A 53491-nucleotide genomic window follows, 5' to 3' on the forward strand; every position below is an offset into this window, starting at 1 on the left:
TCGTTGCGGTTGCCTTGCTGATCCAGTCAAGTTCATTCTTTTTAGGAATCATTGAGGGTGTCGTGACTGAAAAAACGGAAGCAAGTTTTACTGTGGAAATGGTGGCAACTGGCTTTTGGGGCGATTCATCTGTCCAGGAAGTGCATTTGGCGGATGCCACGGTTTTCAAGGGAAAAGTGGAGGCGTATGAAGAATTGAAGGAGGGAGATTTGGTGCGTGTGATGCCGTTCGATCTGCCCGCTGACTTTTCCTATTCTCTTGCTGCGGAAGTGACGGTGGAGTGACAAGGGAAGCGCAAACCGGATGGCAAGCTGAAGCATTTGGTAGTCGAATTCTCCGCTTAGTTAGCGATGCTGTCCGGAACCGGCAAAATTCATGACTTTTGCTTATTTACAGCCTTTTCATTATTACCTTGGTATTAAAGGACTGGAACAAAACTGAATAATAGAGAAATGCCTTCCGATTATTAGTGGAAAGGCATTTATGTATTTTCTTGACGAGCATTGAAACGGCTTAGCAGAAAAAACTGACTGCGTAATCATTATTATATTAAGAATTGCTTTCCAAGCTTCGAAAGATCTCATTTATAATAAATGAGGTTTACATATCATAAGTTATCGGAAGTTGTTTTGATGAAATCATTATCAATTAAACAAAAGGAGCTAGACAGATATTTATATCCATCTAACTCTGTGCGTTACCTGTATGTTGGGATCTTTACCTAAGTAAAAGATGTTTTTTCTATTAATATTCTAAGGTCTTTAATATTATCCATTGACAACTTATGCTTTCCACTTTCTATTTTTTCAATCATATGAACGATTTTAGTTATGAGTGGCATTTGAATTTTATGTTTCTCTCCTAATTGAAGTACGTATCCTAGCTGTTTTGGAACTTCTGTCTTTCGTTTCCGTATTGCTAAATCCCTCCAAATCCCAGTACGAGTCTTCGTATAGCCCCTTAGTCGCTTAGCAATTTTAAAATAACTATTTTCTAATTTTTCTCCTTGTTTTAGAGGATAAAGCAACTGTGGCATCCAATTATCAAACGACTCAGCTATTATACCCTCTGCTTCTGCAACTTTTAATACCTCAGTACCTACAGCATTCAAGATTGGATGAAGAGTTACATCCTCAAAAAAGTCTGCTATTTCATTATTAGTAGTTGCGGTCATAGTAAGCATAGCTCCGTATGCTAACTTACTCCATAAGTATCCAAATATATTTTCAGTTATTTTTGCTTCTCCCCAGCATTGTAGGCGATTGCTTAAATCAGTTACTCGATCACTAATTTGTCCATTAATTTCGCCAATAAATAAGCTGCCGACTCCCCCGTACTCTATTTTTCCGGGTTCTAAATAATCGGCAAAAAGATTTATAAAACAACCCACTGTTCTTTCTTCTCCTACTACTTCTGCAATTTCTAATTCACATAAACCATTTTGGAAAGAAACTACAAAAGAATTTTTAACCATCAGAGGTTCGAAAGGTTCAATTGCCTCTTTAGTATGCTGTGCTTTCACTGCCAGGAAAACAATTTCTACTTTATTATTTATTTTTAAAAAATCTTGAACTGTATAAGCTTTTGCTTTTACTTTAAATGACTCGTCTTTTAGCTGAATAAGTAAACCATCAGCATTAATTGCTTTCACATGTTCTTCATCACGATCTATAAAAATTACTTCCTCACCATTTTCTATTAGATATGCTCCAATCACACCGCCAATAGCTCCGGCACCTATTATCGTAATAGTCATTTTTATCATCCTTAATAACCTAAGTCATAAACTCCAGGCATTTTGATATCAACCCCTAGTGTCTGTGCGGCAGTTTTCGCCCAATGAGGATCTTTGAGCATTCCTTTTCCGATAGCAATTATATCGGCTTCGTTTTCTTTTAGTACATGTTCAGCTAAATCTGGATTCTCTAAAGCCCCTACAGAAATGACAGGTACATTTAGTTTTGTTTTTATTTCTTTAGCAAATTTTGTTTGGTACGCTGGATATACATCGGGCTTATTTGGAGAATTTCCACCAGTACTGACATCAAACATATCAACACCTGCTGATTTAAAAATTTCACAATAGGCTATCATTTCATCTAGTGTGTAAGGGTTTTCTGTATATTCGATAGCTGAAATACGCATTATTAAAGGCATGCCAGTAGGCATCTCACTTTTCATTGCTGCAATAACTTCTTCAGCAAACTTCGTAGGATTTCCATAGCAATCAGTTCGTTGATTGCTAGCTTTTGAGATGAATTGATGAAGCAAATATCCATGAGCTCCATGCAATTCAATTGTATCAAAACCAGCATTAACTGATCTTTTAGTTCCTTCAGCAAATTTTTGAATAATATTATATATTTCTGATTTACTCAACTCTTTTGGAACTTCATAATCTGAACTAAAAGGAATTGCCGATGGAGCAATAATTTTGCAATCTTTTAATTTAGATTTTCTACCTGCATGGGCTATTTGGATTGCTGATTTTGCACCGTATTTGTGAATTTCTGTGTTGATTTTTGTAAATGCTTCTTGTTGTTCTTCAGAATAAATACCTAAGCAATTTTCGGTAATTCGCCCTCTAGGTTCTACATTTGTCATTTCAGTCATAATTAATCCTGTCCCACCAATTGCTCTCGCGACTAGATGAACAAAATGCCATTCTTCAGGAATTCCTCGCTGATTTTCAGCTTTATATTGACACATTGGAGATAGTGCAATCCGATTTTTAAGTTTCAAATCTTTTAATTGATATGGCTCGAATAGTTTTCTCATTTAATCCTTCCTTTAAATTAATTTAGAAGTATTTTCAGAAATTCGAAGTAATTCTTTTAATGAAAAATTGATTTTATTTATTTTTCTTTGTAATGTAGTATGAATAATATTTGAGTCTACTTCGTTTAAATTTTTTCTACTTAATATGTTTGCAATTGAAGGGACAGGTCCTTGAGAAATAGCGCTATCGTGTGTGAAAATGTCTTTATCGACATAATTAATTTGTACGAGACTACGTGACATTTGTTTCGTCCATTCATTAATAATATCTCTAGAAGAAGATGAGACGTCTTGAGACTTAGATTCGATGAATATGGTTAATTTCTCTAATTTCTCTAAGCGTAAAAAGGTGGTATTTAGCAAATCTTTAAAATCGTACTGCTGTTTATATCTTTCAAGAATGCTGATAATTTCTTTCAAAGCAGCAGTTTGTTGAATCGGAATGATATCTGAAGAACAAAAGTCATAAACTATTGATAAGTAAATTTTACAATCTCGCTTCAGTAGTTCTGGATCAATTTTATCTAAAGTATCTTCAGTCGTATGCCACCACCAGCCAAACCCGCCACCCTTACCACCACCAAATAATTTAGAGAAAGCTCGCATGGCTGGAGTATCTACTGGTTCTTGTTCTGAGAGCCCCATAAGAGCAGAAGGTATGCCGGCTCCCCAAAAAGATTGGTCCCCAGCTCGGCCGAAACGCGAACCTTCAAATTCTTGGTTTGCTACCAATTTCACAGAGTTACCAATGAGTTGCTTAGTTTCTGCCATTGTATTACCAGCAGTAAGCACAGTAGAGTTTATTCCTCCTACAGAATCGATATTCAAATGAAGAAGACAGTGATCGTATAATTCTTCAAAATTTTCATCAGCATACAAAGCGGAACCCGCGTAGCGTCCATGGGAATGTCCAGACCAAAAAGCTAATCGAATGTTACGTTTGAATTTAGGACTTCCTTGTTGAAGAACTCTAGCGCATTCCAAGATGGTTGCATCCGCTGTTCCGTTATCCATCGCTCCGTAATGCCAAGAATCAATATGACCCGAAAAGAGAAGAAAGTCTTTAGTTTCAGGATTAAATGTATAATCTGCAATTAAGGTCGGGATATCTTTCCATTCTGTAGAGACACTTGTTTTTAGACAAAGTATGGCGTTAGATTCTGAATTTGAAAGCATTTCAATTATTTTTTGTCCATCGTTATAGGTAACAGATGCAACCGATATTTTTGGATACATATCAATGTCTTCTAAAGAAGGGTTGCCCCAGACAGTCGAAACAATCATTTCATGAGTGTATTCGGCGTTTATAAATATCGCAGCGACTGCCCCGTTTCTTTGGGCTGTCTGAACAGCTCCAGGAGTGGCAAGTCCGTTTATTAGTACGGCTTTACCTTTTATTGAAGAGCAACTCTCATATTCTTCGTCTCCAATATAGACAAGGTCTGCTTCTAGTCCTTCCTTATCTGTAGAGACGGACATGGAGTGAGTAATGGAGTCAAAAAAGTGTCCTCCTATTGTCAAATCGGAACTCTCAGGTAAACTAATTAATGCTTTACGATAGTATAAAGACGTTTGGTATCCAAGTTTCGTTAAGATACTTTGAGCATATTCGAAACTACTCTTTTCTTCTAGTGATCCAGATAGACGAACTTCTTTCGAAATTTCTCTAGTATATTCCATCAATTGTTGAGAAGAAATGAGTTTTATCAATTCTCTTTTATCAGTCATTTTCATTCTCCTTTCTTGATTCCTGCGTATTCAATTAGTAATCCAGCGAGCAGAGCACACCGTTCATTCATGTGGTTAACAAGAAGGTGTTCGTGATTTGCGTGAGCTCCATCGCCAACGGCTCCTAAGCCATCAAGTGTAGGAGCAAACGGGGCTGTTAAATTCCCATCACTTCCTCCACCAGTTTCCTTTTCAACTAAATCGAATCCAATTTGTTTTTTTGCAATCATCTGTGCTGTTCCAAACATTGATATAACTGAATCAGTTCTTTCTAGCGGCATGCGATTAATTTCTCCTGTTACTTTTAGCAAAATATTATCTTTGATCGGTTTTAAATTCATAATCATCTCATGAATTTTTTTAAGTTCGCTAGCAGTTTTAGCCCTAACATCTATATCAGCTGTAGCTTTTTCTGCCATCACATTGGTAGCAGATCCTCCAGAGATTTTACCTACATTAATGGTAGTACCTGTAGAGAAATTTGTTACTTCGTGTAGTTTAACAATCTGTTTAGCTAATTCATCAATAGCACTAACCCCTTTTTCAGGATCAATGCCGGAGTGGGCTGGAATGCCAGTAATCTCCAGTTTATAAACGCCCACACCTTTACGAGAAGTTTTTATTCCACCCTCTAGAGTCATTCCTGGCTCTAAAACAAAAACGTAATCGCTTTTCTTCGCTTCTTCTTCGATAAAAGATTTTGAAGTTGGATTTCCAATTTCCTCATCTGAGTCGAAGAAAAAAACTATTTTTTTGTTTAGTTGTATTCCAGTTTCGCGAAGTGCTTTTAAAGCAAATAAACCTTGGACTAATCCACCTTTCATATCAAAGACACCTGGTCCTTTTGCTACACCATCTTCGATTCTAAATGGGTTGTTCTTTAAAGTTCCAATTGGCCAAACCGTATCAAAATGAGACAATATAAGTATCTGATTAGGGCCTTCTCCCCATTCACACCTTACGTGATTCCCATATTTTTCGATTTTGATTATGCTTGTTGTGCCTCCAACAAGCTCTTTGAATGCCTCCGAGAGCCATTCAGCTAAAACGTCTAGTTTTTCTTTATCAGTTGAATATGATTCGTGTTCAACAATTTGTTTTAAATAATCAAGCATGGATTCATGATTTTTTTCGATTTGTTCAATTACTTTCTTCATCGAATTCTCCTCTCTTTATTAAAAATTTTTGAATACTCTTCCTGCTGAATATCCTCCATCTACTAAGATGTTTTGTCCCGTAATGTACGAAGAGTCAGGACTTGAAATAAATTCTACTACAGAAGAGATTTCTTGCATTTTTGCAGTTCTATTAAGTGGCGAATAAGAAACTTTTTCTCTATGCTCCGCAATTGCTTTTTCTGTATTTAAAGTCTTCATTAATGTCTCTGTTTCGACAAGGCCAGGTCCAACAGCATTTACACGTATATTCTTTGAAGCTAGCTCGAGAGCTAAACCTTGAGTTAGCATTTTTACAGCTGCTTTTGATGAGCAATAATGTACGACTCCGGGACGAGCTACTTCACTCGCAGCAGATGTTATATTCACAACGTTTGCATCTCTGGCTCCTGTTTCAATCATTAATTTAACAATAGATTGAGTCAGAAAGAAGAGAGCAGAGACGTTTAAAGAAAATACTTTATTCCATTCATCTCGAGTAATTTCTAAAGCTGGAGTGCTCGGAAAAACACCAGCGCAATTAATGAGTATATTTATTGTTTCAAAAGATTTTCTACAAGTCGAGGTCACCTCTTCTATAAAGGCTGGAGACGTAAGATCTCCAGCTAGTGATAAAATCGATACTTCAGGATAGTTAGTTGATAGTTCAATTTTTGTTTCAAGTAATACTTTGTCATTGATATCTATTAGGAATATATCGTTACCTTTAGAGGCAAATTTTTCTGCTATGCCTTTTCCAATACCAGAAGCAGAACCGGTTATTATTACAACTTTTTTATTCATAAGCTTTCCTCCAAGTAAATAAAATATGTTTACTTTAAAGAAGGGTCTCTTACTACTTTAGATTTTCTGGCTGTTTACCAAAAAACGGCTCTAGACTTTCTTTGGGGACAGGTTTTGTAAATAAGCTTACTACAATTAATAAAATGGTAGAGACAAGAACGCCAGGAATTACTTCATTGATATCATATGGTTTATCAAGTACGAACAGCCAAATTAGTACTGTAATCACACCACCTATCATGGCAGATAGTGCACCAGCGGTACTCGCACGCTTCCAGTTTAGTCCGAAAAGAACTATAGCAAAGAAGAAACTAGCAACCATTGAAGCTTGAGCCATTACAATAAACTGCACCATATCAAAAGGTCTTAATGAGAAGAATAGTGGAATAAAAGCTAGTATTACTACTGCTATTCGATTCAGTTTCATTTTTTGGGCATCAGTCGCATTTGGTTTTAAAACACCAAAGATATCGTGAGAGATACCAGATGAAGATACAATTAGCACACCTGATACTGTACTCATAATTGAAGCAAGTATGGCGACCATCAATAGTGCACCAACAATAGGTGGCAGGACATTAATAGCCATGATTGATGAAGCGCTATCGCCAGTCTGGAGGACAGGAAAAAGTGAACGCATACCCAATCCACCTAAAGTTACGGCCAATGCTACAATAACTTGGAAAACAAATGAAAATCCAATTGCTAAACGAACTGTTTTTGTATTTTTTAGTGTGTATAATCTGGCTAATTCATATGGAGCAATGGCCATGGAAAACCCAAATGCTGCCCCGAATCCTATTAAATCTTTAAATCCATAATGCCAACCTGTAAGTGAACTGTCGAGATCTGTTAAAAAATTACCTACGAAGTTGAATCCGCCGGCTTGACTGAATAAGAGAGGTATAGCTGCTAAGAAGCACCCAGCCATAATTAAAGCTTGAACAAAATCACTATACGCTGTCGCTTTCATACCACCTTTTAAGGTGTAGACCATTGTAACTGCAATAGTGATGAAAGCACCCCAAAACATTGGAATACCAAAAATTGTTTGCATAACAATGCCACCTGCTACGTATTGAGCGATTAAATAAACAGAATAAGCTACGATAATAAGAACTGCTGCAATCACTTTTGCAGTTTTTGAGTTATATCGGACTTCAATATATTCAGGAACAGTCACACCTTTAAACTTTTGGAACTTCGGGGCGACCCAAACTGCTGAAACAATCCATCCAGCCCATAATCCAGGCCAAAACCAGATATAGCTAGCACCTGTCAAATAATGCACACCCATTGTACCGACAAATGTACCAGCACTCATTTGAGTGGCTGCTAAAGCTGCTCCACCAACTAACGCACCAATAGATCGGCCTGCAGTCAAATGACTCTCACTGGTTTTGTTATTCTTACCAGCCCATAGACCAATTGCTGCTACCATAATGAAATAACCTATAATTACATAGTAAAATTCTGGACTAATCTCAAACAATACTATCCCCTCCTATTCTTCCTTTGAGTTCATATAAAGCGCCCATGCAAAGTAGCCTATCAAAAACACGACTGCATATATTGCTAACCCCCAAAAAGGAACTCCCATTATTTATTCACCCCTTCTAAATTATTACTTTTAACTTCGGAACGGATCCAAATAGCTACAATACTTAAAAGAATAATAATTGAAGACCAAGATACTATATTAAATAAATTGAAAATATTTCTTTCTGAACCATAGACGTAATTGACATGAGAGGGGATATTCATCAAATAACTTGTTACTGAGTTGTCCTCAGCTTTCTTTAAAACTGGAAAAGAATTACGCTGGACAATGTTTCCAGCAGTAGTTTCGAAATTTATGGTTACAGCATTTTCTTGCCCTGCTGCTGGATGAGTGGGAACAAAAAGTGGAGTAATGAATATATTTTCATCTACCGAAATTGCGTATTCAACTTCGTACTCGAACGCATCTGAAACTCCTTCGGGGATCTGTACGTAATATCGAACTAATGTTGAAGATTCTTCGGTAGTGAAGTCTAGCTCATTTTCTTGATACAAAAATTGAAGATTTGTAGGTTCGATATTTTTTAGTTTCGAAAAAGTATGCTCAATTTGATTTCCACTGAAATTTCCTGAGCCTGTTAAAAAAATCTGTTGATTTATCTTATAATTCCCTGATCCATCTGACACAATATTAACAATCGATTTGTCTAAAGACTTTGGTACATTATCTACGGCCAATACATTCGTGTTCCAAATTCCAAAACTTAAAAAAAGAAAAGCCATAATAATTAGATTTTTCATCTTACGTCCTCCATTTCTTCGTGAGTTATTCAAGGAAATAGCCTCTTTCTTTGTAGAGAATCTTCAAATTGTTAACACGTTCTAATATTTCTGTTTCATATTTTTTTTCAATACCAGTAGCAATGATATTTAACAAACTCATTATTGAACTAACTGAAATTAAGTTTTCAGATTCTACATTAATTTCAGTGATGAGACTGATGTCTGCCATACGAGAAACAGGAGATAGTAACCTATCTGATATTGCAATGATTGTAGCTCCCCTCTTACTGGCAGATTCAGCAATTTCCAGTGTTTCAGCGGCATAACTTGGAAAGGAAATAACGATAAAAACAACTTTCTTTTGAGGATTAAGTAACAATTCATCTGGATTTCGCATCATATTCTGAGAAAATAATTTAACTTCTTTTCGAAGCATTCCTAGCTTTAGGTATAACCAATGGGCTGGTGCATAAGATGCCCTATATCCAACAATTTTCACTTCATCAGCAGCCATAATCTCATCTACCACACTCCAGTATTCATTTGAATTAAAGCTTTTTTGAAGGTTCTGTAAAATTTCGATGTCTCTTTTTATGAGACGTGAGATAAAGTCATCTTCCACTATTTCTTCTGTCTGGTCATTCTCCTTCTGTTGAACTTTATTCTTCAAGACGTATTCTTGTTGAATCCTTTTCTGCATTTGAGTAAATGTATCAAAACCTAAAGCATAAGATAAGCGAATTACTGTTGTTTCACTTACATCGATTTTCCTGGCGATTTGATTAGCTGTCGACATTCCAAAACTCATTGGGTTTTCTAACATTGAATCTGCTACTTTTTTTTGTCCCTTTGATAAAGTTAAATACTTACTTTTTAAAAGTTCTTCAAAATTTTTCATAATCCCTCCAAAAAAAAGAATTTTATAATTCTTTTTGTTTTAAAAAAGAATTTAATCATTTTTATGAATATAAACTAATTCATCGTAAAAGTAAACTTAATATTTTAAATAAACTGATTTTTTTAATTAATAGAGATTCTCAAAGTATTATCTATTTCTATTTTTAATAATTTTTAACTGTAATTAAATATTATTTCTTTCAACTAAACTTTTACTTACTTTTTTTAACATGTAATAGTGATGAATCGAAGAAGGTACTGTTTTTATTGAAATCAGATGAGATAAGTGTTTGAAAAGTCTGTGTACACTAGCAGTGATTTACGAAATATTGTTTAAATAGTTACTTGCTGAAATCGAAATAGGTAATGATGGATACGATAAGGTGTTACATAAGTTATGTTTTTGACTTTCGTAGTCGTTGAATCGTTAAGAAAGTTACAGGAACTTACGATCAGTTTGTGCTGCCACTTTTCATATTTTGAAAGTCACCATACATTACGGATCGTTGTTATCGAACCTTTTAGATACAAGCACTTAGTAGACCTTTAGGCAATACGAATTCGTTTTCTTATCTTGTAACTGTACTTTATTTTAGAAATTGGGTGTATGGAGTATTAGAGACGTGATTTAAAGAAGATTACTGGAGGACTGTGTATGAAGTGATTACAAATCGTCTTAAAATCGCTTGTACAGACACGATTTTAAAGAAATAAGTCGAAAAAAAAGACAAGAGAATAATACTCTCATCATCGCTTTTCTTAAATGAAATTGTGGTATTATATTTTACTCTCCTTAGTCCCAACACCATTTCAATTACCTCACTAATTACGAGTTGCGAAGTTCCCCTTTAGTATTGAATAAGTATCTAAATTCAAATTCGAAAGAGGTGTCTATTTTAGAATTCACACTGCTAATGTTTTGAGAAGTTAGAGTTGTAAAGGGAAAAGAAAGAATTGTATGGATTAAATTAACTAAGTGACTATCGGCAAAGTGAAAATTACTAAATCATTGGAATTTAGGTAAGGTACCTCACTTTTAGCTATTAGTAATATCTTGTATTGCTATAGGAAATTTTATTTCGCGCGTGTCTGGTCTTTTTCATATAGTGAGACCGCACCATCTTATGCAAAGGATCGTTCGGCTTGGAGCGAATGACTTCTGAAACGTATGAAGATTCGATTGGCAGCAGCCCTTCTTGTTGACGTTCCGCATTTAATTGCGCAACCACTTGTACCATGCTGCCGGTAATGGCATAACGCTTGATGATTTGCTGTTGAAGCGTGGTTTCTTCGTAGCTCTCCGTAAGCACAATAAATTCTTGCAAAAAAATTAGCTCTTCTTTCGCCTTGGCCAGTTTCGGTAAGTGTCTCATTGGTAATCTCCATTCCAAAAGATGTATTTTTCTCCATTATATCCAAACACCTAAAAATAGTAAATTGATTTTTCAGACTTTTTCAGACTGGATTTCTCCGTATGAAACAAAGCTTTTAGTGGAATAATTAGATACAAAAACTAGAAGGGAAACAATCTACTGAACCAAAATAAAGGGCGCGAAGAGGAGACTAAACGTCTCTACTTCGTGCCCTTTTTTTGGCTATCGTTCCAATTCATTTTCCTTTTCCTGTGGTTGTCGATTTTTTTCGAATGAAGCAACGGCTTCTTTTAGTTCGGTGGTGTGGCTGTGATTCGGATTCAACTGATTGAGGTGTTGGTGTAAATCCTCTTTTGATTGAAGTTGTGGATTCTTAACCAATTGCCACCCAATCGCAATCCCGTCTTTGGCTGCTAGTTCCAATTTGGGATGCTTCAATACGCGTCCTAAACGTTCATTTAAGTGTTGTGCGTTGATTTGTTGCAGGCGCGTGGCATCCTTGTGTACCGACTGACTTAAGAATCGGTCAGTATTGAGCGATTGTGCCAATCCGGCTTTCTCAATAAAGCGCTGACCCTCAGCTTTCTTATGGAATGTCCGTTGCGTACTGTCACCGCCTTCTAGTGTAACGGCGTATTTCCCCTCACCTAGTTTCGTCACTTCCATTACGTCTTCGACTTTCTGGTATTCCTGGACAAGCTGGCCTTTGTTTTCCAATACGTTTAGCACGGCGTAGCGATCGTTCAGTTCATTTAATGGGACCATCCGGTTGGTGTTGGTACGAAGCGCAAAATGCGCATCTCGTTCGTTTTGCTCGACGGTGGCAAAGACCACCAATCCATTTTTGGCATCCAGTAGCTGCAAGGTCGGCTGATCAGCAAGCGATAGGTTCAACTTAGTTTCTATCGATTCTTTCGCTTGTTCAGGATGGATGGATTGATAAAACTCTTGTATCTTTTCATTTTGCAGCGAATTCACGTGTTCGATCGTAGCGCGTGAGACGTCTTGGACTTCTTTAATGGCTTGTTTGGCCAACGGTAAATCTTGCGCCCACATGGCAATGTAACCCGTAGAAGACAGATCGGTATCAAATCCATAGTACTGCGACACGATATACGCTGCACATTCAGCTTGAGCTTCCTTGTGGCCTCGTGGCAAGTCTTTAATGTCACTTTCTTTGTGGTGCAATTGGCTATGTGCGTATTCATGAATCAGTACGCGGAATTTTTGCTCCGAACTCTTTGATACGGCCGTATTGATGACAATTTCATCATTTTCCCGGTTATAATAGCCTCCGTACGTTTGATTTTCATGGGCTTCTTCTCGAATGTGAACCGGCTGCGAACTGGCATTTACTTGTTGGATGAATCGGTCGTAAAGGTCAGTCAGTGATTCCGTGGACGTTAATTCTTGCTGAATGAAATCACGAACGTTGGGAATCTCTTTGCCATCGGTTTGCGAGACATCAAACACTTTGCCTAGCCTAAATCCGGTCACACTTTGACGAATTTCAGATTGCGGGTCGCCGTTTTTATCGCGCAATACTTCACCGGTTTGTTCGTTAATTTTTTGGACTTCCACTTTTTTAAAGGAAGGAACCAAGATATTTAAGCTTTTTTCACCTTTATTGACGTGACGACCGAGCGCTTGCCATTGCTTGAAACCACGGACCATCGTGGCATCGGGTTTTTGAGAGGCGATCATCAGAACGTTATTGAACGAGTACTGGTGACCACTGGCCATCACATTGAGCATATCTTGGAACCGGTTGTTTTGGAACATTTCTTCGAGGTTTCGTTCCAAGCGGTCGTTGATTTCTGTGAGATCTACCTTAGTCGACATCGTTCATCAACTCCTTTCTGATATACCAAGCTTCGTAGAGAGGTTCGACGCGCTCTGGAATCCGAACCGGACTGTAACAGGTAATCGTGTAATCGCGCACATCTTCTTCTAAATCAAGTAAGCCTTCATATGTAAGTGCCTCAAAAGGCACGGGATCGTAAAAGCTCAAGATCCGTTTATCACTCGCGAGGATCTCGCTGATGGTGACAAGCATAGACGTTCCTCCTTTGGTTGATGTCCTTGTGGCTTTATAACAGGTCTCTAATGTTCGTCGTTTCTTTTTTCTTTAGTCGTTCTTCAATCGAAAGCTCCTTGTTCGCCTTTTCTTGGTAGTCTACCCAGTCTTCTTCAAGTCCGTCATCCGTTAAATCAAACACGTCGGACTGATCAATTTCTTCTTCAATGACACGGGTAGACGTCTTCCGAGATGCCGGCTGATCGGTTTTCATTGGTTCCTCCGGTGCGGCTGCAAACGAAACTTCCGATTTCACGGTCGTTTCGGGCGACGTGGCAGTGTGTTGCTGAACATACGAACCGAATACCTCTGATTGCCAAGCTTTTTGTAGCTTCATCGGATGCAAGCCACTGACGAATACATAACAGTCGTTCTTCGCAATGCTTGCCAAGTCCCCTTCTGGAATTAGCGAACGCTTCACGTATTGTTCCGACTGACTTTGGCTGGCATTCGATTTCCCACTCATGAACCCTCCACTTTGACTAGAAGAACCGGTTTGAATCTTCGCTGTCGTTTCGCCCGCCAATTGCGAAAAGTACTTGATGGTTTCGATGTCCTTGCTGCGAAGGAACAACAGCGTATCGTGGTTGGATAAAATCGATCGCGCCATTTCTTTTCCATAAAGCGATTCGATTTGCCCATTGTCTTGAACGATGGTGTTCATCGATAAGCCGAGTCCCCGGCAGGTGGCTAAAACGCGTGCGTATTTCTCGATTTTTCCGATATTCGCAAACTCATCCAATAAAAAGATGGTCGGGATTTTCAAGTGTCCACGATTTTCGTCGGCCAATTTATAAAACTGCGAAATCAATTGATCAAAAAAGACCGAAGTTAAGGCGGTGAACGGATTTTCATCCATTGGTAGTTTCACATAGAGAATACTCTTTTGTTCCTGAAATGCGCGGAAATTGAAATCGCTTGTTTGCGTCATTTCTCGGATTTTCTTGAGCGTGAAAATACTCACTTGAGAAGCAAACGAGGACGTTACACTCGTTCGCGTGTTTCCACCGAGCGTCGTCAATCCTTTCAGCAACTGATAGGCCGGATGATGCGGACCGAGGTCTTCATCGACCCATTGCCGGAACGCTTCTTCATCGGGTGCTACGCGTTCATTAAACGTATCTAACACGTCTTGCATACTAGCATTCGGGATTTCCATTTTGCAGTAGACAATCAGTCCGGCAAGCATCTTTTGCGCGCGTTCCATAAAGAAGTCTTCTTTGCCGTCTTTGGTCGAGTTCTTGGCGATGGTTACGGACACGCTTTGGGCATCTTGGTCATCAAAGACGTAATCGAGCAAGTTGTAACGGTCTTGATTAAAGTTGATGAAATCAATTTGATAAACCTGATAGCCCTGTTTGCGCTTGATTGCAGCCGTCTGTTCAAATAACTCGCCTTTGGGATCGGTCGCGATAATCGTTTCTTCTTTATTGTTGACGAGATTCGGAATGACATAAGACTGCCCTTTACCACTCCCACTCGATCCAACAATGTAGACATTTCGGTTATCAATTTCGGTTGAACGAGGAATGACAAGAACTTGCTTTTTTCCAGGTACACGACCGACAATCAGTCCGTTGGCTAAGCTCGTTAAGGTTTTCTCCGGGCTTTTGGGCTGATAGCGATTGTGCTTGGAGAAATACTTGTCATTTAGAACCTCCAAAGGTTCGGTAAATCGAGCCGATCCATGCACCCCAAAGTCATGGGCATCTTCATACGTATGTTCCATCAAGCGCATTTTAGATAAGAACCAACCAAAAAATACCACCGTAAGAATGGCCACTAAGAGTTGCGATTGGCGATCGGTTTCCGTGAGGAAGGAAAGCGTTCCACGGATGTCCAATAGGAGTGCGTTGAGCCCTCCTCCTTGTTGTAGAAAGCGTAACAGACCTGTCACGGCATAACCGATGAGCAATGACAGAACGAACGTCACGGTGATTTTTTTGCCAGCGCCTTTTTGTATTCTTTTTTTCATGATGAAGTTCACGCCTTTCAACAGATTCCCTTTTATAGTTCAAACTCAAGTCCGAGTTCTCGGCGAAGTTGTTTGTTTTTGCCTTTTCGGTGCATCTTCGTTGGTGTCTCATGTTGTGGACGATGATGTACTTGTTCAGCTTGTTCAATCAGACGTTCTAACAATTCAGTACTCGCTTTCCCTGTCGGGAAATGAGTGAGCATTTTCTGTCTTCCATCCAAGCGTTCAGCGAACCGAGCATCGGATTTTGTTTGATACTCATGGTAAGACATCGTCCGTTTGCTTTGTTCTTTCTTCGCGACTTGTAAGCAGGCTTTTAAGCTCACGGTTTTCGCCGACTTCGCGTTCTCGATGAAATGTTTCAATAGATCTGTTTTCATCTCCATTGGAAGCGCGTCGATTTTCTTCAGCAAGTTGTCTTTGGCACGAGGGAACGTCTCCCGCAGCAAGGCATTCAGTTGCTGGTCGAGGTGTTTGGCCTTGGCCTCGTATTGTTCAATTAATTGTTGCGCCGTATTGAGTTGGATGGACGTTTGGTAGATGGCTGTAAGGTCGGTTCCATCCTTCACCAGCTGTTCTTTTTTTATGCCGAAATTGTTGCGACTCAAGGCTTGAATTCGGAGTTGCTCGCTGACTTTCATCGCTTGTTCGGTCGCCTTTTTCAGTTCCTGCAGCTGCAAGTGATGATTCACTTCACCAGTCGGTGGAATAGCTTCAACTGCATTCGTTTCAAGCGCCGTCAATACATTCATTTTGTACGCCACGGTCCGATCATTGTGGTCGAATCGCTCCTCAATTTCAGGGAACAAGTCGTTAAAGGAGTTGTGCACGATTAAGCTTTGTACCCGGTAAGTGCGTTCAGCGTGCGCGATGACTTGGTCAACGGTTTGTTGGTCTTTCTCGACCGATTCCGTCAATTTTTCAAACGCATTCAGTCGCGTAGTAAAGAGTGAACGGAAGTCTTGTTGATCAAAACCTTGCTGGTGCAATCCCGACGCATTGTGTTCTTGAGACGCTTTGTGAGAAGCGTTTAAAATCGCGTGTGTTACTTGTGCTTCTACTTGTTTGGGTTCTACTTTGCGCTCTTCCCACCGATACAATCCTTGTAGTTGATCTTGTACTGTATCGAATGAAAATTTCTCTTTCAGGCGCCCCTTCATGAAGTGCCAACTCTTGGCGTAGTCTTCATTTAATTGCGCTGTGACTTCGCTCGTGTGGCGATGCAAAACGTGCTGAACATCGACCTGTTTTTGTTTGGAAGAGAGAAACACAATTTTATCGTGTAGCTGAGCAATTTCGGCATTCTTTTGTCGAATGTCTTGATTCAATTGGTGATAAAACGTCTGTGCTTCCAGTCCCTTTTCTTCCATGCGTTTTACGTATTGGTATTCATTTCGTTCCAAGCGAACCTCAGCGATTTGATCCAGTCCCTGTGCCTCAAAAGAAAGTGCTGAGACTTCTTTGTGGATGCCTCGTTCCTTAAAAGTTTCATTGATGGATTCGGCATAGTTCATGCGCCATTTTACCAGTGTCTCGCGTTCATTCCAAGGAGTAGAAGGAACGGTTTGGAACACTTTTTCTCCTTTTGCATTGCGAAGAATCTCGCCATTTTGATCAAATTCATACTGACGTGTTTTTTTCTGTCCCCATGTTCCATCTTCATTAAATGGTCGAACTGTCAGCAGGATGTGTGCATGTGGATTGTGTTCTTTGTCCCGGTGAATTGCCACGTCTGCGACCATGCCTTCGTCGACAAATTCGTTTTGGACAAACGACTGGACGAGTTCTTGTTGCGCATCATCAGGTAACTCCTTCGGCAAAGCAATGAGCACTTCTCGTGCTAATTGAGCGTTCCAGGCTTTCTCGATTTTCTCCACTTCGTTCCACAGTTTTTCACGTTCAAGTGTCCACTCAGGCGCATGATCAGGCTTGAGGATGAAAGAGATCGGAGCTACTTCTCGCTGCGGATAGCTTTTGATTTCGTCATCGCGTTCAGAATACAACTCTTCCCCACTGCGGTAGCTGGCACTCGCAACGGCGGATTGGGTTTTCTTGCTGATGATGTTGGCTTGCAGTCGGAAGTAACTCACGTTCTCTCACCTCTTTTCTCTTGTTAGATATCCGTAGGCGACAACCCAAAACCGGAAGGGCTTTGGACCAGGTCACCACCCCGAATTTCGGGTGGTGTATAACTGGGCACTCGCTTGAAAGCTCGGATTCATTATACCATATTTTATCCATTTATCGTGAATTATTTTAACGTATATGTTAATATTTTAATATATAAATTAAAAAGGAGTGAAGATCAATGGCAAACAACATTGAAAAGATCACAAGCATTGAGGAACAGATTGAGAAATTAAAGGAAAAGCGAAAGAATTTAGAGAAACAAATGCAGCAAAACATCGGGGCTGAGTTATTAAAAGAGTGGCATGTGGAATCAGAAGAAGAAGCAATTAAGTGGATTCAAAAGCTGGCTGTTCAAGTAAACGAAAAAGAAGAACAACCCGAAGCGTGGGATGTCCATGAAGCTGAAAACAGATAACCTGGCCAAGTCGCAGGAGTTAAAAAAACAAATTGCGGATTTGCAAAAGAAGAAAAGCCAGTTACAGAATGAAACGCAACGAAGAGCAAGCTGGGAACAACGCAAAGTACGAACCAAACGCTTAATTGAAACAGGAGCCCTAGCTGAGAAATACTTTGGGTTAGAGACGCTCACAACAGAAGAACGAGAAAAGATATTTCAAACATTTTCGGGATTTATAAAGAGTAAAATTCAACAAAAATAAGACAAGCGCTATTAAATTAAAAGGCGCTTGTCTCTCTATTAACGTTAACACTAGTCCATTGCTCAGTAGTAAAAGAAAGCAGTTCCTATTTTTTTATTTCAGCTTCTTCCAATGTTTCGTAAAATAACTCTTTGTTGTCTTGCGTTAAAATAACGCCATGTGATGAACGAATAATATAAACCAAAAAAACACCCTTTCAGTCTAAAGTTATATATTTGAATCAATTTCATAAAGTGTTCTTTTTTAAAATCACCTTGGATGAGCCAGATGGATACCAAAGGTGATTTTAATTTTTCTATGGATGATATCTCTAGTGGTTAAAAAATATGGCTATTCTTCAAATATTCGGTCCATATATGCTGAATAATATTAATGTAACGTGTAGTAAGGTTTGTATTAAAACAACATATACTTCAGCTTTTAAAAAGGCTGGCAAAAGGTTTGCTTTTTTCTTTTGAATTAAATAATACAGCGCAATCAACATATTCGGAATTGATGCTAATGCTAGATTCACTGGAATTACCCAATATAGATTGTTGAGAATTTCTTGAGTGGTATGTGCTTGGCTCATACTCATAGCCATCGCAAATACCACTGCCGAATGAAAAGGAAGTAAAAACGTATTTATTAAAATAAATGTCTTAGTTATCTAAGTTCCTCTCCTCTCACTTATTGATCAATAAAACGAGCATAGAACTCTGAAAGAGAATGGGAATCTACATGGGGACTCATCATAATATTCCGTCCTCAGTTTAGTAAAGTCGACTAAGTAGAATCCTTGTGTAACGTTAATACACTACACCCCTCACCATTGGGTCAGGAGTTGCTAAATCAAAATTGATAGCATCAACAGGTTTTCTTTGTTAAAAGTTATATTTTATAATGTAAGGTCATCATGACATATAACTTCTAAAGGTTCAGGCGAATCTTCTAAGAAAATCCCTGCCTTTTCATGCAGTAATTCTTCTATAGATTTATTTGATCATGTTTATTTTTTAATTGGATAGTTTCCAAGACGTTGAGGTGAAAGATGTATAAAGTGACTTTGCTTAGGTTGTTCTTTTCTAACGGTCTCCCCTTCTGTTGAACTTTTGAAATATTTTCTCTGTATAAAATTTTTTAAAAGATAAATAATTCATAATGTGATACACGCTTTTAGTCGTAGTTAGTAAATAATTCTATCTAAAAACTATCTAACAAAGGTAAAAATATCTACCTAGCAAAGGAAGAAGTTTGCAAGTAATACTTTCTATCATTTGCATGCTAGCATATCCGTATGCGTGCATACTTTCTGTCTGAAAATACTGTGTAGTTAAAAATTATTTGTAGAAAGTTTTCTCCAATGGTATACTTGCATACATTAGAGTGAAACATTAAATGGTAATAATTTATACATATAATAGTAAGGGGGACAAATAGATGAGAAAAGATAAAAAGGGTATAGTAGTAACATTTGGGAATTTTAAAGGTGGCACTGGAAAGACTACCAACAGCACAATGATTGCTTACGCTTTATCGAATATGGGTTATAAAGTCTTACTAAGTGATCAAGATCCACAAGCGAACGCTACTAGTCTTTATTTGAAAACTAAGTCGGAAATATCTGGCGAAATCGTAAGCTTTAATAAAACGCTAATGACAGCTATCCAGGAAGAGAACTTAGAAGAAATTATTACCGAAATTAAAGAAAATTTATTTCTTTTACCGAGTTTTAGTGACTTTGCATTGTATCCAAGATTTTTGGAGAAAAAATTTCCGAATGAAGTGGACCGAGTTCAATACTTCTCCAAATTAATTGAACCAATCAAAGAAGAATTTGATTTTATTTTTATTGATGTCCCTCCTACTATTTCAATCACAACGGATTCGGCTTTATATGCTTCTAACTTTGTAGTAGTAGTCCTGCAAACACAAGAACGTAGTTTGCAAGGTGCAGAAGTATTTACAAAATATCTCCAATCACTTATTGATGAATATGGGGCGGAGCTGGACATTATTGGTATATTGCCGGTTCTTTTAAAAAATGGTGCTGCAGTAGATTTAGCGACTTTAGAAAATGCTAAAGAAATCTTTGGTGAAGAAAATCTATTTAAGATTGTTGTGAAAAACATGGAACGTTTAAAGCGTTTTGATATTACAGGAATTACAGATGCGGATATGCATGATCGTCGGGTGCATGAGAGTTATAAAGAGATTGCAGAAGAGTTTATTTCACGCTTAAATACAGAACTTGAAGGGGCTGAAAAATAAATGAGTAATCTATTAAACAAAAATTCAAAAAAGAAGTTATTGGATAGAGGTCCACAAATTCAGCCAACTACCCCTTTTAAACTGGACGATGTGGAACCAGTGGTTCAAGCAGAACCTGAGAAAATAGTAAAGAAGAAGACAATCTCCTCTGAAAAAAAAGAATCAAGTGTGCGCGTCAAAAAATCAACCCGGAATAAGTTAAATGCCCTAGTTAGTTTAAATAAAGCAGATACAATAGATGACTTGATTGAAATCATGTTTGATGAATACTTTTCTGTACATGTAACTAAAGACGAGAAAAAGCAATTTGATATGGTTATGGATTTGTATAAATCTAAAAACTAAAGAAAATTCCTTGGTTGCTTGAGTTCAACTGAGGAATTTTTATTTTGATAAAAACGGTATGCAAGTATGCAGATATACCAGTATGCACGCATGCAAGCATACACATATACCAATATGCAGGCATGCAGGCATGCACATATACCAGCATGCCTACATGCCTGCATGCAGGCATGCTGGTATGCGAAATATAAAAATATAATCCTAATTAACAATTCGAAAAGCTTGATTTAATAAGCTTTTAAGATAATAAAACTTCGATTTAAGTTTTATAAAAATCGCATGCACATATGCTGGTATACCCGCATGCAAGCATGCATATATGCAAGTATGCATGCATGCGAGCATGCATATATGCAAGTATACCCGTATGCAAGCATGCACATATGCTTGCATACGGGTTTATAAAGTACCTCTAAATGCTATTGTAGCGCTGTTTTTTCTCTTCTATACTTTAATTCTAGTTAAGAATTATAAGTTTAATAAGGAGGAAGAGACGGTGGCAGATCTTTCAAAAGTAATAGAATTGATTCTACATAATGGAATTGAGAAATATAAAAAAATAGGTTCTGCTGCCTCTCTTCCTCAATTGAATAGAGCAAGGAATGAAAAAAAGCACCAGAAGATAGGAGCGATTTCTGTAGTTCGCTCAAAAGAAGATCTTTCTACACCATCAGGTGTGAAGGGTTATGTCATCACGTCCCGAGAAACTCTCTTGCAGGACGCTCTTTTGGTTTCCCATTGGAACCCCAATGTCTTTAACTACTTAAGGTATTCTGATGAAAAAAGACGGTTCCTCAAGGGACACGAAGAGAAGAACCTCCAACAAATCAATACCTTCGTCGTGGACATCGATACGAAAAAACAACCGTACACTGAAATTTTAACAGCAGCGTTGGATCACAGCATCGGCGTGCCGACCATGGTCTTGGAAACGCCGAAAGGGTTTCAAGTCTATTTTGTGTTGACAAAACCGTTATTCATCAGCAATCAAAACGATTTTCGTGGGCTTAAGGTAGCGAAGCGCATTTCTGAAAACATCAAACAGAGTCTGGCCAAAGTTTTACAAGGAGTCGATATTTCTTGTAATGACTTTGGTTTTTTCCGTATGCCGAATAACGATAATATCCGTTGGTTCTCTGAAGAAATGGTGTACGACTTTGGTTCGCTCATTGCGTGGTCGAAACGGCAAGACGACGATCAGGGGAGGGGACTCTTTGTGGTCGTCAACGAACCGACGGTTCAAGATCCCACGCAAACGGCTTGGTTCCAAGAACTGTTGAAAACGCGTCACGTGAAGGGCGAGTCTGGGCAATTGGGGCGCGACAACTTAATGTTTACGTTAGCGCTCGCTTGCTACAGTGCAGGCAAAGGAAACGATGAGACGCTTGATTTACTCGATGAGTACAATTCAAGTCTGGCTTTGCCCTTACGACATAGCGAAGTCCAAAAGATCGTGAGAAGTGCTTACAAGGGTCGATTTAAAGGCGCACATCAAACGTACATTCAAGAATTACTAACGGAATGGGTCAGTCACAAAGAAGTCACCATCGAGAATCCGATGGGTGGCTGGTACAAGTTTAAGAAAGAACGAAAAGATCGCAAGCGCAGCCATTACGATGAATGGGAAGCCGATCTCTTGAGCTATATCCAAACGGTCAGCTCACTGGAACAACCGATTCACTGGTCTACGCAAAAAGAAATTTGTGAAGCTGTAGGAATGCCCCGCAGCACGTTCAACGAAGTAATTAAACACTCCAAGAAAATCCTCATCAAGAAAAGTGGCAAAGGCCGTGCAGCCAAGACCGGATTGACGTCGGTTGCTGTGCTTCTTCAGTGTGCCCTCAGTTACCAACAGACCCACCGGGTCTTGTACCAAGAAGCACTTGACATCATGCTTACAGCGCGTGAAAACAAGGAAGCGATTCGTGAAGTCATGACAGAGGTAGCGTGGTTCCGTGAACAGCAATCCTCACCGTCTTCAGCTGGAAAAAAATTCAATTCTTCTTAATGGTCCAGTCTGCCAATACATATCTGTATACACGTGTTTTTATCCAGGCTTGTTTATTGGTTATCTATCCATCGCTCTTTCAGGGCATTAAAAAAACACTCAGCAGGAATGCTGAATGTTTACGTATCGGATTTATTGTTGGGGTTGTAGGTATTGAATCGTTCGTATATTTTTTCGAGTTGTTTTTCTTTGAAATCGTCTTTAAAGGCGCGTAGGAATATTTCAGTCGGATCGATCTCGAGAACATTGGCGTAATGAATCAACCAACCGATGGATACATTTTGCTTGCCCCGTTCAATGTTGGAGATGGTGGGGCCATTCATTTCACTAATAGCTTCAATGTCTTTTAATTTCAGCTTTTTCTCGAGGCGAATAGACTTGAGTGCACTGCCGATTTTTTCATAAACATTGTGTTCATGTTGAGAGGTCATATGAAAAATCCTTTCAGGTGGCGATGCCGTTTTTTCTTTTTCCGTGTTATACTGGTTCTCATAATTTAATATATATATTAAAAAAATCTCTACAGACTCTTTTATTGGTAGTTTGGCGACCGTCAATAAAAGAGTAACCACGTAGAGAAGTTTCAAGAGAACGATTCATGCTTTGATTATAGCACAATTGCAGTGCTGGCGAGTAGGGGCATTTCTTTTGTTTCGCTGTAGAAGGCTTGAATTCCCTTGGAATTTCTCGGATAAAACCAAAGAGAATGAGAGGGGTAGTTTATATGAATGGAAAGTACAACATACGCGAAGAGGCAGCACAACGATTTTACCGGTTACCGAAAGTCTTTTTTACAAATGAACGCTACAAAAAGATCAGTAACGATGCGAAAATCGCCTTTGCGATCTTGCAAGACCGACTGGATTTATCGATTAAAAACGAGTGGTTTGATGACGAAGGGAATATTTACTTTTTGTACGGAAATCAACAACTCGCGGAGATTTTGAATTGCAGCAAACCCACTGTGATAAAAATCAAAAAAGAACTGCATCAAGTAGTGTTGTTAGAGGAAAAGCGAATGGGTTTATCGCAGTCGAATCGATTGTATTTGTTAAAACCGGTTGCGGAAGTTTCAGACGTGAAGCCAATCGATCAATCGACAAATGAGCCTGGATCCCTTGGGGGACAGCAGAAGTTAAAATCTTTTACTTCAAGAAATCAAACTTCTTTACTTCAAGAAGTTAAAATTTTTAACACTAATGATACTGATCTTAACAATACTGATCTTAGTAAGACTGAAATAAAGATCCATCAACTGAAGGAGAAAACAACTCTTCCTGAATCGATTGTACAGGTCTTAATCAAACACCAACAGCGATTGATGGATGATCACATTGAGGTAGAAGAGATTGCGAACCATTACTTCGCCCATCAAGAAGTGCTGACAGTTCATCAGTATGCAGATGCCTTGCAGTATTCCCTTGAACGGACACCGGGTCGGATTAAGAGCATCACGGCACGGTTAACGAAAGCCGTAGAAGATAAAAAGAAATGGTTGGGCATCCAAACGCAACCTCCTCAACAACCAATTAGAACCGAGAAGGTTCCAGAATGGTTGAACCAATCGAAGGTTCAACAGACGGCTTCTAATACGTTGTCTCCAGAAGAAATAGCAACTGAAAAAGAGAGAGTACTCAGCAAACTAGCCAAACGGAAGTCCAAGTGACTTCCGTTTTTTAATGTATATGTAAAAAAATATATGATTAATTATAGGACTTTTAAATTAAAGACTAAGTAAAAAGTATTATAAGCACACAAAACCTTTAAATACAGTGAATAAAAAAAGGGAGTTAAGTAATGTCATTTTTTTACCATTTCAGGTTGCCTGTTTTACGGCACTTTGTTAATGTGAAGGCAACAGAAGAAAGGTGGTGGCAAATGTGTTTGATCGAATTAGTGTGTTCTTAAATACGTTGTTCAGTGACATGCAAACAACGTTCATTACAATTTTTATGATTGGGTTGTTGATTTCAGCCATTGGCGTTTGGGCAGGCGATGAACAATCGTCACCGAAATTTAAAAACGGCTTGAAACTCTGCGTCTTGGGCGTGGTGTTGTTCCTATTAGCCAAACCGGTAATCGACTACATCCAAATGAACCTGTAAGAAAACGTGAGAAAGTATGTGATACCAATGCGGACAGATTCCTATATGGAACGTCAGGAACGGCTGCGTGAGCGAGGGAAAGTGGAGTTGCCCTTAAACATTGATACCAAGAAATACTTGTATGGGAATATATCATTCCAGGATGTGTTCATCGTTTCCCCGTTTCTACTCTTGGGAGCATTCATTTCGTATGTGCTGTATCAAGCCGGGACGTTGAATCAGCAACTTTTACTTGTGGCGTTTGTGCCAGCGATGATTGTGACGGTGTTTCAGTTAAACAAGCACCCGGTTCGCAAAAACTTGTCGCTTTTGCAATATAAAGTGATATGGAAATTGCGCGCAAAATACCGGAAGAAAGATTTTCATTACGCGAAAGGAGCCTTACCCATGAGCCGAAACGAACGCGACACGCGAACGGAATTAGGATTAGCGAATATTGCCAACGGCTGTTTGGAGTCCTCGGACCGGCGTTTGATTAAGGTGTTGGAAGTCTCTTCGGTTAACTTATCGCTCATGAACGAACTAGCGAAAGAAAATGTATTGTCGGCCTATCAAGCATTTATCAACGATACGGGCGAGAAACAAATTCAACTGATGCAAGTGGCACAACCGATCAACTTAACGAATTACCTGATGTGGTTCAACGAGCAAGTGGATCAAAATTCGTCGTATGCGAAGCGCATGCTGAAACAAGGCTACGCCGATCAAATTGAACGCATTCAAAAGTCGAAGAACATGGTCACACGGAAACGGTATTTGGTGATTTCCAAGCCGATGACGAACTCTCCAAAAGATTACTTGAAACTTGAAACCACGGCGAATATTCTTCAATCGAAGCTCGAACAGATGTTATCGGGATACGAGAAATTGGACGTCAAGATTTTGGAGAACGACGACCTGTTGAAGTTCTATTATGCGTGCATCGACTTTGAGAATGCTCAAGCGCAAGGACAGAACATCGTTCACAAAACGAACGCCAAACTGGACGTGGTGGTTGGGAAGAATACCGCGAAAGCATTAGTTGAGCAATACAAGAGCTTGCTCAACGATCGATTTGAATAGGAGGTGGACAACGGATGTGGAAACCGAAGTGGCTGCAGCCCAAGCAAGCAGACGAAACAACCTTTGAAGATACGGTCAGTGGCATGAACGAAACGCTTCTTACGGCTATTGCCCCGGACAACTTGACGGAGTTTGATTCCTCGGTGCGTGTAGGTGCGAATTACACGCGGACGCTTCTCATCGTGGACTATGACCCGATTCAAGATCAAAACAAGATTCAGCAAGTGACCGAGATTCCCGAGAACGTATCGCTGGTCCATTACATGCAGGAATACAACATGGGCGAAGTGCGCACGCAACTCGTGAAAAGCATCAAGCAGAACCGAATGAAGATGAATACGCGCTTCGCCGATGAACAGACGATGATTGAATCGGAAGGGCAAATTGAAAGTGCCTCGGAAATGCTGCGGAACTTGTCGTATCGTAACGACAAGATTTACCTGTTCCATACGCTCATTCATTTGGTGGCGAGTTCCCAAGAAGAACTGGACCAACTGACGACAACCGTCAAAAGCAAATTCTCGAAGATCGGCATCATTCACAACCCGACAGACCGTGCGGTCGATGCCTTTCGTTCGTTTTTGCCCCTGAACGACAACAAAGTCGACGAACTGACGTACAAAATGACCAACTCGGAAGCGATCTCGTATTTCTTCCCGTTTCATGAGAACGAAATGTTCTCCGAAACCGGCTTGATCAAAGGACGCAACATGACGACAGGAAATGTCGTGATTGTCGACGATACGACGCTCTTGAACCGGCATGAGTTCGTCATTGGCATTTCCGGGATTGGGAAATCCACGTACTTGTTTGCGAACATGACCAATAAGCACATGCTCGGTCGGAAAATCATCACAGTAGACCCGAAAGGGGAATTTGGCCGGAACTACGCAGATCTCGGCGGTGCGTGGGTCAAGTTTCAGCTGAAAGGCGGTAACCGGATCAACCCGATGGATCTTCCGAAAATCAGCGAGAAGATTCAACTCGAAGAAACCGAACTGGGCAACATCTTGTTGACGAAGATTTCGAATTTATTGGTCATGTTCCAACTGATGTATAACTCGATGAGTGACTTGCAAGAGGACATCCTAAGTCGCTACATCCAGAAAGTCTACGAAGAAAAAGGGATTGATGAGACGACCGATGTGAACCAACTGACGGCCGACGACTACCCCATCTTAGAAGACTTGTATCAGCTGATTGAACGCGACAAAGTAAATGATCCTCCGTTATACGAGCGCATCCGGGATTTCCACACGACCTTGGAAACGTATGTATACGGCATTTATTCGGAACTGTTCAACGGATCGACGAACGTCAATATTGATAATGAGTTGGTGTGCTACGACTTGAAGGAAATGAGCAACAACGAAAAGATCCAGCGCATTCTCTTTTACAACATCCTGTCGCACACCACCTACGAAATCATGAGTGGCGACCGGCAACCGAGCGAAATCTTTATTGATGAAGCGCACGTTATTGCCGATCCAAAAGTGCCGAAAGCGATGGAATTCATCTATTTCATGATGAAGGTCCTTCGGTCGTTCAACTGTGGCATTACAACAGCTTCACAATCGGTGGAAGACTTCTTATCGGCACGGGATGAAAACCGGAACTACGGGAAAGCGATTATTACGCAATCGGTTCAACGGCTGTATTTGCCGATGAGTGAGGAAGAGCTAAAGTACCTGGAAGAAGAACTCGGCAATCAATTTTCCAAAGAAGAACGATCGACCTTGATTCTGAAAGACGGCAAAAAGAAAGAGCAAGCCGGCAAAGGCATTTTCTATACCGGTTCCAAAAAAATCAAGCTCGAAGTCCAATTAAACGAAGTGACCGAGAAGTTGTGGTTTGAACAAAAGAGCATTAATGAACTGACGATTTGAAAAGGGATGAGGGCATGAATCCAAAAGATACAGCCAAAACAATCGGGTCCATATTGCTGACAAAGGTATTGTTCAGTCCACTGGGATTGATTGCCGTTGGGGTTACATTTCTGTTGGTCCTCCTGCCCGTCTTCATGTCGATGGCGAGTAAGGGTGAAGATTTTAACTTAGACGACCCCAATAGCAATTTAGAGGCGCTCTCAGCTTCTTCAGGAGGCGCATACTGCGCCCCGGAAGGTGAATTGGACAAAGCTCTTTGGGAAGCAGAATTCGTCTCTGCGGGCGTTTTTGAGGGAATGGAGGACGTGTTCTTGTCAGTAGCCGAAGAACAGGGCATTGATCCCGTGTTGATGGCTGCCATTGCGTTGCACGAAACCGGCTACGGGACGTCTTCGGCTGTTGTGGACAAGAACAATCCCGGAGGGTTGATGGGAGCAAATGGACTGTTTGTCTTTGAAACGTTGGAAGAAGGCATTGCCTCGATGGGCAAGACGCTGCACAACCGAATCATTCAAGATGGGCTCGTGACGATTGCCGACTTAGGTTCTGTTTATGCACCGATAGGAGCTAGTAATGACCCGACCAATTTAAACAGTCATTGGGTTCCAAACGTCACCCAAGTGGTGAGCTCGTTAGGTGGATTAACGATGAACTGCACGAGCAATATCGGCGAGTTTGTTCAACCGATTCCAAATGTCACCGTCAATTCCAACTTCGGCATTCGCGTTCATCCCATTACCGGAGAAGTGTCAGCGCATGAGGGCGTCGATTTGGCCTGTAGCCAACCGGATCCGATTTACGCAGCCAAAGAAGGAACCGTGGTCTTTGCCTCTTATCCATCCGGTATTTTGGCAACGTACGGAAACGTGGTCGTTGTTGAACATACAAATAAGCACTTTAGCTTGTATGCCCATCTCAGCAAAATTGACGTGAAAGTGGGACAGGAAATTGGCCAACTTGAACCTCTCGGTCAGTGTGGCACTACTGGACGCTCGACCGGCGATCATTTGCACTTTGAAATCCATACGGACCGCATGTTTGGCAACCGAGTCAATCCCATGAAGTATCTCGAAGCTGGAAAGGAAGAGGGCGCATGAAACCAGTAAACTTACAAACCATTGTGCTTGGGGCGCTTGCGTTGCTACTCGCGATCGTGAGTTTCAACCTGTACTTCAGCAAACAAGACGCCGAAAAGAAAAATGAGCACCTCACAAAGCAAGTCGAGAAGCTAACCACAAAGGAAAAACAACAAGAAGCGCTTTATGCTCAGACGGAAGCCTTTATCGAATCCACATTTGAAGGCGACTCCATTCGTTATTTTTCAGAAGCGTACCGGTCAGAAGTTGAAAGCGAAGTCGAAGAAGCTGAAACGATGCACGGTCATAGCCGAAGCAACACGGAAGAGTTAGAGGTATTCAATATTTCCGTTCGTCCGGAACAAGAAGGGTATCAGGTCTATGCGATTTATCGAATCACTTTAACGGGTGTAGACGGAGAACTGGATACGCCAGGCACGCAGCGTGTGATGTACCTCATGTCGCAAATCCATTGGATAGAAGAGCAAGGCGAGTGGAAAGTGAATGCACACGATCTGGAGCCCTTAACGTCCGGAGAAGCGTTCGAGGAGGCGACGAAAAACGGATAAATGGAAGTGAAAGGATGATCGAGATGAAAGAACAACTCAAACAGGTACTCGCCTTCCAGCAACAAATCCAACAGAAGATGGATCGATTGATTGATCGACTTTCTCGAACAGCCATTGAACAGGAAGAACGCAAGTTTGAATTGATGTACGATAAGCATCTGAGTGAAAAAGAGAAGGTTGATATAAAGAAACAAATCATTATGAAGTGGGCGATGGTCGTAATTGTTCCTCTTCTTTTTCTTGTTTTGACACTATTGAATAAGGAGGTAATGATGTGAGAAGAATTTTGATAGCAGTATTTCTTTTGCTTTTTTTCTTCTTCCTTCCGATTTCAGTAGTTGCTGAAGAGGGCCAATTTATGGAAGAGACAATTGAAGAATATAAGACAACCCAGTCAAATAGTGAAAAAGTAGACAGTGTTGAATCTTATATGAAAAACGTTCTTTATCTTGAACAATATGATTACAGTACAAATCAATTTAGCTGTAAATGGCACGAAATCGGTTGTCACACTAATAGTTTTTTATTCACGACAGTAAGTGGATTTATATTTGGTGCGGTAGATAGCTTCAGTAAGTTTCAGATTGATTCCGATTTTATTACAGGAAATCCTGTTTATGAAGGATACATGCTAAATTTTAAATCGTTAGCATGGACAATTACAGCCATTTTTATTGTATGGCAAACGACGAAAATTGTTATCCTGTACACTGGAAATGGCGAAGAGGGAATGAACTCGCTCCATGACAAGCTAATTGCTGTAGTCACTGGCGGTATTTTGCTGGGTGTCTATGCACAATTGTTTGATTGGATTTTGGAGTTAACCCATCTGCTAACAGAAACAATGCTCACGTCACCGGTTACTCATTACGATATTATGCAAGTAATGGCCGTGAATTCAGTAGGCTATGGGCTAATTTTAATGATTGTTGTCTCAGCCATTCTGTTCATTTTTTTCCTATCAATTCTTTATCGAACAGTATTATTTGTAATTCTTTATATAACAGGTGTTCTGGCGATTCCTACGATAGTTAATGATCAGTACAATTTTTTTAATCTTTGGTTGAAAACAGTGGTGAGTAATATACTAACTCTTACAATCCAATTATTATGTTTTGTGTTAGGAATAAAAACACTAGTGGATCTAACCGATGGGGAAAGCATGATTTTAGGAATGATTTTCTTTATCGTAGGGTTAACGATTCCTACATTATTGAATCAATTTGGAGCTTCTACAGGTTCTGCAAAAGCAGTTGGGTCTTCAGTTAAATATGTTGCTCGATATGCAAGAAGATAAAGGAGTGTAATGATGAGGAAATACTTATATTTACTAATCTTACTAATAGTTATTTCGGTACTTGGAGCGTGTAATTCAGATGCTGAAAATCAGGAAGAATCAGAGCAAGGTTCAGATAACAAAAAAGTATTTACTGAAACAGATGTCGAACAAGCAGAAGAAATAATCGTTTTTTTGAATGAAAGGTTGCAAGAGCTTGAGAAAGAAGTAAATCAGAGCATTCAAGATGAAGAGATAATGTTTAAAGATGAATCATCTTTTAATACTCAAGTTCAAGATAAAGCTGACAAGATCGTTTTCGAAAAGATAAAAGAAGAATTTTCCGGTGGAATTGCTTTTAAAGGAACAACTGGTGAGAATGAAAAAGTTTATTTTAACAAAAAAAATAGTGAACCATGTAGTTTAGGTCATTGTGAATACGATGGAATAGAAACGATGCAACTAGAATTAGATACAAGTGAAAGTGAAGAATACAAATCGCTTCATTTTTCAAAATCAGAATTAATATTTTCAAAAGCTACCTACAAATACGCAAGTGAAGAGGAAGAACAATCTTCAGAAATTCGATTTGTAAAGAGTAAAGATAATAAATTAATTTTAGTTCAACACCCTGCACTGGATATTCCATCAATCAATCTAAAAGAAGCTGATAAAGAATATGAAGGGATTCAATCTCGTGTCCCAGAGAGCGAAGTAGAAGCAGAACAAGAAGCCTATCGCAAAGAAGTTGAAGAAACCCTAGCCCATTATCCGAAGCTTCAATAGTTTTATAAAGGTGGTGAACACAATATGGTTATTCGAACAATCGCCAATCAGATAGGAACGATCGAAATTGATCAGAACTCCTTTTATTTCTTGCAGCCACTGTCTGCTTTTAAGACAGAAGAGATGGAACAAATTGAACAAGCATACGAAAAACAAATGCAACAAGTAATGGGAGACCCAACCTTCTTATCGGCACAACAGATCTCCTTTCAATCGGGACAGGTCCGATTTGCGTATGACTTAACGGACTTACATGCTTTTACAGCACTGAAGGCGATGGAGTTTGAAGACAAGTTGTCGTATTATTTAGCTCTTGTTCGCTTGGGTCAGCAGTCCGATGTCAATGTGTTGTGGCAAAAAGAGAACTTTGCGCTGAATAAAGAAGAATCACGTCTTCATGTACTGGTCACAGAAAACGAAGTGATGCCCTTACACAATGACAAAGAACGCGTGATGGCTGTTAAAGACCTCATCATTATTTCGCTGACACGACTCAATCAAGTGTTTGGCAGACCAAGAAGAACAGATTTCTTAGAACAAAGCGACGAAGTGATCCGGTTTGCTGAAACCATCTACTTGCGCCTGCAATCCTTAGAAGAAATCGAAGCATATATGTTGGATGTGTCGAATCAAATAGAAGAAAAGAAAAAACTGAAACAACAAGAACTCGAACGCTCCAAACAAACCCAAAAGAAATGGGCAGTTTCGTCAACGGTACTACGTGGAAATATACAGCGCTTCATTTCTTTTCAAAAGAAATCAAAAGGGAAACAGTCGAAATCGACAACTACCGGAAACAGCAAGTTGTTCGCTGGGGTGGTTGCTGTTCTATTAGCTGCATTCGGTTTAAACGTACTTCTAACACAAGCAACAGAAAATGCAGAGACAAAAGAGCCAAGAGAAGTGGACAGTGCGCAATTAAATCTAGCAGACGTTTACCGAGAAGGACTTTTAGGAGATACTGAAGGAGTAGTAGAACGTTTGGAGTCGGTAGACTACAGTGAATTGCCAGCTGAAGATCAAGCTGTACTTAATCAGCTGTACATTGAGCAAGGTGACTACGAAAAGGCGCTTGCCCATCAACCAACGTTGATTGGAGAAATTGCAGCAAAACTCAGTCAAAATAACGATGTAGAAGGGCTGGAAAAGCTTCAAGACATGACAGAGGAACATGCCGAAGTGGTTGAGTTTGAACTGGCATCGGTAGAAGCCGAGTGGTCGCGAATTATTGAATTGCGGAATCAAGTGGAATTAACAGATCAGCGGGTTGAAACCGTTATCGAAGCCTTTTTTGAAGAAAAGGATTTCCAAGGCGCTAAAGGCTTTCTAGAAAAACATAGCCTAACGGATGAAGCATGGATGAGCCAAGTGCTCGAAGCCGAAAAACAGGCACTCGCGTTAAAGGAATGGCGAACAGAGAAACAGCAAATAGAAGAAGCGTTAGCCAAAGAAAAAGATGAAAAAGCAATAAAAAAATACGAAGCACGCTTAAAAGAACTCAATCAAGCAATCGAAGAAAGTGTGAAGGCAGAGTAAGGGGGTAAATCGTGCATACAAAACGAATTAACAACGCAGGACGTTTGGTTATTCCAAAAGAAATTCTGGATATTTTTCAGTTGCATGAGGGTGACCAAGTCGACATCACACACAATGAACGGCAAATCATCATCGAACCTCATCGTCAGCGATACGTGTGCGCTGTAACGGGAAAAGTTGCCGATGAAGCCATTCGAATTGGCGAGGCGTGGATTAGTAAAGAAGGATTGAAACAAATTGTTCAGTACATGAGTAGTGAATAATGAACGTACGCTGTGACAGTACTTGAAGATTGTCTTGAAAAAAGAGTGAACTGAATACCCATTTAGTAAGATCCGAAGAGTGAATTCATTCTTTGGGTCTTTTTTAGTTAATAATCCACGCTTAGCAATAGAATTTAAGTGGTATATTAAGAACGTATGTTCTTATTTTATTGTAGGGGGTGATTACATGAAGCGGAATAAACACATGAAGCATGTTGGGGAAATCAAAGACCGTGGGATCATTAAGTGGCAAGGGATGTTTCTAACGGAACACGTGGAACTGATCAAAGCATGGCAAGAAAAAGAAGACAAAGTGGCGCAACCAGATTTAACGGAAATGGATTTGCAGCTGATCCAAGAAGAAATGGAACTTGCTATGAAAAGAAGATGTACCGTTTGCATTCAAACCTGGAAAGAAGGGGAATTTCATTATCATGAAGGAGTCATCGTTGACTTCGATTTTCGAAATCAAGTGTTAATTTACACGGATTTAGTTAAAAGAAGAAGCGTCTCAGTTCGTGAAGTGGTATCCATTTCAGCTAGCGATTAAAGGAGTGACAACCTAGAAAAAAGAGTAGCCAAAGCTACTCTTTTCTAAAACGTTTATTCAACTTTTTAATTTTAATACTTACCGGATGATAATTATATTCAATTTGACGATCTTTGTGGTGAAAATATATTAGGTCTGAAAAGTATCTTAATCTTCCCAGAGCTCTTCCATTAACTCGTCAATTTCTTTTTTTCGCTTTTCAGTTTCTTCTTTTAGAAGTGTAACCTTATCCCCTTTGATTTCTACAAAGTCACCGGGTTCTGCAGAGGGTGGAAAAAGGCTCTTCTTAAAGTCGCGTGTAACTCCTTCAATTTCTACGACGGCGAGATTTTCTTCGAAACGGTCGATGATTCCTTTAAGAGATTTCATCTTCATTTCACCGTAGCTACGGTAATTTTAGTCCCGGTGGAAGTGAAGATGATGTTGCCTTTTTGATCGGTCCGATAGATGGTAGTTTTGTAAAGCTTAAATCGATTCAGTACATCCGCAGTTGGATGGCCGTAGGAATTTTTTCCAACACTAATGACAGCATATTTTGGCTTTACAACTTTTAAAAATTCTGTGTTAGAAGAAGTCTTCGCTCCGTGGTGACCAACTTTGATGACATCTGCAAAGAGTGTCTGTTTAGTTTTCACCATATCTGATTCGGCTGTTTTTTCTGCATCACCTGTAAAAAGGAATTTGTTTTTATTATAGGTAACGTGTAGAACGGCACTCCAGTTGTTTAAATCGGTCTTCCCATAGTCACGCGTTGGTCCAACAAATTTTACAGTGCCAGTTTTTAATGGTAGCTTTACGCCAGCCTTGGCGGTCTTGATCGTCAGCTTTTCGGCTTTCACAGCTTTAAGGAAATTCGCATAAGCATCAGTTGTATGCGCTACCTTAGGTGCATAAACAGATTCTACTTTATAAGCTTTCAGAACTTCGTCTAAACCACCGATATGATCGGCATCTGGATGTGTAGCAATCATAATTTCGATATCATCCACTTTTTGTTTCTTAAGATAAGCAATGACTTCGTCTCCTTGACCTTGTCGCCCACCATCAATTAGGATATCTTCGCCACCAGGCATTTTAATATAAGTAGCGTCGCCTTGTCCCACATTAATAAAATGAACTTTCATGGTCGGTATTGCAGCAGCCGAAACTGATGGCATAGAAATGAATCCTGCTAATATAATCAAAGACATAAAGACACTCAGGCTTTTCTTCAACATAACCCCTTCTTTCCTGTAAGTTATTTACATAATCATCATAAGCGAGAAATGGGTAACGAGCAATCAATTTTTTAGTGTATGATTTTCGAGGTATTGAATGAAATTAATACAATTCTGTCATTAAAACAGATTTAGATGTAGTTAAGATTGAGTGTTAAGTATGATGGTCTCCAAGGAACCTCAGAAAGACTATTTATGTTAATTTTTATAGTTTGATAAAGTTATCAATAATAAAGTATTTTCGATAGAAAAATCATATGTAATACCTATGTTTCATTGCAAAGAAGCTCATTCAAACGCTCAAACGTGATGTTTGCCCGGTTGAAACATCCAAAACGACTTTTTGTGCTCTTTCCCTGTATTCGGTAATCTATTAAAAACAACTGCAGCAAAGAAAGGGAGAACAATATGAAAAATAAAATGAAATTGCCAAAAGAACTGGATGGAATGGTGTTAATCGAGACATTGATCAGTCCGATGCAACCAAATACTGGAGTGATTATTGCAGGGGAAAATTATAAAAAAACGGCTACCCAGCCCATTGTGCGTGTTTACTTAATCACGTGGGAAGATGAAGGTTGGGTGATTGAAACGGAATTGCAGGCTTTTGCTTTTAGTGACATTGAAAGTGCTAAAAAATTTGTTTCTGATTTACCAGATCTGTCCGCGATTGATATTCTCATCCGTATGAGTGGGCAGCAAAGCAATTCCCCTTCCGGATCTATCAGCCTATAAATCAATCCCACTGCCAGTCTGGCAGTGGGATTTTCAATGCTATCCGAAGGAGAGTTTGAATTTTGGATGATATCAATTGAAATCGCTTATTGACGCTATTTTATATATCGTATTGCGAGTAACACCTGTTTCTTTGGAAATGTCCAGTACCCTTGTATTTTCTTTAAGAAGTTCACTAACTTTATCATAAACTACTTTGTCCTTGCCTTTGGCTTCAGGTCAATACTGGATAGGGCTACCTTTAAAATTTTCAGCTTTCTTAGCAATCTCAATGCCTTGTCTTTGGACATTGTGTTTTTTTGCTGACTCTCACATAATCCACTAACATTTTTTTAGCTTTCTATTTTGTTTAAAGAAATTTATATTCCACGTTTTCAATGCTTTGTGATCGTTCTTTTTCAAAAACTTTATCTGCAAAGAATTCGGCCAATGTTAAACCGAATCCAGTAGCGATTTTATCAATAGTATCAAGTTGGGGGTTTTTAGTTCTTCCCTGTCTTATTTCTGACATTGTAGTTTGATGAACCCCTGATCGCCTAATTAGTTCACTAGTTTTCCAACCTTTTTCTATTAAAAGATTATCTATTCTTATGATTAATGCTTTTCGTAAATCCACTAAAATTATCCTCTTTTCTTCAAAGTATTTTATACGACTTAAAATGCGCAAGTAAATAAATACAGTATACTACAGAACAAAGACATTATATTTTAGCTACGCCTAAAATAAACCACATGTGGTTTATTGGTGTATAATTCGATTAGCTTTTCGTAATAGAGGATTAACCATAGTTATAGGGAATTGCTTCTAAAGGGATTATAATACATTTTAGGGGAAAGATATAATTAAGTTGTCGCCATAATTGTATTTAACAGGAAGGTAATCTCTTAACTAAAGAAAAGGGGGAAAGAAATGAGTTATTTATATATTGATGAAAAAGGGCCGCAAGAAACAATAAGAGCATCGAATCCTTATAACGAAGAACAAAAGATTAAATTAGGAAATGACAACATGCATGTATACGTTGCCGATGTAATAAAAATCAACAAAGATAGTCTTTCTATAATTGAAGAGAACTATAAGTTGTTAGAGAAAAAATACATAACTTATAGAAATTTTGATAAGGAATTAAAAGGAAAAGATATTTTGGATAAGAATTTTAAGTTTGGAATTGCCAGCATGAAAAATCGGGAGATAGATTTTTATAATTCACTAATGGATTTGCTACTTGAAAATCAGGTAGATAACTTATTGTTGTCAATAAATAAAATGTCGTTAGTTGCTGATAATCGACTAACAGACTGGATACTTGAGTTAGAGAAAAAAAGATTTATAGAATCAGCTTGGTTGCTAAAATACTCTTTGGTTAAATATCTAGAAATTGAAGCGAGTGCTAGTGTGATCCTATCCATTTTCGATTCGAAGAAAAGTAACAGAGAAGTTCTTACAGAAATACAAAAAGACTTGAAAGCTTTTATCGAAAGAAACAAAAATATTAATAGAATGAGAGGGCAAATAGGAGAATATAAGATGTTAATCCAAACTATTAAAACCAAGAAGCATTTAATTTCAACTTCTTCATTTGAGGAAGTTTCGTTTGATTGGGAAAAGCTGAGCTTTGATATTGATTTGTGGATGACAGAAATGAGCCAAAATACCAAATTCCATATACAATCTACTGAACTCATCCTTGATGAGGGAATCCCTTTAAAACCATTTAACAAATTTGATTTCTTAGCAGTTAAAGAAGAAGAAGATTCGGTTGATCATGTCGGACTTCGGATTTCTGATGTTTTGATTGTATTTATGGGCAAAATGATTTCCAAACTAGCGAATGACGTAAGATATGATAAAAAGCAACCCGAAGAAAGAAAACTGCTCTCCAAATCTTGGTTTGCATTAGAAGAAAAACAGTTTGAGTTGGTAAAAAAAATGAAGGGGTATTTTTTTCCTTATAACTCAACCTACTGTTTTGTAGTGGATGTCTATTTTGATGATGCAGCCTTACTGCAAGCTTATTTTGAATATGTCAGTACTTACGAATCTTTTGATGGCTACAAAATGCAGGCCGAAAACCATGTAGAGAATCACTATATACATACTTCGAAATTGCTCCATTCTAGATGGGATTTGGCAATAAGAAGTGAAAAAGAGATTAGAAAGAAGTATGGAAGTATGAGTGCTGCCATAGAATTCGAAGTAATGCGCCCTCTATAATTATATAAAATCTATAAAAATCAGTTCAATACTAGGTTAAGCAGAATTAATTTCTTATTTTTATTTGCTCATAACCAATGGATATATTTAAAAGATAGCTTTGAATTTTTATTAATTGTGCTTTTCATATTGAAATAGGTTACTTATGCAGCATTTTATGTTTCTTATAGTAACCAAATAGGGGTGAGAAATTGTCTGTATTGTACGATTTTAAAAAAGTTGATCAAGCTTTAATTAATATTGATAAGGAAACTCTGTTAGAAGATGTAGATGTCCGATATTCTCTAACCATTCCATTTTTAGATCGAAAAGAAGGCTTATCAGTAGGTATCATATTAATGAATCCATCAAAAGCCAATATGAATATATCAGATAGTACTGTTAATAAGCTAATAAAATTCTTTTATGACTACAAGGTGAATAAAAGCCAAATTAAAGATATTACCATTTGCAATATTTTACCTATCTATGCCAGTAATACAAAATTAACTATGAAAAAAATTAGGGATTTGCACTTAGCAAATGCTTTAGATAAAGTTCAAAACTGTAATGAAGATAAGTTGAAATGGAAAATGGAGAATAAAAGTCTAATAGTATTAGCTTGGGGGAAACCAGACGTTAGCAGTATACCTAATTTACTTTATTACAAAGAAGTTCTGCGAGTTGTTAATTTAGTTTCTACATTACACGGGGATACTTTATATGTTTTAGACATTGAAAATGCTAAAAGCACTTTTACTGAGAATGGAGACTCACGGCACGCTGGACGTTCTGCTACTTTAAAGGGTTTGATAAAGATAGAAGCATCAGAATTGTTTGGTCTATAAAAACTGTAGTTTCATTTTGAACATCCATTGATTAACTTGTTATGTTGTAGGGAGCGATTGCTTTATAGTGCTTCTTCTTTTATATTACGATCGAGCCAAAAAAAGGCATTGAAAAGGATTAAAACGTTGTTGGTTGTCAAACGTGGATCAATTGTAAGTTCCCAATAGTTACGAACATTTTGATATGCTGTTTGAGTACAAAATATTTGTTGGACAACAGCGGATTGTCATTACTATTCCGATGTCCGACTCTAAGATTTTTCCACTTGCACTATATGAATTTACACTGCCTTCACCACAATCTTAAAAAAGGCAAAGAATAAAGAACAAAGAGTAGTCACAGCCACTCTGATCTGAGTCTCAGTTCATTATATAGATTGAGAGTTTTTTAAAAAAAGACCATAGATTAAACACAAAATAGTATTGCATTTAGGGTCAAAAATCTATTAGAGGAAATTATTCCCTTGTGTCTTATAATTATATACAAGGAGATGAATAAATTGACAATAATAAACAGCTTGTCTGATGGTTTTCTAGCTTATCTAATTACTATCATTCCAGTTATCGTATATGTGGTAAAGCTAACAATAGATAACTGGGGGATTACAGAACTAGAAAAACTACGGATGAGTAATTTTAAAAAGTTTCAAATAGCCATTACTAAATACATTTTTACCGCTATAGCTTTTGTTGCTGTCGTATTTTTATTTCTCACATACTTTAATCAGATGGATGATATAAAAGGAAATTTAGTTTATGGATTATTAGCCTTTCTCTTTGTAATTTTCATTATTACTATCTTTATCCTTGAAAACTTAATGAAATTCATTGCACGAAAATTGTCGTTTAAATATGAATATCATATTGTAGATGATCAAGGAGAACCAACTTATCGAATAATAAAAGTGAGTGGAAATAATTCTTTGCTAGTGGAGTCAGACGGAATTGAAGAATTTTTGGATAATCAAATAAATAGACGCTATAAAAGAATTCGAATTAAAGAAAAGAAGCTAGAGGAATTTTACAGAGGTGAAAAGTCAAAGTGGGTAAGAATGGGGCTTCCTATTTTTAGTTTCCTTGTCTTAGTTTCTCTATTTTTCACCACTGAATTGTGGCAATTTAGTCTTTATGTTATTTTCATCGTGTCTGTGCTTGTGTCTTTAATTTTATGGTTAAACTATGCTGAGGATAAGAAATATAATGAGGAGTTATCAGAAAATAGAGATGATACGACAGAGTAGAACCATTATCTGTGGTAGTGAAAAATGTAAATTAAACGTAGTGTGAAACTAGCATCAGCTTTTTCTTTTTTTGTTCATGCTTTATATTTTTTTAATGGAGTTTAACATCTTATGCACCCTTACCAATGGACTATACAGGGATTTTCGGAAAACTTATCAAAGTCTTATTACAAAGTATTGCTTTATTAATTTTAGTTCTTTCCGTTTTAATTATCTTATTTAATGCTTATCAAAATGTAAGATCTAATTAAATAGTTTTTACCTCTTTTGTCGAATAAAGCAGGATATGGACCATAGGTGCAAAAAAACTTGAAGATTTTCCGATTTCGCTATCAAATGATTATACAGTCATAAGAAAAACGATATACTAGAAAATGAACCTAATTATAAAGGAGATGTTTTAACATGGCTAAAAAAGGACACATCCACATGGAAAACGGCGACATCATCGAATTCGAACTTTTCCCGAATGAAGCACCAAACACTGTTGCAAACTTTGAGGAACTTGCAAACTCTGGTTTCTACAATGACGTAACATTCCACCGCGTTATTCCTGGTTTCGTAAGCCAAGGCGGCGACCCAACTGGTACGGGTGCTGGCGGCAGCGGCAAAACAATCAAATGTGAAACTACAGGCAACCCACACAAGCACCAAGCAGGAAGCCTTTCAATGGCACATGCAGGTAAAGACACTGGCTCAAGCCAATTCTTTATCGTTCACGCACCACAACCGCATCTTGACGGCGTTCACACTGTTTTCGGACAAGTGACTTCAGGACTTGAAACGGCTAAAGCGATGAGCAATGGCGACAAAATGACAAAAGTTCACGTTTTTGACGAAGAATAAAGTCAGATATTATAACAAAAAAATGACCATAGGATTAAATCCTATGGTCATTTCAGCCTGTTGAGAAACTAAGGTTTTATCGATTATCTTCTCAGTGGATTGGTCAAGAAACAAAAGAACGTGAAGTTTTTAGACCCTTCTGCTAAGCAGAAGGGTCATTTTTTTGATGTTTTGCACTGCGGCTGTCAGATAAGCCTGTTCTTGGACAGACTTGCGCCCTCGTCGCCTTGCGTAACGGAAACTATGGAGTTCTTTCGCATCGGCGAAACTCCGTTCGATGGTCTGGCTTCGTAACTTGTATAGCTTTTTTCCGCTGGGGGTGCGCTTGTTGGCGCGCACCTTTTCTTTTTCGTCTTCCCAGATGTGCCGGAAAATCGAGCGCTGCTTGCTTTTCGCGGAAAAACAATCCGAGCGCAGTGGACAATGTTCACAATCCTCCGGCCGGCTTTTGTACTGCCGATATCCCTCTCGATCTGTGGTGGCGTAGGACAACTTGCAGCCCATGGGGCAAGCATACGCATCCAGTGAAGGGACATACGTAAATAACCGTTTCGGCACTTTCGGGTTACCGCCTTTGAAACGGCGGTAGCCCATGACCACAAATGTTCCGGCTTCGTTTAACGTTTTACAGATGTGGCCGGTAAAATAGCCGGCATCCAAGGCGACGGCTTCCACCGGAAAAGCAAACTTCTTCTTTTGTACAGCGAGCCGGTCCAAATAAGGAACGGCGTCGTGCATATTGCCGGCCGTGATGTACGTATCCGTGATGAAATTGTATTTGGCATCCACCGTTCGGTGGTCGAGATAGAAAAAACCTTGAGGTTTCTGGTTTCGCATGAGGAACCCACTATCTGGATCGGTCACGCTTTCGCGGGTCATCGCCGGTTTGGTTTTGGCAACGGGCCGAATCACCTTCGGCTTCAGCGCTTTTTTCCATGGGCCTCCCGGTCAGCTACGACCGCTTCTTCCAATTCCCCCAGGTAGCTCACCACTTTTTCCGCCTTTGCTTTTCGGATAAACTTGTTCTTATTCGCATTCGCTTTGATATGCGTGGAATCGGATAGAAGCACGCGGCCACTCACCATGCCGTGGGCTTTTGCCTGACGAACCGTTTCGTCGAAAATTTCTTCAAAGACCGACGTGTCTTCAAATCGGCCCTTCCGATTGAAACTGATGGTGGAGTGATCTGGAATCCGGTCGACGAGGGAATAGCCCAAAAACCATCGGTAAGCGATGTTATCCCGAATCTCTTTTTCCAGTTGGCGTTCTGAACGAACGCCATAAAAATAGCCGATGAAAATCATTTTGAATAAGGTAATGGGCGGAATGGCGGGACGGCCGTTATCCGGACAATAATAAGGCGAAGCAATCCGTTCAATAAAAGAAAAATCAATGAGGGCATCAACGGTACGAAGAAAATGGTCGTGTGGCACGAGTTCATCAATTGAGACGGTGACCTGTTCATGACGGTGATTTTTGACGGGACCAATCATGGGACTTCGCTCCTTCTTTTTTCTTTCAGTTTACATCAAAAAAGTATCGAAATAAACAAAAAAAGACTGTCGAGAGGGTTTCTCGACAGCCTGAAATGACCATAGGATTAAATCCTATGGTCATTTTTTAATTGAGAATAAGTCTTTCAAAGATATTTGTACATGCTGATAAGTTAAGAAGCCCTTCTATCTCATGTCAAAATTCAATTTTTGTTAGTGGTTGATTTTTAAAGTTATACAATGTATAAAAATATCCCAAAATTTAGATTTAAATTCTGAATTTTGGGATGCTCTACCTTTCTTAGAATCCAAATGCTTGGTTAACTTCAATTTCAATTTGTTTCTCGTACGCCGCTATTTCTTCCTTAGATCTTGTACGAACTATCATTTTAGTTAACTCAATTAGCCGCTTTGAGTGAATGGAATTTGGATCAGGTAAAGGATAGTTTTTGACGTACTGAGTTAGGTATCTCTTTTTATTCGAGTATAAAACATTCTGAAACTCAATTGCATGAAACTTCGCCATAAATGCTGAGTTAGCAACTGCTACAGCCAAGTATAAAAGATCTTCATCTTTTTTATTTTTCAAAGAAAGCCAGTAACAATTTCCATCAACTACGTATCCTTCAGTATCAATTAAAAATTTTGCTTCAGAACTGATATCAGGAAAAACTACTTTTGGGTCAGGCCAGCTTGCTGGATCCTGTGGTACCCATAGTTCGTACCAATGTCTAGTCTTAGATTCAGCAAGATATGTTCTTGCTTCTAAGGTTTCTCTATTCATCTCTAAGTATGCCTTTGCTTTAGGAAATAGCTCTAAATCAACAGCCTGTCTTTTTCCGTCTATCACTTCATGTGGATATAGTACCTTTGAAGCTTTAGTTTCGTTAGGTAAAACCCATCTTTCAGCAGTATAGGAAGATATTAAAGGTCTCAAAAGTTCCTCTTCTGGTCTGAGTGAGGGATCTAGTTGATTCCAATCTTCTTTTATGAATACTTTATCTGCTGTCGATTTTACTCCTACTCTAACTTTAAAAACATCATCAAAAATACTATGTGCCCTTGATTTGACCGTTTCCGACCACTCTTTATCTTCTTTAGATGCCATTACCCAAAGTTCTTTAGGATCCTCCGGCACCTTCAAAAATCCAGCAGTAACTTCATAGCTTTTGTTATTTGTTTCGTAAAAACCTGATTTCTTTTTCGTTAAGATCTCATATACAGATTCACATTTAGTTGCGTCATCTGTCTTCTGACTTTCATAAACTCGTAAAAATTTCACATTATCATTCGGTTTCTTATTTTTAGCTGATTTTTTTCTACCTATAAAGATTGCCGGCAATACAGCAGCACTAAATAGTTTAGTGTCTCCTAAATCTATGACTTCTATGATTTCATAGTTTTCATCTAAAAATTTTCTAGTATCCTTTCCACCTACAGTAGTTAAATAGCGATTCGAAGTAATAACGCAGATCAAGCCATCTTCTTTTAAATGCTTGGTCATTGCTACAAGAAAGACTTGGTACAAGTCAACCCGTCCCTTTAGATTGAACTTTTCACCTAATTCTTGTGCTTTTTTTGCACCCAACACTTGAGTACGTACATATGGAGGGTTCGCAAGAATCATATCAACTTTCTTGGGTTCAAATTCATCACTCGAAAACCAAAAATCATTTTTGATGGTAGGATCAGCAAATAAGTCTTCACTGTCATTGAATAAAGCTAAGTAATCACTGTTAAATAAATGAACGTTTTCTGTACCTCCCAAGTATTGGTTTGCTAGCTGTATAGCTTTCGGATCCGTATCCATCCCAATGAGTTCTAGATTTTCTATACACCCTTCATTATAGATAGCCCTCAGAAGTTCTCCATCTCCACAGGACGGATCTAAAACAGAAGTTAATTTCCCTTCTTCAAACTCAACATGTTCAAGTAACTTTTTAGCCATATATTTTGATAGCAAACTGGATGTGTAGTGGGATCCAGTTTCTTTGATTTCTAATATGCTTTTTACCATGTTACACCTCTTCATTTCTGTCTATTACTATTTTACAACATATATCGATTTAACTAAATAAAATACAAAAAATCTATTTTCAACTAAAAGATACTTATTATCATCTAAATGATACTCTTCATCTGTAGTTTATTCAAGTGAAAGATTACATAATAAATATATAAATATTTGAAAGAGGTGTTCCGATGTCAACAGAAGAGGAAAAAGAATTTTTCGACAAAGTAGGGAGCAATATCAGGTTACTACGACACTACCAAAACTTATCTCAGGAAGACTTAGCACAGAAAAGCAACTTAGATCGTACCTATATTGGAGGGATAGAAAGAGGTGAACGAAACCCAACTATCCTTACTTTTAAAAAAGTTGCTGATGCCCTTAGCGTTCCAATTGAAAAAATCTTATCTAACGATCTAGAAAAAAATCTACTAGGCATAAAAAAAGAAAAGGAGTGATTTACAATGATTTCATCATTTGCTTTAAATTTTAAAAACAACTTGATAGCAAGCAATTACACTATTTACGATCAGATCACTATCGGAGATCCTAACTATTGGATCCCTTCCAATGAATTAGAAGAATTATTAAATAGTTGGTTAGTAGGTCTCGATCTAGATGGACTGCCCCTCAGAACTCGTTCTAAGGTTGTAAAAGAAGAAGTATGCAAGGCTTTAGGATATCCGGTGCCTACCTCTTTTAAGAAAACACAACCTCGATTTCTAGGTCAAAACTTCGATATATATACTCAGAAATCTAATAACTTACAGATTTGGAATGAAGAAATTCACGCTGCAAGACGGTATGTATTAATTCGAATTAGTGAAAATGACATTATTACAAAGGTAAAAGTTGTAACTGGAGACATGCTGTCTATCTTAGATAAGACAGGCAAGCTAACTCAGAAATATCAAGCAAAGCTATTAGGAATTCCTGAGAATGTAAAGATGCTATCTGATTCCGATACTATAAATTTGAGTAATGTAGTTTCTCGTTACCGCGGTTTCCACCCTCATACTTCACCAGCTAGTTATCCTAACTTTGGAGAGGTAATGTGCATAAATGAAATTTATACACATTTACAATCTATTGTTGGTATGAGGTTCCCATATTTAGGTGCTTTACAGGAAAGAAATCGCGGAGGGATCCTGCACACTCAAGTGTGTAAAGCATTAGGTTACTCCAACTTCAGAGATGATGGTAAATTCCCCGACGTAAAACATCAGCTTTTAGAAGTTAAGCTACAAACCTCACCTACAGTCGATCTTGGTCTATTCTTGCCGAGTGCTACAGAAGTGTTGGATATACCTCAGATAAGTGGTCACTCTTTTAGAATGTGTGATGTACGTTATGCAATTTTCTATGGTCAAGTAGAAGGAAACGAATTTTTAATTACTAAATTTTATCTTGTCACAGGTGAAGATTTCTTTAGATATTTCACCCAATTTGGTGGATTGAAAGTAAACAAGAAATTGCAGATACCCTTGCCAGCTAACTTTCTATAAGACAAAAAAAAAGCTGACTTAAATCGCACTGATGTAGAAATTACAAGTTTTGCTAAGAAAAGATTTTTTGAATAAAAAGCTAAAGTCTAAATTCAAAAAAATACTCTACACTGAGAGTCTTTTGTTATTCTATTAATGAAGTAAAGCTGCGAAACAACTATATTTCTTTTAAGCAGTTTTACACCGATATGCTTATCGGAATGATTCAATACGATGATTTTTGAAAGCGTTGAGAAGAAGATTTCCACCTTTTTTATAACTTAAAATGATATTTTGTACCTTATTCAAGCGTTACTCTGCAAGTAAATTAGAAAACTTCATCCCTATAACTTAATATTCTTATTTCTCGAACTGAAAGAGCAATAGGTGATTGACCTATGCGTTCCGTAAAGCGAGAAATTCGTTTTTGAGCAAGTCAGTGTCCTTTCTCCTGAATCTATTTTTTATAGTGAGGCAACATCTTTTCTCGTTGCTCAACCAAGGGAGTATTAAGTGGCACTGTTGCGAAAAAACAAAAGCATTCCAAAATAAAGTTGAAAAATAGCACAACGATTAAGATTTTTTGAACAGTTTTACAGAAATACTAATAACTTATTGAAGAGTTAGAGAAAGGAAGAAATAAAATTGAACTCTATTTATGATTTTCTTATCCTAATGAGGGAAAGCTCGACTTTTGCGATTGTAGTATACATCATCTTAATAGCATTTCTTCTAGTTGTATTTAGACTTTTATTTAAAAATGGTAAACAGATTGTAATATCGAATATAGCTCTTGTGATTATGTTATTTTTTACTATCCTTTTAATGTCAATTTTACTTTTCCATCTTTTCTTTGGATATCCGGAAGGTAATTCTTTTATAGGCGATGCAACCAATTTTGCGACCATCGCGGGACTATTCTATATTATTGAGGAAACTAATCAAAAATTAAAACGAGAACGCCAAAATACCAAACAAGAAGGTTCAAGAGAATTTTTAGTTGGAAGAAATAAAGAATTAGAAACACAAGTTGAAAATCTGCAGTCAGAGTTAAAGGAAAAGAATGAGGAGTTAAAAAACTGTAAAAACGATTTATCATCTATTAATGAATCATTAAGAAGTTTAGAGCGCTCATTTATTGCTTTAAATACAAAAGCAGCTACGGCTATAACTGCTAATAAATACTTTAATGAAAGATTAGAAAAGGTCGAAAACTTTAAAAAAAGAAAATCGGTAATATATACTTTCTTAGAATTGATTTTAAAGAAGTGATATTTAGAAAAGAGTCAATAACGATAATTTATAAGAGACCGAGAAGTTGTTTATAATTTCTTCTTGGTCTCTTCTGCTTTTGTATCAAAATTCATATCAAAATCAATCTATCATAAATACTCGTAAAGGAGGATATAGCAAGAAAAAGGAGAACTAAAAAACTTCATAACTTTAATACAGTATTAATATTTAAGTGTGTATACAATAATGTTACTTTTTGCTGGATCTCTGCTAAATACTTACTTGAATGAGACTTAGAATTACAAGCTCGTTCAACTTTTTCATAAAGTTTTGTATGAGTTACTTCATCTATGATTTTCTGTGAAATTTCTCGATCGAAAGCTGCTATCTCTGGTAATATCGCATTAATACTTGTTAAATCGATTTCTTCAAAGTTCGATATTGCCTCAGCAATTATAGTCGATTTCTTGAGTAGAAATAATCTCAATGAACCAGGGTCTTCATTTGCTAAATGATAAATAAGAATATGCAGAGCTTGCCATTCTAGTCGATCTTTTGAATAAGAATCTCTATGCAGAGGAATATCAACATCATTTTCTAAATAATACTTAACTAGCGAAGGAGAAAAAGCGAACTGATAAAAGTTTACCTTCTCAAATTGCTCTTTATTACTGTAGAGAAAATTATCAATTGTTCGAACGTGCTTTTTATCAAGATACAAAAAGAGGAACTCAAGTATTTCACTATGAAAGCTCGCCCAAACATTATGTTCATCAAATTTAGTTTTTATGCGGGTTAAATCTATAGACTCAATTAGCTCAGAGTATTTATTTGGATCTAACTTTCTCAGGATTTTATAGAAACCTGATAAGTTGTGCCAACTACGAAAGGGAACTGTTACTAATTCCTCAGCCAATTGCTTGGGTTCAATAAAACTAATGATTTTCTCACCAATAACTCTTTGATCTTTTTTAATATAATCTCTTTTTTCGCTTAAAGAGTTGAATCCCATTACTATCGCTAAAAATCTGAAATCTAACATATGCCAGGCATTAATTGAATGCCTTTTAAATGCATTGCGAAAATTATCAGACATTAAGTGAAATAATTTAATGCCATATAATCTGTCGTAGTTAAAGATGTTCCCGATGAAATCAACTAAGTTTTCAAAATCTAACTGGTTATTTTCCAACAAAAGTAGTTCTGCTTCAATCTGATTTTTGTCTAAAAGCTTGAAGAATTCCTTTCCTCTTTCAATTGATAAAAGAAGACCTAACCTAGAAATAAAATAGCTCCAGTGATATAAATCTTCTTTCTTTAAATTAGAAAATCCATTAGCAATTTTAGTTATATCTAAGTTGCTACCAAAATCTTTTGCTTTTTTCTTATCTAAGTTATACATGTCATTTATTATGGTGCCCAATGAATAAGCCGTTATACTATTTACATTTTCAATTTCTTTATGAATTGATGAAGTAAAATGATATATATCAAAATACTCGGTTCTACTAAACTTTGTAAAAGTATTGGCGAAGTATAAAGCATGAGTAGTTAGAGTTTTTTCTTCTGACGACAAGCTTTCTTCAAGGATATGGTAAACATCGTTTTTCGAAATAATATAAGGTATTCTAAAATGCAGTTTACTAGTAAAAATTGTATTCATAAACCATACTTTTCCTAAAAGCGGATTATTTAGAGATATCATTTCATTGTGCACTATTTGCTCATATTTTTTTCTATTTTCCGTGTCATTATCGAATATAAACTTCAATTGTCTTTTAGCTGCTTCGTAATGAATCATTCTAAGGAAGAAACCATCAATTAACCTTTTCTTTCGTAGTGCTTTTAAATTCTTGTTTAGCCATTCTTCATCTTCGGAAAAGTATTCCTTTACGTTCTGTATTAACCATGTTTCATTTACTGTATTATCTTTGGTTATTATCTGTTTTAGAGCTAGTAAAAAAATTAATCTTTGTGAGTTATCTAGATCCTTTGATTTAAAGTAGTTATCTTTAGTAGTTTTCCATCCGCCTCTAATTACATAATTAAAGGTCCAAAGATTGGCCTCTTTTGAGGCGGCATCTATTCTTTGATCGAACGATTCTTGCATAAAGTAACTTCCTAAGTCTCCATCTATTTTTGAGATAATATGTGAAACTGTTTTTTCATTTTTTCTGTAAAATTCACTGATACAAGCGATATTCTCATTATTAGAAATTGAAACTGTAGCGGAATCAACTTCTATATCTTCAGTAACTGTCAAAATGATTTTTTGATAATTACTGCTTTTTTCTTGTAAGATTTGCAAAATCGAATTGGGGAGAATATGTCCATCATCAATGATATATATTGCTTTAGGATTGCTGGGTAGAGAAAAATTATCGAAATCCGTAAAATCATTGGTTTTAAAACGTAAAACTTCATATCCACGTTTTAAAAAATGAAAAGCGATTTGATAACAAGAAATGGATTTTCCAGATCCGGGTTTTCCTTGAAGAATAACAAAATTATTCAACTCTAAGATTTTAGTAGCTTTTTGAACTTGAGGCATTTCTGGACACACACTCACGTCTTGAGGAGTAAGTTTGTACCCTAATATGGCTCTTCCGATACTATCATTTTGGTTTTTAAAATTTAAGTACTCCCATTCGTTGTAATTATTTACCTCTAATAAATTTTCCACTAGTTCCTCAAAAAATTCTGACGCCGATAAATTAATCACTCTTTCATCAGTTGAGAATGGGGAGACCCTATAGACTTTCCATTTATCTTCTAAAGGCGAAATCAATTCTTCTACAATTTTTGCATCGCTTTCTGAATAACCAACAATCACTAAAGTTCTAGGTCTTTCCATTGCTAGTACATTAATATGTTTTTGTTCTTCATCATTTATATTTCCTGGAGAGTTTGGAAGTACCCACTGAGAATTTAATTTTAATACATCTCCGTGGGGTTTAATCAAATTTATTTTCCTGTCGTTAATCTGCGTGCCATATAATTCAGACCATGACATTTCTAATAAGTTATCCCAATTAAAAGAGACAATTAACTCGAAAAAATTTTCATGAACTAATTTAGCTATATTATTATGTATACGAGGAGCAACGGTTATTTTACTGTTCACCTTACTAAACTTGCTTTTAAATAAACTTATCGCATTTTCATTCTGTTCGATATATGAAAATGCCTTTTTTATTTTTACAAAATCTTCTCCTATTCTACTCTTTGTACTTCCAGGACCTTTAAACTTCTGATCGATACTAGGAAAAGAGCTTACTACCTCCCAAACAATAGGAGCAAGCTGGTTACCTAATGGCATTCCAGGTTCAAAGGAAACTCCTGCCCCAATAACTACGACAGCATTATTCACTCTTATTTCATTAATTATTGAGGTTAATTTATTAACAGGCTTCATCTCACTTGCTCCTTTTTATTGATCCTTTAATTATTGCATGTAAGGAAAAACGATTGAACGTTATAAATTAAACTGCTTTATAGGAGTTTCTTCTATTATAAAGGAGTTGTTATCTCTTCTTCGATTGCTCTCACTAATTTATAAAAACTAGTCTTTTTAACTCCAGCTTCGCGCATGGCTTCCACTGCGGTTAACTTCTTAGCTTTCCATTTTCTATAAACCTCTTTGAACTCTTCTGAAACAAAAACGGTTGGTCTGCCAAACTGAATGCCATTTTGTAAGGCTAAGTCGATTCCTTCACGTTGTCGTTTTCGGATACGCTCTCGTTCCTCTTCAGCCATCCACGAAAGAATCTGTAAAACCAAATCCGCAATAAATGTCCCCATGCTATCTTTGTATTGCGTAGTATCTAGTAACGGCATATCCAAAACCACAATATCGGCTTCAATATTTTTCGTCAGGTCATTCCACTCCTGAAGAATCTCTTCTTTGTTTCGGCCGAATCGATCCAACGAGTGGATACACAAAATATCCCCTTTTCGAATAACTCGTTTTAATAGTTGATAGTTCGCGCGTTCAAAATTCTTGCCACTCTGTTTGTCCAGGTAGATATCCCGTTCAGTGATGCCCATTTTCCGCATGGCTTCCAATTGACGTCCTTCATTTTGATCTTTGCTGCTGACACGTATGTAACCAAATTTACGATGTTCCATAATTCACCTCTTAAACGATTGTTTTCTTTTATTATACCTGAAAAACGTTCGTAAAAGTGTATGCAATTTTGCGGACGTTCGTAAAGTCATTTGATACATTTACGAACGCCCTTTACGTTCGTTTTTAGCCGTTTTTAAAGCGTTCGTAAAAGTGTACTTTTACGAACGCTTTTTTGACTCTAATCCATCATCATTAAAAGTCAGGAAATATTGGGTTATTTTGGTATGATATATAAAAGAAGAATTTGACTTACATGTTCATATAATGACAGTTTATAAACTATTTTGACGGGGAGTTAATTAATTTGTTCAGATCTTATGTGAAATTTTTAGAAAAGTATAGTCCGCTAATCATTGCATTTTTTTGTTTAGTTTATCTACTTACTTCGTGGGAGGATAACTGGGTACTTACGTGGATTCTTTCGGCTGGAATGATTATCTCTCCGCTTAACTTTATTTCGAACATCAAAGAATTAAAATCTCGCAAAGCTTAATCCAATAAAATAGGGAAGTTGAATGTAACATAAGTGCAGTTAAGTTACATTCGATTTTATTTTTCAAGAACTGAACCGATTGTTGACGAAAACCGTAGGATACTTAGCAAAGAAAACTAAAGGGGAGGAATAATGATGAAAAATTTTACTATATTGGTGATTTTGCTGATTGTATTAAGCGGTTGTTCGGATGGGAATAGATATAATTTTACAGACAGCACTGAAAATTGGGATGTTTTTTATGATGTAGATGTCTCTGCTGGCGATGAGCAAAGAACTACAGGAACCATTAAATATATAGGGAAAGAACCGGCCCCCAAAACAATCGATTATAAAATTGAATACGCTACGGGAGTTGCAGAAGGAATGGGGAAATCGCTAACTGATGGGAGTGTAAGTACAGGAAACGATGCTTGTACAGGATGCAGTGTCATTCAAGAAGACGACGAAATTGCAGTGGAGATTACGTGGGATGGACAAAAAGAAAAGCTAGTATTAACCACAGGGAAATGACATTCTACCCCCACGTCAATATTCGTTCCTTGGTTGTTATGAAAATTACATTCTGAATGTAACTTATTGTGAATTAAGTTACATTCAGCTCCCACTAAATCGGTGTTGCGTATAAATTTTTTATCTAGAGAAACAGAGATATGATTCTTAAAATAACTGGAATCATCCTATACGGATGGAGTGGCTAAAATATGATTTTTAAGGAGTTGAATAAAATGGAGTCGGTCAGTAAGGAACCTCGTTTTGAAAAGTTTATTGGACGTATAAAAAATCTCTCTTTACTCATCATAATCCCGATGTTGTTTCTTCTAAGCAATGAACATGAGGTCCTTAAGACTGTTTTGGTCTTGTACCTAGCGATTTTATTTTTGGTAGAAGGGTTTGTCCTATTTTCTAACCAGAAAACCAGTAGTTTGATTAATCTTGGTGTTGGACTATTTTTTATTGGAATGATTATTTTTATTTAAAACATTAATATTGATAGATTCGAGTCCTTAATGTGAATGTAACTTAATGCTAATTAAGTTACATTCAAAACCTTTATTTCATTAATCTTCGAAGAGCGAGAGATAAGAATGGGGTTGCTAGAAAAAATGATACATTCAAAAGTCTATTCTGTATGGTTATAAAATCGTGTTTTTGAAAGAATCTAATTTTATATATCGTAAAGTTAGCAGAAGAGAAGGAACCCGATTAAGGTTTCTTCCCTTGTTGCTTGGAGAAGTGTACTTTTACGCACGGTCATATTCTCTGGAGGTTTGTTGCAAGTTTTTTAAGTAGCGGATATTAAAATGAACAGATATTTTTACAACCGTTTGAAGAGAGAACTAGATATGATGAAAAATCACAAAAATAATATTCTGAATACTCCGCAAATGGTAAAATAATATTATAGGTAGTGGAGGTGTTTTCCTGTTTCTATCCAGTAAAAAACAAGGAAGTACTCCCATTCTATTTTCAACCTAAGGAGTTCTTTCGATTATTCAGCAAAAGTAAGTGGAGGGAGGCCGCAATATGTGGTTTAAGCTATTACTGTTCCTATTCATCGTGTACGCAGTGAACGCCATCATCAAATTCGCTCTCAAGAAGTGGCTGAAGGTCGAGCCGCGGAAGAAGAAGTTCTTTTCGAATAATTATGTGAATGCAACTCACTTAAAAGTGGACTGGTTTGTACGGGGGATCTTGTTGATTGCAGGGGTGGCAACGTTGTTTTATGTCATTGCCGAAGAGAATTCAATTCTTTATATGCTCGTCTATGTCATTGTATTTATCGTACTAACTTATGCAGTGGGGGCGTACTTTGAGTGGACAGCTTCAAAGCACCCGAAGCAATCCCTTTTCATGTTGAGCGAAATGTTTGTCTGGCTCGTTGCGGTTGCCTTGCTGATCCAGTCAAGTTCATTCTTTTTAGGAATCATTGAGGGTGTCGTGACTGAAAAAACGGAAGCAAGTTTTACTGTGGAAATGGTGGCAACTGGCTTTTG

50 protein-coding genes and 1 pseudogene are annotated in these 53491 nt (G+C 37.8%); 28 read left to right on the forward strand and 23 right to left on the reverse strand.

What is annotated here, in order from left to right:
* Positions 1-284, forward strand: a 284-nt coding sequence (locus tag QMF37_RS14865; protein WP_283478719.1) for a hypothetical protein, incomplete at its 5' end; no start/stop codon positions are given.
* A gap of 437 nt (positions 285-721) precedes the next feature.
* Here the strand turns inward: QMF37_RS14865 and QMF37_RS14870 are convergent.
* From QMF37_RS14870 to mobQ, 13 genes are all read right to left on the reverse strand, one after another.
* On the reverse strand, positions 722-1756 hold the full coding sequence (locus tag QMF37_RS14870) for a ketopantoate reductase family protein (protein ID WP_283478720.1): 1035 nt from the start codon (positions 1754-1756) through the stop codon (positions 722-724).
* 11 nt (positions 1757-1767) lie between these two features.
* Entirely contained in the window at positions 1768-2778 is a 1011-nt protein-coding gene (locus tag QMF37_RS14875) for an NADH:flavin oxidoreductase/NADH oxidase (RefSeq protein ID WP_283478721.1), read from the reverse strand.
* Positions 2779-2790: 12 nt separating this feature from the next.
* Complete coding sequence (locus QMF37_RS14880; protein WP_283478722.1) at positions 2791-4506, reverse strand: M28 family metallopeptidase; 1716 nt, start codon at positions 4504-4506, stop codon at positions 2791-2793.
* Between the two features lie 2 nt (positions 4507-4508).
* A complete protein-coding gene (locus QMF37_RS14885; RefSeq protein ID WP_283478723.1) occupies positions 4509-5663 on the reverse strand; it encodes a M20 family metallopeptidase in 1155 nt (384 codons plus the stop codon).
* Positions 5664-5681: 18 nt separating this feature from the next.
* A complete protein-coding gene (locus QMF37_RS14890) occupies positions 5682-6464 on the reverse strand; it encodes an SDR family NAD(P)-dependent oxidoreductase (RefSeq protein ID WP_283478725.1) in 783 nt (260 codons plus the stop codon).
* 52 nt (positions 6465-6516) lie between these two features.
* Complete coding sequence (locus QMF37_RS14895) at positions 6517-7956, reverse strand: sodium:solute symporter family protein (RefSeq protein WP_283478726.1); 1440 nt, start codon at positions 7954-7956, stop codon at positions 6517-6519.
* A gap of 107 nt (positions 7957-8063) precedes the next feature.
* The gene (locus QMF37_RS14900) at positions 8064-8765 is read right to left on the reverse strand and encodes a hypothetical protein (protein ID WP_283478728.1); all 702 of its coding nucleotides are present in this window, start codon (positions 8763-8765) and stop codon (positions 8064-8066) included.
* A gap of 25 nt (positions 8766-8790) precedes the next feature.
* Positions 8791-9645: a MurR/RpiR family transcriptional regulator gene (locus QMF37_RS14905; protein WP_283478729.1), complete on the reverse strand. Its 855-nt coding sequence runs from the start codon at positions 9643-9645 to the stop codon at positions 8791-8793.
* A 1042-nt stretch (positions 9646-10687) separates the two neighbouring features.
* Entirely contained in the window at positions 10688-11017 is a 330-nt protein-coding gene (locus QMF37_RS14910; RefSeq protein WP_283478730.1) for a hypothetical protein, read from the reverse strand.
* A gap of 222 nt (positions 11018-11239) precedes the next feature.
* Positions 11240-12859 carry an ArdC-like ssDNA-binding domain-containing protein gene (locus QMF37_RS14915; protein ID WP_283478731.1) on the reverse strand — a complete coding sequence of 540 codons (1620 nt, stop codon included), beginning with the start codon at positions 12857-12859 and terminating at the stop codon, positions 11240-11242.
* Positions 12849-13073, reverse strand: a complete 225-nt coding sequence (locus QMF37_RS14920) for a hypothetical protein (protein WP_071154429.1) — start codon at positions 13071-13073, stop codon at positions 12849-12851. Before QMF37_RS14920 ends, QMF37_RS14915 begins: the two co-directional genes overlap by 11 nt.
* Positions 13074-13107: 34 nt before the next feature.
* The gene (locus QMF37_RS14925; protein ID WP_283478733.1) at positions 13108-15069 is read right to left on the reverse strand and encodes a VirD4-like conjugal transfer protein, CD1115 family; all 1962 of its coding nucleotides are present in this window, start codon (positions 15067-15069) and stop codon (positions 13108-13110) included.
* Between the two features lie 32 nt (positions 15070-15101).
* Positions 15102-17159, reverse strand: coding sequence for a MobQ family relaxase (mobQ, locus tag QMF37_RS14930; protein WP_283478735.1), 2058 nt, complete (start codon positions 17157-17159; stop codon positions 15102-15104).
* A 218-nt stretch (positions 17160-17377) separates the two neighbouring features.
* Between mobQ and QMF37_RS14935 the strand changes: the two genes are divergently transcribed.
* Together QMF37_RS14935 and QMF37_RS14940 are read left to right on the forward strand one after the other, a co-directional pair.
* The gene (locus QMF37_RS14935; RefSeq protein ID WP_283478736.1) at positions 17378-17614 is read left to right on the forward strand and encodes a hypothetical protein; all 237 of its coding nucleotides are present in this window, start codon (positions 17378-17380) and stop codon (positions 17612-17614) included.
* Positions 17595-17858 (forward strand): hypothetical protein, encoded by a 264-nt coding sequence (locus tag QMF37_RS14940; RefSeq protein ID WP_283478737.1) that lies wholly within the window; start codon positions 17595-17597, stop codon positions 17856-17858. The genes QMF37_RS14935 and QMF37_RS14940 overlap by 20 nt, the downstream gene beginning before the upstream one ends.
* Before the next feature lie 337 nt (positions 17859-18195).
* On the opposite strand, the gene QMF37_RS14945 is transcribed toward QMF37_RS14940, so the two are convergent.
* Positions 18196-18441, reverse strand: coding sequence for a hypothetical protein (locus QMF37_RS14945; RefSeq protein ID WP_283478738.1), 246 nt, complete (start codon positions 18439-18441; stop codon positions 18196-18198).
* Between the two features lie 836 nt (positions 18442-19277).
* Here QMF37_RS14945 and QMF37_RS14950 point away from each other — a divergent pair.
* The 3 genes from QMF37_RS14950 to QMF37_RS14960 all read left to right on the forward strand — a co-directional run bounded on the left by QMF37_RS14950 (position 19278) and on the right by QMF37_RS14960 (position 22461).
* Complete coding sequence (locus QMF37_RS14950) at positions 19278-20108, forward strand: ParA family protein (protein ID WP_283478739.1); 831 nt, start codon at positions 19278-19280, stop codon at positions 20106-20108.
* The gene (locus QMF37_RS14955) at positions 20109-20453 is read left to right on the forward strand and encodes a DUF5388 domain-containing protein (protein WP_283478740.1); all 345 of its coding nucleotides are present in this window, start codon (positions 20109-20111) and stop codon (positions 20451-20453) included. It begins immediately after the preceding gene.
* Between the two features lie 496 nt (positions 20454-20949).
* Positions 20950-22461, forward strand: a complete 1512-nt coding sequence (locus QMF37_RS14960; RefSeq protein WP_283478742.1) for a primase C-terminal domain-containing protein — start codon at positions 20950-20952, stop codon at positions 22459-22461.
* A gap of 119 nt (positions 22462-22580) precedes the next feature.
* Here the strand turns inward: QMF37_RS14960 and QMF37_RS14965 are convergent, their stop codons facing one another.
* Complete coding sequence (locus QMF37_RS14965) at positions 22581-22892, reverse strand: helix-turn-helix domain-containing protein (protein ID WP_283478743.1); 312 nt, start codon at positions 22890-22892, stop codon at positions 22581-22583.
* 293 nt (positions 22893-23185) lie between these two features.
* On the opposite strand from QMF37_RS14965, the gene QMF37_RS14970 reads away from it, so the two are divergent.
* The 12 genes from QMF37_RS14970 (at position 23186) to QMF37_RS15025 (ending at position 33570) form a co-directional block, all read left to right on the forward strand.
* Positions 23186-24127, forward strand: a complete 942-nt coding sequence (locus tag QMF37_RS14970; RefSeq protein ID WP_283478744.1) for a replication initiator protein A — start codon at positions 23186-23188, stop codon at positions 24125-24127.
* A 214-nt stretch (positions 24128-24341) separates the two neighbouring features.
* Complete coding sequence (locus QMF37_RS14975) at positions 24342-24566, forward strand: hypothetical protein (RefSeq protein ID WP_008498891.1); 225 nt, start codon at positions 24342-24344, stop codon at positions 24564-24566.
* 27 nt (positions 24567-24593) lie between these two features.
* Positions 24594-25628 carry a TrsD gene (locus QMF37_RS14980; protein ID WP_283478745.1) on the forward strand — a complete coding sequence of 345 codons (1035 nt, stop codon included), beginning with the start codon at positions 24594-24596 and terminating at the stop codon, positions 25626-25628.
* Positions 25629-25771: 143 nt separating this feature from the next.
* Positions 25772-27514, forward strand: a complete 1743-nt coding sequence (locus QMF37_RS14985; RefSeq protein ID WP_283478746.1) for a VirB4 family type IV secretion system protein — start codon at positions 25772-25774, stop codon at positions 27512-27514.
* Positions 27515-27528: 14 nt separating this feature from the next.
* Complete coding sequence (locus tag QMF37_RS14990; RefSeq protein WP_283478747.1) at positions 27529-28611, forward strand: peptidoglycan DD-metalloendopeptidase family protein; 1083 nt, start codon at positions 27529-27531, stop codon at positions 28609-28611.
* On the forward strand, positions 28608-29159 hold the full coding sequence (locus QMF37_RS14995; RefSeq protein WP_283478748.1) for a hypothetical protein: 552 nt from the start codon (positions 28608-28610) through the stop codon (positions 29157-29159). Before QMF37_RS14990 ends, QMF37_RS14995 begins: the two co-directional genes overlap by 4 nt.
* Before the next feature lie 14 nt (positions 29160-29173).
* On the forward strand, positions 29174-29437 hold the full coding sequence (locus QMF37_RS15000) for a hypothetical protein (protein ID WP_283478750.1): 264 nt from the start codon (positions 29174-29176) through the stop codon (positions 29435-29437).
* On the forward strand, positions 29434-30456 hold the full coding sequence (locus QMF37_RS15005) for a conjugal transfer protein TrbL family protein (RefSeq protein WP_283478752.1): 1023 nt from the start codon (positions 29434-29436) through the stop codon (positions 30454-30456). Before QMF37_RS15000 ends, QMF37_RS15005 begins: the two co-directional genes overlap by 4 nt.
* Before the next feature lie 12 nt (positions 30457-30468).
* Positions 30469-31221: a hypothetical protein gene (locus QMF37_RS15010; RefSeq protein ID WP_283478753.1), complete on the forward strand. Its 753-nt coding sequence runs from the start codon at positions 30469-30471 to the stop codon at positions 31219-31221.
* 24 nt (positions 31222-31245) lie between these two features.
* Positions 31246-32757 carry a hypothetical protein gene (locus tag QMF37_RS15015; RefSeq protein WP_283478754.1) on the forward strand — a complete coding sequence of 504 codons (1512 nt, stop codon included), beginning with the start codon at positions 31246-31248 and terminating at the stop codon, positions 32755-32757.
* Positions 32758-32768: 11 nt separating this feature from the next.
* A complete protein-coding gene (locus QMF37_RS15020; protein WP_008498882.1) occupies positions 32769-33020 on the forward strand; it encodes an AbrB/MazE/SpoVT family DNA-binding domain-containing protein in 252 nt (83 codons plus the stop codon).
* 187 nt (positions 33021-33207) lie between these two features.
* Positions 33208-33570 carry a YolD-like family protein gene (locus QMF37_RS15025; RefSeq protein WP_283478757.1) on the forward strand — a complete coding sequence of 121 codons (363 nt, stop codon included), beginning with the start codon at positions 33208-33210 and terminating at the stop codon, positions 33568-33570.
* 147 nt (positions 33571-33717) lie between these two features.
* Here the strand turns inward: QMF37_RS15025 and QMF37_RS15030 are convergent, their stop codons facing one another.
* Together QMF37_RS15030 and QMF37_RS15035 are read right to left on the reverse strand one after the other, a co-directional pair.
* Positions 33718-33939 (reverse strand): DUF3006 domain-containing protein, encoded by a 222-nt coding sequence (locus QMF37_RS15030; RefSeq protein ID WP_283478758.1) that lies wholly within the window; start codon positions 33937-33939, stop codon positions 33718-33720.
* A gap of 2 nt (positions 33940-33941) precedes the next feature.
* A complete protein-coding gene (locus QMF37_RS15035) occupies positions 33942-34787 on the reverse strand; it encodes a ComEC/Rec2 family competence protein (RefSeq protein ID WP_283478760.1) in 846 nt (281 codons plus the stop codon).
* 408 nt (positions 34788-35195) lie between these two features.
* Here QMF37_RS15035 and QMF37_RS15040 point away from each other — a divergent pair, with 408 nt between their 5' ends.
* Positions 35196-35522 (forward strand): hypothetical protein, encoded by a 327-nt coding sequence (locus QMF37_RS15040; RefSeq protein WP_283478761.1) that lies wholly within the window; start codon positions 35196-35198, stop codon positions 35520-35522.
* Between the two features lie 72 nt (positions 35523-35594).
* Here the strand turns inward: QMF37_RS15040 and QMF37_RS18305 are convergent.
* Together QMF37_RS18305 and QMF37_RS15045 are read right to left on the reverse strand one after the other, a co-directional pair.
* Positions 35595-35699 (reverse strand): annotated as a pseudogene (locus QMF37_RS18305) (hypothetical protein); the annotation flags it as partial.
* 172 nt (positions 35700-35871) lie between these two features.
* Positions 35872-36138 (reverse strand): helix-turn-helix domain-containing protein, encoded by a 267-nt coding sequence (locus QMF37_RS15045; protein ID WP_283478762.1) that lies wholly within the window; start codon positions 36136-36138, stop codon positions 35872-35874.
* A gap of 294 nt (positions 36139-36432) precedes the next feature.
* On the opposite strand from QMF37_RS15045, the gene QMF37_RS15050 reads away from it, so the two are divergent.
* From QMF37_RS15050 to QMF37_RS15065, 4 genes are all read left to right on the forward strand, one after another.
* Entirely contained in the window at positions 36433-37737 is a 1305-nt protein-coding gene (locus QMF37_RS15050) for a hypothetical protein (RefSeq protein ID WP_283478764.1), read from the forward strand.
* A 191-nt stretch (positions 37738-37928) separates the two neighbouring features.
* Positions 37929-38564, forward strand: coding sequence for a DUF1643 domain-containing protein (locus tag QMF37_RS15055; protein ID WP_283478765.1), 636 nt, complete (start codon positions 37929-37931; stop codon positions 38562-38564).
* Between the two features lie 500 nt (positions 38565-39064).
* A complete protein-coding gene (locus QMF37_RS15060; protein ID WP_283478766.1) occupies positions 39065-39805 on the forward strand; it encodes a hypothetical protein in 741 nt (246 codons plus the stop codon).
* Between the two features lie 405 nt (positions 39806-40210).
* Entirely contained in the window at positions 40211-40651 is a 441-nt protein-coding gene (locus QMF37_RS15065) for a peptidylprolyl isomerase (RefSeq protein ID WP_283478768.1), read from the forward strand.
* A gap of 129 nt (positions 40652-40780) precedes the next feature.
* Here QMF37_RS15065 and QMF37_RS15070 read toward each other — a convergent pair.
* Positions 40781-42144, reverse strand: a protein-coding gene (locus QMF37_RS15070; RefSeq protein WP_425439663.1) for an IS1182 family transposase whose coding sequence is annotated in 2 segments (ribosomal slippage) — positions 40781-41572 and positions 41575-42144 — 1362 coding nt in all. Because the reading frame shifts where the segments join, the coding sequence is not laid out codon by codon here.
* Positions 42145-42445: 301 nt separating this feature from the next.
* Positions 42446-44161 (reverse strand): Eco57I restriction-modification methylase domain-containing protein, encoded by a 1716-nt coding sequence (locus QMF37_RS15075; protein WP_283478769.1) that lies wholly within the window; start codon positions 44159-44161, stop codon positions 42446-42448.
* Positions 44162-44346: 185 nt separating this feature from the next.
* Here QMF37_RS15075 and QMF37_RS15080 point away from each other — a divergent pair, with 185 nt between their 5' ends.
* The 3 genes from QMF37_RS15080 (at position 44347) to QMF37_RS15090 (ending at position 46911) form a co-directional block, all read left to right on the forward strand.
* Positions 44347-44613 (forward strand): helix-turn-helix domain-containing protein, encoded by a 267-nt coding sequence (locus QMF37_RS15080; RefSeq protein ID WP_283478771.1) that lies wholly within the window; start codon positions 44347-44349, stop codon positions 44611-44613.
* A gap of 6 nt (positions 44614-44619) precedes the next feature.
* Positions 44620-45660 (forward strand): restriction endonuclease, encoded by a 1041-nt coding sequence (locus tag QMF37_RS15085; RefSeq protein WP_283478772.1) that lies wholly within the window; start codon positions 44620-44622, stop codon positions 45658-45660.
* Positions 45661-46284: 624 nt separating this feature from the next.
* Positions 46285-46911: a hypothetical protein gene (locus QMF37_RS15090; protein WP_283478773.1), complete on the forward strand. Its 627-nt coding sequence runs from the start codon at positions 46285-46287 to the stop codon at positions 46909-46911.
* Positions 46912-47074: 163 nt separating this feature from the next.
* Here the strand turns inward: QMF37_RS15090 and QMF37_RS15095 are convergent, their stop codons facing one another.
* The gene (locus tag QMF37_RS15095) at positions 47075-50287 is read right to left on the reverse strand and encodes an nSTAND3 domain-containing NTPase (protein WP_283478774.1); all 3213 of its coding nucleotides are present in this window, start codon (positions 50285-50287) and stop codon (positions 47075-47077) included.
* Positions 50288-50382: 95 nt separating this feature from the next.
* Positions 50383-51000: a recombinase family protein gene (locus tag QMF37_RS15100; RefSeq protein WP_283478775.1), complete on the reverse strand. Its 618-nt coding sequence runs from the start codon at positions 50998-51000 to the stop codon at positions 50383-50385.
* 629 nt (positions 51001-51629) lie between these two features.
* Between QMF37_RS15100 and QMF37_RS15105 the strand changes: the two genes are divergently transcribed.
* Positions 51630-52007: a hypothetical protein gene (locus QMF37_RS15105; RefSeq protein WP_283478776.1), complete on the forward strand. Its 378-nt coding sequence runs from the start codon at positions 51630-51632 to the stop codon at positions 52005-52007.
* A 1014-nt stretch (positions 52008-53021) separates the two neighbouring features.
* Positions 53022-53491 (forward strand): DUF4181 domain-containing protein (locus QMF37_RS15110; RefSeq protein WP_283478777.1); only part of this gene is annotated, 470 nt, incomplete at its 3' end.

This window comes from Planococcus sp. S3-L1 (genome assembly GCF_030063085.1).
GTDB classification, from domain to species: Bacteria; Bacillota; Bacilli; order Bacillales_A; family Planococcaceae; genus Planococcus; species Planococcus kocurii.

Bases quoted from the DNA above. Each gene is read 5' to 3' on its own strand.
- QMF37_RS15105 (WP_283478776.1), top strand. From the start codon at position 51,630: ATGAAAAATTTTACTATATTGGTGATTTTGCTGATTGTATTAAGCGGT.
- QMF37_RS15075 (WP_283478769.1), bottom strand. From the start codon at position 44,161: ATGGTAAAAAGCATATTAGAAATCAAAGAAACTGGATCCCACTACACA.
- QMF37_RS14935 (WP_283478736.1), top strand. From the start codon at position 17,378: ATGGCAAACAACATTGAAAAGATCACAAGCATTGAGGAACAGATTGAG.
- QMF37_RS14915 (WP_283478731.1), bottom strand. From the start codon at position 12,859: ATGTCGACTAAGGTAGATCTCACAGAAATCAACGACCGCTTGGAACGA.
- QMF37_RS15065 (WP_283478768.1), top strand. From the start codon at position 40,211: ATGGCTAAAAAAGGACACATCCACATGGAAAACGGCGACATCATCGAA.
- QMF37_RS14905 (WP_283478729.1), bottom strand. From the start codon at position 9,645: ATGAAAAATTTTGAAGAACTTTTAAAAAGTAAGTATTTAACTTTATCA.
- QMF37_RS15030 (WP_283478758.1), bottom strand. From the start codon at position 33,939: ATGAAATCTCTTAAAGGAATCATCGACCGTTTCGAAGAAAATCTCGCC.
- QMF37_RS15080 (WP_283478771.1), top strand. From the start codon at position 44,347: ATGTCAACAGAAGAGGAAAAAGAATTTTTCGACAAAGTAGGGAGCAAT.
- QMF37_RS15025 (WP_283478757.1), top strand. From the start codon at position 33,208: ATGAAGCGGAATAAACACATGAAGCATGTTGGGGAAATCAAAGACCGT.
- QMF37_RS14995 (WP_283478748.1), top strand. From the start codon at position 28,608: ATGAAACCAGTAAACTTACAAACCATTGTGCTTGGGGCGCTTGCGTTG.
- QMF37_RS14880 (WP_283478722.1), bottom strand. From the start codon at position 4,506: ATGACTGATAAAAGAGAATTGATAAAACTCATTTCTTCTCAACAATTG.
- QMF37_RS14875 (WP_283478721.1), bottom strand. From the start codon at position 2,778: ATGAGAAAACTATTCGAGCCATATCAATTAAAAGATTTGAAACTTAAA.
- QMF37_RS14900 (WP_283478728.1), bottom strand. From the start codon at position 8,765: ATGAAAAATCTAATTATTATGGCTTTTCTTTTTTTAAGTTTTGGAATT.
- QMF37_RS14970 (WP_283478744.1), top strand. From the start codon at position 23,186: ATGAATGGAAAGTACAACATACGCGAAGAGGCAGCACAACGATTTTAC.
- QMF37_RS15085 (WP_283478772.1), top strand. From the start codon at position 44,620: ATGATTTCATCATTTGCTTTAAATTTTAAAAACAACTTGATAGCAAGC.
- QMF37_RS15095 (WP_283478774.1), bottom strand. From the start codon at position 50,287: ATGAAGCCTGTTAATAAATTAACCTCAATAATTAATGAAATAAGAGTG.
- QMF37_RS15050 (WP_283478764.1), top strand. From the start codon at position 36,433: ATGAGTTATTTATATATTGATGAAAAAGGGCCGCAAGAAACAATAAGA.
- QMF37_RS14945 (WP_283478738.1), bottom strand. From the start codon at position 18,441: ATGGCTATGAGTATGAGCCAAGCACATACCACTCAAGAAATTCTCAAC.
- QMF37_RS14955 (WP_283478740.1), top strand. From the start codon at position 20,109: ATGAGTAATCTATTAAACAAAAATTCAAAAAAGAAGTTATTGGATAGA.
- QMF37_RS15015 (WP_283478754.1), top strand. From the start codon at position 31,246: ATGGTTATTCGAACAATCGCCAATCAGATAGGAACGATCGAAATTGAT.
- QMF37_RS14920 (WP_071154429.1), bottom strand. From the start codon at position 13,073: ATGCTTGTCACCATCAGCGAGATCCTCGCGAGTGATAAACGGATCTTG.
- QMF37_RS14870 (WP_283478720.1), bottom strand. From the start codon at position 1,756: ATGACTATTACGATAATAGGTGCCGGAGCTATTGGCGGTGTGATTGGA.
- QMF37_RS14940 (WP_283478737.1), top strand. From the start codon at position 17,595: ATGAAGCTGAAAACAGATAACCTGGCCAAGTCGCAGGAGTTAAAAAAA.
- QMF37_RS15000 (WP_283478750.1), top strand. From the start codon at position 29,174: ATGATCGAGATGAAAGAACAACTCAAACAGGTACTCGCCTTCCAGCAA.
- QMF37_RS15040 (WP_283478761.1), top strand. From the start codon at position 35,196: ATGAAAAATAAAATGAAATTGCCAAAAGAACTGGATGGAATGGTGTTA.
- QMF37_RS15035 (WP_283478760.1), bottom strand. From the start codon at position 34,787: ATGTTGAAGAAAAGCCTGAGTGTCTTTATGTCTTTGATTATATTAGCA.
- QMF37_RS14990 (WP_283478747.1), top strand. From the start codon at position 27,529: ATGAATCCAAAAGATACAGCCAAAACAATCGGGTCCATATTGCTGACA.
- QMF37_RS14980 (WP_283478745.1), top strand. From the start codon at position 24,594: ATGCGGACAGATTCCTATATGGAACGTCAGGAACGGCTGCGTGAGCGA.
- QMF37_RS15100 (WP_283478775.1), bottom strand. From the start codon at position 51,000: ATGGAACATCGTAAATTTGGTTACATACGTGTCAGCAGCAAAGATCAA.
- QMF37_RS14925 (WP_283478733.1), bottom strand. From the start codon at position 15,069: ATGAAAAAAAGAATACAAAAAGGCGCTGGCAAAAAAATCACCGTGACG.
- QMF37_RS14890 (WP_283478725.1), bottom strand. From the start codon at position 6,464: ATGAATAAAAAAGTTGTAATAATAACCGGTTCTGCTTCTGGTATTGGA.
- QMF37_RS14950 (WP_283478739.1), top strand. From the start codon at position 19,278: ATGAGAAAAGATAAAAAGGGTATAGTAGTAACATTTGGGAATTTTAAA.
- QMF37_RS14965 (WP_283478743.1), bottom strand. From the start codon at position 22,892: ATGACCTCTCAACATGAACACAATGTTTATGAAAAAATCGGCAGTGCA.
- QMF37_RS14885 (WP_283478723.1), bottom strand. From the start codon at position 5,663: ATGAAGAAAGTAATTGAACAAATCGAAAAAAATCATGAATCCATGCTT.
- QMF37_RS15010 (WP_283478753.1), top strand. From the start codon at position 30,469: ATGAGGAAATACTTATATTTACTAATCTTACTAATAGTTATTTCGGTA.
- QMF37_RS14910 (WP_283478730.1), bottom strand. From the start codon at position 11,017: ATGAGACACTTACCGAAACTGGCCAAGGCGAAAGAAGAGCTAATTTTT.